Raw genomic sequence first — 53940 nt, 5'->3', positions numbered from 1 at the left:
CTGCTGCGCAACATGGAAGAGTTCTTCGCCCGCGAATCCTGCGGCTGGTGCACGCCATGCCGCGACGGTCTGCCGTGGAGCGTGAAGATGCTGCGCGCCCTGGAGAAAGGCCAGGGCCGCGCCGAAGACATCGAGACCCTGCTGGGTCTGGTCAACTTCCTCGGCCCAGGCCGCACCTTCTGTGCTCACGCACCAGGTGCCGTCGAGCCATTGGGCAGTGCCATCAAGTATTTCCGCTCGGAGTTCGAGGCCGGCGTCGCCCCAGCCAGTGCTGGCAGCGAAGCCCTGCGCCCGAACCTGGCGAAGCCGATCGTGGTCGGCGCATAACAAGATGAACAGCGGATGGTCCGTGCCATCCGCCAGCCCGCAGGCCGGCCCGAACGATTCGTGGCTGGCCGCGGGCTCACCGATTTCCATTAGCCACGCCCGCCCACGCGGGCCAACGAAGAACTTTGAACAATGGCCACTATCCACGTAGACGGCAAAGCGCTCGAAGTCAACGGTGCGGACAACCTGTTACAGGCCTGTCTGTCGCTCGGCCTCGACATCCCCTATTTCTGCTGGCACCCGGCGCTCGGTAGCGTCGGCGCCTGCCGGCAGTGCGCGGTCAAGCAGTACACCGACGAGAACGACACCCGTGGTCGTATCGTCATGTCCTGCATGACCCCCGCCTCCGACGGCACCTGGATCTCCATCGACGATGACGAGTCCAAGGCGTTCCGCGCCAGCGTCGTCGAATGGCTGATGACCAACCACCCGCACGACTGCCCGGTGTGCGAGGAAGGCGGTCACTGCCACCTGCAGGACATGACGGTAATGACCGGCCACAACGAGCGCCGCTACCGTTTCACCAAGCGTACCCACCAGAACCAGGACCTCGGCCCGTTCATCGCCCATGAGATGAACCGCTGCATCGCCTGCTACCGCTGCGTGCGCTACTACAAGGACTACGCCGGCGGCACCGACCTGGGCGTGTATGGCGCCCACGACAACGTGTACTTCGGTCGCGTTGAAGACGGCGTGCTGGAAAGCGAGTTCTCCGGCAACCTCACCGAGGTCTGCCCGACCGGTGTGTTCACCGACAAGACCCACTCCGAGCGCTACAACCGCAAGTGGGACATGCAGTTCGCCCCGAGCATCTGCCATGGTTGCTCCAGCGGCTGCAACATCAGCCCCGGCGAGCGCTACGGCGAACTGCGCCGCATCGAGAACCGCTTCAACGGCTCGGTGAACCAGTACTTCCTGTGCGACCGTGGCCGCTTCGGCTATGGCTACGTCAACCGCAAGGACCGTCCACGCCAGCCGTTCCTCGCCGATGGCACCAAGCTGAGCCTGGACGCTGCCCTGGACAAGGCCGCCGACCTGCTGCGCGGCCGCACCATCGTCGGCATCGGTTCGCCACGCGCCAGCCTCGAGAGCAACTACGGCCTGCGTGAGCTGGTCGGCGCCGAGTACTTCTACTCCGGTATGGAAGCTGGCGAACTGGCCCGCGTGCGCCTGGCGCTGAACGTGCTGAACGACAGCCCGCTGCCGGTCCCGACCCTGCGCGACATCGAAGACCACGACGCCGTGTTCGTGCTCGGCGAAGACCTGACCCAGACCGCCGCCCGCGTCGCCCTGGCCGTGCGCCAGGCCACCAAGGGCAAGGCCGAGGCCATGGCCGACGCCATGCGCGTGCAGCCTTGGCTGGACGCCGCAGTGAAGAACATCGGCCAGCACGCGCTGTACCCGCTGTTCATCGCATCCTTGGCTGAGACCAAGCTGGACGACGTCGCCGAGGAGTGTGTGCACGCCGCTCCCGCCGACCTGGCCCGCATCGGCTTCGCCGTGGCCCACGCCATCGACCCGAGCGCACCTGCCGTCGCCGGCCTGGACGATGAAGCCAAGGCCCTGGCCCAGCGCATCGCCGACGCCCTGGTTGCCGCCAACCGCCCACTGGTGGTCGCCGGTACTTCCCTGGCGGACCCTGCGCTGATCGAAGCCGCCGCCAACATCGCCAAGGCCCTCAAGCTGCGCGAGAAGAACGGTTCGCTGAGCCTGGTCGTGCCTGAGGCCAACAGCCTCGGTATGGCAATGATGGGCGGCGAGTCCGTCGACGCCGCACTGGACGCGGTCATCAGCGGCAAGGCCGACGCCATCGTCGTGCTGGAAAACGACCTGTACACCCGCGTACCGGCCGCCAAGGTCGACGCTGCCCTGGCTGCGGCCAAGGTGGTGATCGTCGCCGACCACTCCAAGACCCCGACCCTCGACCGCGCCCACCTGGTGCTGCCGGCTGCCTCGTTCGCCGAAGGCGATGGCACCCTGGTCAGCCAGGAAGGCCGTGCCCAGCGCTTCTTCCAGGTGTTCGACCCGCAGTACCTGGACAGCAGCATCCAGATCCACGAAGGCTGGCGCTGGATGCACGCCCTGCGTGCCACCCTGCTCAACAAGCCGGTGGACTGGACCCAGCTGGACCACGTCACCAGCGCCTGCGCCGAAGCCGCGCCGCAACTGGCCGGCATCATCAATGCCGCACCAAGCGCAGCCTTCCGCATCAAGGGCATGAAGCTGGCCCGTGAGCCGCTGCGCTACTCGGGCCGTACCGCCATGCGCGCCAACATCAGTGTGCACGAGCCGCGTACCCCGCAGGACAAGGACACCGCGTTCGCCTTCTCCATGGAAGGCTACTCGGGCTCGGCCGAACCGCGCCAGCAGGTGCCGTTCGCCTGGTCGCCGGGCTGGAACTCGCCGCAGGCCTGGAACAAGTTCCAGGACGAAGTGGGTGGCCACCTGCGGGCCGGTGACCCGGGCGTGCGTCTGATCGAGTCGCAAGGCGACAAGCTCGACTGGTTCACCGCCATTCCGGGCGCGTTCAACCCGGCTCGCGGCACCTGGACCGCCGTACCGTTCTTCCACCTGTTCGGCAGCGAAGAGAGCTCCTCGCGCGCCGCACCGGTACAAGAGCGTATTCCAGCTGCCTACGTCGGCCTGGCCAAGTCCGAAGCCGACCGCCTGGGCGTCAACGACGGCGCAATGCTGAGCCTGAACGTGGCCGGCGTGTCGCTGCGTCTGCCGTTGCGTATCAATGAAGAACTGGGCGCTGGCCTGGTTGCGTTGCCCAAAGGCCTGGCCGGCATTCCGCCCGCCATCTTCGGTGCAGCCGTCGAAGGCCTGCAGGAGGCAGCACAATGAGCTGGTTCACCCCCGAAGTGATCGATGTGATCATTCAGGTCGTCAAGGCCATCGTGGTGCTGCTGGCCGTGGTGGTCTGCGGCGCGCTGCTCAGCTTCGTCGAGCGTCGCCTGCTGGGCTGGTGGCAGGACCGCTACGGTCCGAACCGCGTCGGCCCGTTCGGCATGTTCCAGATCGCCGCCGACATGCTGAAGATGTTCTTCAAGGAAGACTGGAACCCGCCCTTCGTCGACAAGATGATCTTCACCCTGGCGCCGGTCGTGGCCATGAGCGCCCTGCTGATCGGCTTCTCGATCATCCCGATCACCCCGGGCTGGGGCGTGGCCGACCTGAACATCGGCCTGCTGTTCTTCTTCGCCATGGCCGGCCTGTCGGTCTACGCCGTGCTGTTCGCCGGCTGGTCGTCGAACAACAAGTACGCCCTGCTGGGCAGCCTCCGGGCCTCGGCGCAGACCGTGTCGTACGAAGTGTTCCTGGGCCTGGCGCTGATGGGCGTGGTGGTGCAGGTAGGCTCGTTCAACATGCGCGACATCGTTGAATACCAGGCCAACAACCTGTGGTTCATCATTCCGCAGTTCTTCGGCTTCTGCACCTTCTTCATCGCTGGCGTCGCCGTGACTCACCGTCACCCGTTCGACCAGCCGGAAGCGGAACAGGAACTGGCCGACGGCTACCACATCGAATATGCCGGCATGAAATGGGGCATGTTCTTCGTCGGTGAGTACATCGGCATCATCCTGATCTCGGCGCTGCTGGTAACCCTGTTCTTCGGTGGCTGGCACGGTCCGTTCGGCATCCTGCCGCAAGTACCGTTCCTGTGGTTCGCCCTGAAGACCGCGTTCTTCATCATGCTGTTCATCCTGCTGCGCGCCTCGATCCCGCGCCCACGCTATGACCAGGTGATGGACTTCAGCTGGAAGTTCTGCCTGCCGCTGACCCTGATCAATTTGCTGGTGACCGCTGCGATCGTGCTCTACAACACGCCAGCCGTCGCGGCCCAGTGAGGATTTGACCCATGTTCAAGTATATCGGCGACATCGTTAAGGGCACCGGCACACAGCTGCGCAGCCTGGCCATGGTGTTCTCCCACGGGTTCCGCAAGCGCGACACCCTGCAGTACCCCGAAGAACCCGTGTACCTGCCGCCACGCTACCGTGGCCGCATCGTCCTCACCCGCGACCCCGATGGCGAGGAGCGCTGCGTGGCGTGCAACCTCTGCGCGGTGGCTTGCCCGGTCGGCTGCATCTCGCTGCAGAAGGCCGAGACCGAGGACGGCCGTTGGTACCCCGAGTTCTTCCGCATCAACTTCTCGCGCTGCATCTTCTGCGGCCTGTGCGAAGAGGCGTGCCCGACCACCGCGATCCAGCTGACTCCGGATTTCGAAATGGCCGAGTTCAAGCGTCAGGACCTGGTGTACGAGAAAGAAGATCTGCTGATCTCCGGCCCCGGCAAGAACCCTGACTACAACTTCTACCGTGTTGCCGGTATGGCCATCGCTGGCAAGCCGAAAGGCTCTGCGCAGAACGAAGCCGAGCCGATCAACGTGAAGAGCTTGCTCCCATAAGGACAGAAAGATGGAATTCGCTTTCTACTTCGCATCCGGTGTCGCCGTCGTCTCCACGCTTCGCGTGGTGACCGGCACCAACCCGGTGCACGCCCTGCTCTACCTGATCATCTCGCTGATTTCCGTGGCGATGATCTTCTTCTCCCTCGGTGCGCCGTTCGCCGGCGCCCTGGAAGTGATCGCCTACGCCGGCGCCATCATGGTGCTGTTCGTGTTCGTGGTGATGATGCTCAACCTCGGGCCGGCCTCGGTCGCCCAGGAGCGCGGCTGGCTCAAGCCCGGCATCTGGGCGGGGCCGGTGATCCTTGCCGCCCTGCTGCTGCTGGAGCTGCTGTACGTGCTGTTCGTCACCCCGTCGGGCGCCGCCATCAGCGGTACCACCGTCAGCGCCAAGGAAGTCGGCATCAGCCTGTTCGGGCCGTACCTGCTGGTGGTCGAACTGGCCTCGATGCTGCTGCTCGCGGCAGCCGTCACCGCCTTCCACCTGGGCCGCAACGAGGCGAAGGAGTAAATCATGGGTGCTATCCCTCTCGAACATGGTCTGGCGGTCGCCGGCATCCTGTTCTGCTTAGGTCTGGTTGGCCTGATGGTCCGCCGCAACATCCTCTTCGTGCTCATGAGCCTGGAAGTCATGATGAACGCCTCCGCCCTGGCGTTCATCGTCGCCGGTGCCCGTTGGGTCCAGCCCGACGGCCAGGTGATGTTCATTCTGGTGATCAGCCTGGCAGCCGCCGAGGCCAGCATTGGCCTGGCGATCCTGCTGCAGCTGTATCGCCGCTTCCACACTCTCGACATCGATGCTGCCAGTGAGATGCGCGGATGAACCTTATCTTCCTGACGTTCGTATTCCCCCTGATCGGCTTCCTGCTGCTGTCGTTCTCGCGCGGCCGCTGGTCCGAGAACCTGTCGGCGCTGGTCGGCGTCGGCTCGGTCGGTCTGTCGGCGGCCACCGCCGCCTACGTGATCTGGCAGTTCAACGTCGCCCCGCCTGAAGGCGGCGCGTACAGCCAGCTGCTGTGGCAGTGGATGTCGGTGGACGGCTTCGCACCGAACTTCACCCTGTACGTGGATGGCCTGTCGGTCACCATGCTGGGCGTGGTCACCGGTGTCGGCTTCCTGATCCACCTGTTCGCTTCCTGGTACATGCGTGGCGAAGCCGGCTACTCGCGCTTCTTCTCGTACACCAACCTGTTTATCGCCAGCATGCTGTTCCTGGTGCTGGGCGACAACCTGCTGTTCATCTACTTCGGCTGGGAAGGCGTGGGCCTGTGCTCGTACCTGTTGATCGGTTTCTACTACAGCAACCGCAACAACGGTAACGCGGCGCTCAAGGCGTTCATCGTCACCCGCATCGGCGACGTGTTCATGGCCATCGGCCTGTTCATCCTGTTCGTCCAGCTGGGTACCCTGAACGTGCAGGAACTGCTGGTGCTGGCACCGCAGAAGTTCCAGGCCGGTGACACCTGGATGGTCCTGGCGACCCTGATGCTGTTGGGTGGCGCGGTCGGTAAATCGGCCCAGCTGCCGCTGCAGACCTGGCTGGCCGACGCGATGGCGGGCCCGACCCCGGTTTCGGCGCTGATCCACGCGGCCACCATGGTGACCGCGGGCGTGTACCTGATCGCCCGTACCAACGGCCTGTTCCTGCTGGCGCCGGACGTCCTGCACCTGGTCGGCGTCGTCGGTGGCGTGACCCTGGTCCTGGCCGGTTTCGCCGCCCTGGTACAGACCGACATCAAGCGTATCCTCGCCTACTCGACCATGAGCCAGATCGGCTACATGTTCCTGGCCCTGGGCGTCGGTGCCTGGGACGCGGCGATCTTCCACCTGATGACCCACGCCTTCTTCAAGGCCCTGCTGTTCCTTGCCTCCGGTGCGGTGATCGTCGCCTGCCACCACGAGCAGAACATCTTCAAGATGGGCGGCCTGTGGAAGAAACTGCCGCTGGCCTACGCCAGCTTCGTGGTCGGTGGCGCCGCCCTGGCCGCCCTGCCGATCCTGACCGTGGGCTTCTACTCCAAGGACGAGATCCTCTGGGAAGCCTTCGCCAGCGGCAACACCGGCCTGCTGTACGCAGGCCTGGTGGGCGCGTTCATGACCTCGCTGTACACCTTCCGCCTGATCTTCATCGCCTTCCACGGCGAAGCCAAGACCGAAGCCCACGCCGGCCACGGCATCAGCCACTGGCTGCCGCTGGGCGTGCTGATCGTGCTGTCGACCTTCATCGGCGCCTGGATCCATCCGCCGCTGGCAGGCGTGCTGCCTGAGAGCGCCGGCCACGCCGGTGGCGAAGCCAAGCACTCGCTGGAGATCGCCTCGGGCGCCATCGCCATCGCCGGTATCCTGCTGTCGGCCCTGCTGTTCCTGGGCAAGCGCCGCTTCGTCACCGCGGTTGCCAACAGCGGTATCGGTCGCGTCCTGTCGGCCTGGTGGTTCGCCGCCTGGGGCTTCGACTGGATCTACGACAAGCTCTTCGTCAAACCTTACCTGCTGATCAGCCACATCCTGCGCAAGGACCCGGTTGACCGCAGCATCGGCCTCATCCCTCGGATGGCCCGTGGCGGCCACGTCGCCATGAGCAAGACCGAGACCGGCCAGCTGCGCTGGTACACCGCCTCGATCGCCGTGGGCGCCGTGCTGGTGCTCGGTGCCGTGGTAGTGGCCGCGGTATGACTATGAATCTTGCGACTTTGCCAAAGGAAACCAACCCGTCATGATTTTGCCTTGGCTGATCCTGATCCCCTTCATCGGCGGCTTCCTGTGCTGGCTGGGTGAGCGCTTCGGCGCTACCCTGCCGCGCTGGATCGCGCTGCTGACCATGTCCCTGCTGCTTGGCATCGGCCTGTGGCTGTGGGCGAACGGCAACTACACCCTGGCCCCCGCGCCGGGCGCCGAACCCGCCTGGGCCCTCGAATACAAGGTCGAGTGGATCAAGCGCTTCGGTATCAGCATCCACCTGGCCCTCGACGGCCTGTCGCTGCTGATGATCCTGCTCACCGGCCTGCTCGGCGTACTGTCGGTGCTGTGCTCGTGGAAAGAGATCCAGCGCCACGTCGGCTTCTTCCACCTCAACCTGATGTGGATCCTCGGCGGCGTGGTCGGCGTGTTCCTGGCCCTGGACCTGTTCCTGTTCTTCTTCTTCTGGGAAATGATGCTGGTGCCGATGTACTTCCTCATCGCGCTCTGGGGTCACAGCTCCTCCGACGGCAAGAAGACCCGGATCTACGCGGCGACCAAGTTCTTCATCTTCACCCAGGCCAGCGGCCTGATCATGCTGGTGGCGATCCTCGGCCTGGTGCTGGTCAACTACAACAGCACCGGCGTGATCACCTTCAACTACAGCGACCTGCTCAAGGCCCAGCTGCCGGCCGGCGTCGAGTACATCCTGATGCTGGGCTTCTTCATCGCCTTCGCGGTGAAGCTGCCGGTGGTGCCGTTCCACTCCTGGCTGCCTGACGCTCACGCGCAGGCACCGACCGCAGGTTCCGTGGACCTGGCGGGCATCCTGCTGAAGACCGCGGCCTACGGCCTGCTGCGCTTCGCCCTGCCGCTGTTCCCGAACGCCTCGGCCGAGTTCGCGCCGATCGCCATGACCCTGGGCCTGATCGGTATCTTCTACGGTGCCTTCCTGGCCTTCGCGCAAACCGACATCAAGCGCCTGGTGGCCTTCTCCAGCGTCTCGCACATGGGCTTCGTGCTGATCGGCATCTACTCCGGCAGCCAGCAAGCCCTGCAGGGCGCGGTGATCCAGATGCTGGCACACGGCCTGTCGGCCGCCGCGCTGTTCATCCTGGCCGGCCAGCTGTACGAGCGCCTGCACACCCGTGACATGCGCGAGATGGGTGGCCTGTGGCACCGCATCGCCTACCTGCCTGCGATCAGCCTGTTCTTCGCCGCCGCGTCGCTGGGGCTGCCAGGTACCGGCAACTTCGTCGGCGAGTTCCTGATCCTGATCGGCAGCTTCGCCCACGTCCCATGGATCACCGTGATCGCCACCACCGGTCTGGTCTTCGGTTCGGTGTACTCGCTGATCATGATCCACCGCGCCTACTTCGGTCCGGCCAAGGCCGACACCGTGCTGGCCGGCATGGACGGTCGCGAGCTGATCATGGTGCTGGGCCTGGCGGGCCTGCTGATCCTGCTGGGCGTGTATCCGCAGCCGTTCCTGGACACCTCTGCCGCCACCATGAGCGGTGTGCAGCAGTGGCTCGGTTCCGCTTTCACTCAACTCGCTTCGGCCCGGTAAGAGCGCTATGGAATTCACCACTCAACACTTCATCGCATTGGCGCCGATGCTGATCACCACCATCACCACGGTGGTGGTGATGCTGGCGATCGCCTGGAAGCGCAACCACTCGCAGACCTTCCTGCTGTCCACCGTGGGCCTGAACCTGGCCCTGCTGTCGATCCTGCCAGCACTCAAGGTCGCGCCGCTGGCGGTCACCTCGCTGGTGACCATCGACAAGTTCGCCTGCCTGTACATGGCGATCATCCTGGTGGCGACGCTGGCCTGCGTCACCCTCGCCCATGCCTATCTGGGCGAAGGCTCCAAGGGCTTCCCGGGCAACCGTGAAGAGCTGTACCTGCTGCTGCTGATGTCGGCACTGGGCGGTCTGGTGCTGGTCAGCGCCAACCACCTGGCCGGCCTGTTCATCGGCCTTGAGTTGCTGTCGGTGCCGGTCTACGGCCTGGTGGCGTACGCGTTCTTCAACAAGCGCTCGCTGGAAGCCGGCATCAAGTACATGGTGCTGTCGGCCGCCGGTTCCGCCTTCCTGCTGTTCGGCATGGCGCTGCTGTACGCTGACGCAGGCAGCCTGACCTTCGACCAGCTGGGCAAGGCGCTGGCCGCCACCAGCATGCCAAGCCTGCTGGCGCAGCTGGGCCTGGGCATGATGCTGGTGGGCCTGGCCTTCAAGCTGTCGCTGGTACCGTTCCACCTGTGGACCCCTGACGTGTACGAAGGCGCCCCGGCGCCGGTCGCCGCGTTCCTGGCCACCGCCAGCAAGGTCGCGGTGTTCGCCGTGGTCGTACGCCTGTTCATGCTCTCCCCCGCCGCCAGCAGCGGCGTGCTGAGCACCGTGCTGGCGGTGATCGCGGTTGCCTCGATCATCATCGGCAACCTGCTGGCGCTGACCCAGAGCAACCTCAAGCGTCTGCTCGGTTACTCGTCCATCGCCCACTTCGGCTACCTGGTCATCGCCCTGGTCGCCAGCAAGGGCCTGGCCTTGGAGGCCATGGGCGTGTACCTGGTCACCTACGTGATCACCAGCCTCGGCGCCTTCGGCGTGATCACCCTGATGTCCTCGCCGTACGCCGGCCGCGACGCCGACGCCCTGTACGAGTACCGTGGCCTGTTCTGGCGCCGTCCGTACCTGACCGCGGTACTGACCGTGATGATGCTGTCGCTGGCCGGTATCCCGCTGACCGCAGGCTTCATCGGCAAGTTCTACATCATCGCCACCGGCGTCGAGTCGCACCTGTGGTGGCTGGTCGGCGCCCTGGTGATCGGCAGCGCCATCGGCGTGTACTACTACCTGCGCGTCATGGTCACCCTCTACCTGGTCGAGCCGAACCTGCGTCGCCACGACGCCCCGCTGAAGTGGGAACAGCGCACCGGCGGCGTGATGCTGCTGGCCATCGCCATCCTCGCCTTCGTGCTGGGTGTCTACCCGCAGCCGCTGCTGGAGATGGTGCAGCAGGCTGGCCTGCAACTGATCGGTTGATCGGCTGCACGATGTGAAAGAAACCCCGCCTCGGCGGGGTTTCTTTTTGCCTAAAGAAGCCACTGCGGTATTACAGATCGACCACTGTGCTTCGTCTGCCCTTTGCAGCGTCAGACTCCCGCACTCGATCTGGAACCCCGTCCCCATGCGCCCCACCCTCCCCTACTCCCTGCTGGCCCTGTTCGTCGCTGGCACCGCCCAGGCCGCCGACCGCGTCGAACTCGACCAGGTGCTGATCCAGGACCGGCAGCAATCCGAACTGGAAGCCGCCGCCGACCAGCTGCGCGAGATACCCGGCGCCAGCAACCTGGTGGACATGGACAAGGTGGGCCAGGGCCGGGTGGCCAGCAACCAGGACGTGCTGGCCTATCAGCCGGGGGTGTTCGCCCAGTCGGCGGGCAACGATGGCATCAAGCTGTCGATCCGTGGCTCGGGCATCAACCGCGCGCCGGGCGCCCACGGTTCGGGCGTGTACACGATGTTCGACGGCCTGCCCCTGACCGGCCCGGGCGGCACGCCCTATGAACTGTTCGAACCGCTGTGGCTGAGCCGTGCCGAAGTGCTGCGCGGCGCCAATGGCTTCGACCAGGGCTCGCTGGCCCTGGGTGGCGCGATCAACTACGTGACCCACACCGGCCACGATGCCGCGCCCTTGCAGGTGCGCTACGAAGTCGGCAGCCGTGGCTACCAGCGCCGGCACATCAGCTCCGGGCAGGTGCTGGGCAATCTCGACTACTACGTGGCCCTGACCGATGCCAAGTACGACGGCTACCAGGACCACAGCAGCGGCAGCGCCAAAGGCATTGCCGCCAACGTCGGCTACCGCTTCAACCCGAACCTGGAGACGCGCTTCTACCTGCGCTACCGGGAAACCGAGAACGACCTGGCCGGGCGCCTGACCAAGGAGCAGATCAAGCACCATCCCCGTGCCGCCAACCCGGCGTACCTGGCCCGTGACGACAGCCGCCCGCAACCGGGCAGCACCTGGGTGGGCAACAAGACCACCTTCTTCCTGGATGACGATTCGCGCCTGGAGGCCGGGCTGGTCTATCACGACTATCCCATGGACCTGCGCGAAGGCCCGATGCGCCTGAAGGTCGCCTACACCGATGTCAGCGGCACGCTGAACTACATGCGGCGCGACACCCTGTTCGGCCACGAGAGCAAGACCACCCTCGGCTGGCGTACCACCAAGCACCTGCCCAACAGCGGCGCCTCGCAGTTCGCCCGACCCGGCGGCGACAACTTCGGCGCCCGCAGCCGAGATTTCAGCTACCAGGGTTCGGACACTGTGCTGCATGCAGGCAACGACTTGGAGCTGATTCCGAACCTGTGGCTGACCACGGGCCTGGCGATGATCTACACCCGCCGCGAAAGCGACGTCACCTACCCAAGCAGTGGCGGCAAGGTCAGCCAGCATGACTGGGACTACGCCCCACGCCTGGGCCTGCGCTACGACATCCGCCCGGACCTGCAGGTCTACGGCAACCTCAGCCGCTCGGTGGAGCCGCCGCACCCGTGGTCGCTGGTCTGGAGTGCGCCAGTCGCCAACCAGCCCATGAAGATGCAAAACCAGACCGCCACCACCCTCGAGCTGGGTGCCCGCGGCGACTCGGCACTGGGGCGCTGGGACCTGGCCTGGTACTACGCCCAGGTACGCCACGAACTGTTGAACGTGGAAGTGGTGCAAGGCTTGCCGTTCAAGGAGTTCAACGCCAGCCCCACCGTGCACCAGGGTGTCGAGGCCGGCCTGGACAGCCTTCTCTGGGAACAACCGGGCACCGGCAAGCTCAGCCTGCGCCAGGCCTACACCTTCAGCGACTTCCACTACCGCGACGACGACAAGTTCGGCGACAACCGCCTGCCCGGCATTCCCATACACTACTACCAGGCCGAACTGCGCTACGACTGGCCGAGCGGTTTCTACGCCGGGGTTAACACGCAGATGGCCTCCAAGGTGCAGGTGGACTACGCCAACAGCTACCACGCCGACGCCTACTCCCTGCTCGGCGCGCGCCTGGGCTGGGATTCGCCGAAGCAGGACTGGCAGACCTGGCTCGACCTGCGCAACCTGACCAACAAGCGTTACGCGGCGACAGTGACGCCGGGGTACAACGACGCCGGGCAGGACATTGCTCGCTCGACGCCGGGGGAAGGGTTTGGGGTGTATGCGGGGGTTTCCTACAGCTTCCGTTGAGCATTGGCCCTGTTCGCCGGCAAACCGACTCCTACGGGTCTTGTAGGAGCCGGCTAGCCGGCGAACAGGGCCCTCATGAAGGCAACTGCACCTGTGGCTTGGTCGAGGCAAAGATCGCCCAGCTGGAGATGAACAACGCCGCGATCAACGGCCCGATCACGAACCCGTTGAGCCCGAACACCGCCAGCCCACCGAGGGTCGACACCAGCACCAGGTAATCCGGCATCCGCGTATCCTTGCCCACCAGGATCGGCCGCAACAGATTGTCCACCAACCCGATCACCAGCACGCCGAACGCGGTCAGCACGATTCCCTGCCAGATCGCCCCGGTCAGCAGGAAGTACAATGCCACCGGCCCCCAGACAATCCCCGCGCCCACCGCTGGGAGCAACGACAGGAACGCCATCAGCACCGCCCACACCAGCACGCTGGGAATGCCCAGCGCCCAGAAGATCAGCCCGCCCAGCGCCCCCTGGGTGATCGCCACCAGCAGGTTGCCCTTGACCGTGGCCCGCACCACGCGCTTGAACTTCAACTGCAGGCGGCGCTTCTGCTGCTCGGGCAGCGGCACCGCCTGGCGCACCTTGCGCGCCACCTCCGCGCCCTCGCGCAGGAAGAAGAACAGCAGGTAGAGCATGATGCCGAAGCTCACCAGGAACTCGAAGGTGCCCTGGCCAAAGCTGAACGCCTGCCCGGCGAGGAACTGGCTGCCCTGGGTCGCCCACTTGCTGATCTTGTCGCGCAGGCCGTCGAGGTTGCCCATGCCCATGCGGTCGAGGAAATGCTGGGCATAGGCCGGCAGCATGTCCTTGCCGCGCTCGATATAGCCGGCGATATCCAGCTGGCCGCTCTCGATGCGCTGGTACAGCGCCGCGCCCTCCTGCACCAGCAGGGCACCGATGACGATCACCGGCAGCACGGCGATCAGCAGGCAGGTGAGCAGCGCCGTCGCCGTGGCCAGGTTGCGCCGCCCGCCGAAGCGCAGCAACAGGTGGCGCTGCAGGGGCGCGAAGAGTATCCCGAGGATCACCGCCCAGAAGATCGCGCCGGAGTACGGCAGCAGGATCCAGATGAAGGCGATGGTCACCAGTGCCAGCAGCACGGTCAGGGCTTTGTTCTGCAAGACGGCTTCGTTCATGGGCATTCCTCGAGGGCTCAACAATTTAGTGCCCCGCGCCTCGGCAAAAGTGCCGTTGACCCAGATCAATACCTGCGCAGTCCCGCCGTCTTAGCATCCGCGCCTTTTGCCCCCGGTGCGCACCATGACCTCTCCCGCCAAGCCCGAACTGCTCGCCCCCGCCGGCACCCTCAAGACCATGCGCTACGCCTTCGCCTACGGCGCCGACGCGGTCTACGCCGGCCAGCCGCGCTACAGCCTGCGGGTGCGCAACAACGAATTCGACCACGCCAACCTGGCCCTCGGCATCCAGGAAGCCCAGGCTCAAGGCAAGCGCTTCTACGTGGTGGTCAACATCGCCCCGCACAACGCCAAGCTCAAGACCTTCCTCAAGGACCTGGCGCCAGTGATCGAGATGGGCCCGGATGCGCTGATCATGTCCGACCCAGGATTGATCATGCTGGTGCGCCAGCACTTCCCGCAGATGCCCATCCACCTGTCGGTGCAGGCCAACACGGTGAACTGGGCCAGCGTTCAATTCTGGCAAGGCCTGGGCCTGACCCGGGTGATCCTGTCGCGGGAGCTGTCGCTGGAAGAGATCGAGGAGATCCGCCAGCAGGTGCCGGAGATGGAGCTGGAAGTCTTCGTGCACGGCGCGTTGTGCATGGCCTATTCCGGGCGCTGCCTGCTGTCGGGCTACATGAACAAGCGCGACGCCAACCAGGGCACCTGCACCAATGCCTGCCGCTGGAAGTACCAGGCCACCCCGGCCAGCGAGAACGCCACCGGCGATATCGTCCGTGAGTGCGAGCCGACCCTGGGCCTCGGCGCGCCGACCGAGCAGGTGTTCCTGCTCCAGGAGTCCAACCGCCCCGGCGAAGAGATGCCGGCCTTCGAGGACGAGCACGGCACCTACATCATGAACGCCAAGGACCTGCGCGCCATCCAGCACGTCGAGCGCCTGGCCCACATGGGCGTGCACTCGCTGAAGATCGAGGGCCGCACCAAGTCGCACTTCTACTGCGCCCGCGCCGTACAGTCCTACCGCCAGGCCATCGACGACGCGGTGGCCGGGCGGCCGTTCGACCGCGGCCTGATGAGCAACCTCGAGTCCCTCGCCCAGCGCGGCTACACCGAAGGCTTCCTGCGCCGCCACGTGCACGACGAGTACCAGAACTACCAGCGCGGCAACTCGGTATCCGAGCGCCAGCAGTTCGTCGGCGAGCTGACCGGAGTGCGCGTGGACGGCCTGGCCGAAGTGAAGGTGAAGAACCGCTTCGCCGTGGGTGACCACCTGGAACTGATGACCCCGCGTGGCAACTACCACTTCGACCTGCACCGCCTGTGCGACCGCCAGCAGCAGGGCATCGAGGTGGCGCCGGGCGACGGCCATGTGGTGTACCTGCCGATTCCCGAGCAGGTCTCGCTGGAGTTCGGCCTGCTGATGCGCGACCTGGAGGGTAGCGAGGCCGCTGCCTGACAAATCTGTAATCCGCGCCTCAGGTGGCTGACAGGCGCTGACGACGACCATCGGTGTCATTCCCGATCGCGGGGCAAGCTCCCACCGTGGGAGCGGGCTTGCCCCGCGATCGGATGGACCTTGCCAGCACCGAGAACCCGCCATGCCACCGACTCCAACCCGCCGCACCTTCGTCAAGGGCCTGGGTGCCGCCAGCGCCCTGGCCGGCCTCGGCCTCTGGCGCCCGCTGGCCCAGGCCGCCGAAGGCCGCCTGCCGCTGCACGACCTGAGCGGCCAGCAGTTCGACCTGTTCATCGGCCAGACCCCGGTCAACATCACCGGCCGCCCACGCACAGCGCAGACCATCAACGCCAGCCTGCCCGGCCCGCAGTTGCGCTGGCGCGAGGGCGACACCGTGACCCTGCGCGTGCGCAACCGCCTGGACCAGCCCACCTCGATCCACTGGCACGGCATCATCCTGCCGGCCAACATGGACGGCGTGCCGGGCCTGAGCTTCGCCGGCATCGAGCCCGGCGGCGACTACCTCTACCAGTTCACCCTGCGCCAGAGCGGCACCTACTGGTACCACAGCCACTCCGGGCTACAGGAGCAGGCCGGCGTGTACGGTGCGATCGTCATCGAGCCCCGCGAGCCTGAACCGCACCGCTACCAGCGCGACCATGTGCTGCTGTTCAGCGACTGGTCGGACCAGGCGCCGGAAGCGCTGATGGCCACCCTGAAGAAACAGTCCGACGCCTTCAACTACCACAAGCGCACGGTCGGCGACTTCGTCGACGATGTCGCGGAAAATGGCTGGGGCAAGGCCGTCGACAACCGCTGGGCCTGGGCGAAGATGCGCATGAGCCCGACCGACCTGGCCGACATCAGCGCCGCCAGCTACACCTACCTGCTCAACGGCCAGCCCCCGGACGGCAACTTCACCTGCCTGTTCCAGCCCGGCGAGACCGTGCGCCTGCGCCTGATCAACGCCTCGGCGATGACCTATTTCGATTTCCGCATTCCGGGCCTGAAGCTCACGGTGATCGCCGCCGACGGCCTGCCGGTGACCCCGGTAACCGTGGACGAACTGCGCATCGCCGTGGCCGAAACCTACGACGTGCTGGTCACCGTGGGCGACCTGCCCGCCTACACGCTGTACGCCCAGAGCATGGACCGCACCGGCTTCGCCCGTGGCACCCTGGCCCGCGCGGCGGGTCTGCAAGCCCCCGTACCCGAGCCAGACCCGCGTCCGGTGCTGACCATGGACGACATGGGGCACGGCGGCATGGGCGGGATGGACCATTCGAACATGCCGGCGATGGACCACGGCAACATGGCGGGCATGGATCACTCGGCCATGACCGGCATGGCCATGATGCAAGGCCACCCTGCCAGCGAGACCGACAACCCGCTGGTGGACATGCAGACCATGGCCCCCCGGGCCAACCTGGCCGATCCCGGCATTGGCCTGCGCGGCAATGGCCGCCGCGTGCTGACCTACGCCGACCTGCGCAGTCCCTACCCCGATCCGGACGGGCGCGAACCATCGCGGGACATCGAGCTGCACCTGACCGGCCACATGGAACGCTTCGCCTGGTCGTTCGACGGCATCAAGTTCAGCGATGCCGAGCCGCTGCGCCTGAAATACGGCGAGCGGGTGCGCATCACCCTGGTCAACGACACCATGATGACCCACCCCATCCACCTGCACGGCATGTGGAGCGACCTGGAGGATGAGCAAGGGCGCTTCCTGGTACGCAAGCACACCATCGACATGCCACCCGGCAGCCGGCGCAGCTACCGCGTCAGCGCCGATGCCCTGGGCCGCTGGGCCTATCACTGCCACCTGCTCTACCACATGGAGACCGGCATGTTCCGCGAGGTACGGGTCGATGAATGAGAACCGCAATCGCCACATCGTCACCGGTGTCGCGCTGATGGCCTTGCTGGCCAGTGAACGGGCCCTCGCCACGGGCATGGATCACATGAACCATGGCGCCATGCCGATGGACCACGGCCAGATGAACCACGGCAGCATGCCCATGGACCACAGCCAGATGAACCACGGCAGCATGCCCATGGACCACAGCCAGATGAACCACGCGGCGGCACCACCCAGCCAACCGCGCACACCGCTGCCGGTGATTACCGATGCCGATCGCCGCGCCGCCTTCCCGCCGTTGCCGGGGCATCAGGTGCATGACCGGGCGACCAACTGGGCGGTGATCGTCGACCAACTGGAGTACCAGAACTTCGAAAACAGCAGCGCCCTGAACTGGAACGCCACCGCCTGGGTCGGCGGCGATATCGACCGCCTATGGCTGCGCACCGAGGGTGAGCGGGAACAAGGCAAGACCCACAAGGCCGAGCTGCAGGCCCTCTGGGGCCATGCCATCAGCCCCTGGTGGGAGCTGGTCGGCGGCGTGCGCCAGGACTTCAAGCCCGCCAGCGGCCAGAGCTGGGCCGCCTTCGGCATCCAGGGCACGCCGCTCTATGGCCTGGAGCTGGAGGCCACTGCCTACGCCGGCGAGCGACAGCAGACCGCGCTGCGCCTGGAGGCCGGTTACGCTATGCTGCTGACCAATCGCTGGATCCTCGAACCGACTGTCGAAGCCAATTTCTTCGGGCGCAACGATGCCGGGCGCGAACAGGGCTCGGGGCTGGCCGAAAGCGAAGTGGGCCTGCGCCTGCGCTACGAGATTACCCGTGCGTTCGCGCCCTATGTCGGGGTCAGCTTCAATCGGCTTCATGGCAACCGTGCGGACCAGGCCCAGGAGGATGGCGAGGACATCGGCCAGACCCGGCTGGTGGCCGGGGTCCGCCTGCGCTTTTAAGGCCTGACGCCGCCCCTGTGGGAGCGGCGCTGATCAACCCGATGTGTTTTGTTTCACAGGAGCTCCACCATGCTGCGCAAACACCTGCTCACCCTCGGCCTGCTGGCCGTCACCGGCCTGGCCCAGGCCGCCGAGACCATCGACGTCTACCGCGACCCCAACTGCGGCTGCTGCAAGGAATGGATCAAGCACCTGAGCGATAACGGCTTCACCGTCAACGACCATGTCGAGCCGAACATGAGCGCGGTCAAGCAGCGCCTGGGCGTCGAGCCGCGCCTGGCGTCGTGCCACACCGGGGTGATCGACGGCAAGTTCGTCGAAGGCCATGTACCGGCCGAGCAGGTCCGCCTGCTGGCCAAGCGCAACGACCTCAAGGGTATCGCGGTACCCGGCATGCCCATGGGCTCGCCGGGAATGGAGATGGGTGACCACAAGGACGCCTACCAGGTCATCGGTGTGACCCGGGATGGTCAGGATACCGTGGTCGCCAGCTACTGATGCTCAGCCTCGGGGCGCTGTTCCTCAGCGCCTTCGGCGCCGCCACCCTGCTGCCGCTGCAATCGGAGGCAGTGCTGGTCGGGTTGCTGCTGCGCGAACCGGGCGCCTGGGCGACCCTGCTGCTGGTGGCCACGCTCGGCAATGTGCTCGGCTCCATCGTCAACTGGCTGCTGGGCAGGGCCATCGAGCACCTGCGCAAACGCCGCTGGTTCCCGTTCAGCGCCAGCCAGCTGGAACGCGCCCAGCGCCGCTACCAGCGCTGGGGCCAGTGGTCGTTGCTGCTGAGCTGGATGCCGGTGATCGGCGACCCGCTGACCTTGATCGCCGGGATCATGCGCGAACCCTTCTGGCGCTTCGTACTGCTGGTCACCCTGGCCAAGGGTGGGCGCTATATCGTGGTGGCGATGATCACCCTGGGCTGGTTTCACAGTGGGTGAACTGAAGGAATTCGAAGGACTGGCTGGGCCCTGAGGTCCCAGCCAGTATCAAGCTCAAGCCGCGTCGGCAGCCTGCAGGTCGCCGAGCAGGCGCCCTGCCATGTCCAGCTTCTTCTGCAGCGTGTCCACGAACGAGAGCGCGGAGTGGGCCTGCAACAGATTGGGCTCAATCTTACGCTGCCCGAAGAGATCGCCGTAGGAGTGGGACTGCCCTATCGCCGTATGGTCCAGGACCATTGAAGCGATTGCCTTTTCGGCAGCACTGCCATGCTTGGCCAGATGCTCCAGGTGCTCAAACGACTGCGAAAGCGGACTGGTCGGCCGCTGCAGCGAATGCATGGTCGCGTTGAAGTCATTGCGCGTTGGCAGAGCGACATCATCGTCAATCTTGACAAAGCCGAGCTTGACCTCCTTCAACGACGTTCCCGGATCAGGCTGATCGGCGGTAGTCACGTGGTAAACCGCTTCAGGCTCCACAGGCTGTGCAGCGTTCGCTCCGACTAAAGTGCCGGCCACCACCGAAGAGGCATCGTCGCTTGCATCCACCACGACAACTGGCGCCACTGCATCAGGCTTCTGGGCGAACCGTTCGATGAACTCGCCATCAACCTCTTTGACAAACTCCACCACCGCTTCAGGCCCCACCTGCTCGGGGTCTGGAAACTCGGCAAATCGCGAGGCCAGGAAGGTCACCGCATCGAGTACCTTGGCGGCAGCCATCGGGTCGCTCTGCATCAGTGCGATATTGTCCGGGAACTGGGCTTCCTTCAAAGAATATCCGCCGACGATGTCGACCTCGTTGATGCTCATCTCGACCTTCAGCTCTGGCACAAGCTCGCCCAGCTTGACGACATTCGACAACAGGCAGTTGGCGTTACGCATGATATTGCTGCCCGTGAGCTGCTCCGTGTAGCTGGCCATGAACTGCTCGGTTGGCAGGTCCTCCTGCTTGGCCAGTATTCCGTTTGCCTGCGACCTCATGACATCCGGGAGTCCCTTTGCCATCTGCTCGTTGAATGAACGCATCACGTCCGGCGCCGAAGCCGTGGCCTGCGTCCCAGCCGTCGCCACACCGGGACGAAAGCCGAAGAACTCGGCAATCGCAATGAACAGGCGCATCAGGATGCCGCACTTCTGCGGTTCCTCGTGGCGTGCCAAGCGCTGCGCCGACTCGCTGGTCTTCACCTGTGCGCAGTCACTGCTCTCGTTGACGGGGTCCAGGTCGGCGCCACATACCCAACTGGTTGAAACCGATTCGATCATCGTGCAAACCTCATCTTGCAGCATCGTTTGGCTTGAGAAAAAGACCGCTCTCACACCCGCAAGAGCAGAGGTCTTCTCCGAAGTTTCTTGCCTCCGACATGACGGAAGCTGAGCGAACGATACCGACGCCGCGCATCGGGCCCCATCAGCCCTTATCGCCTTTTTTGCACTTTTCGACTGTTACCTACCAGACACGCTGTCAGTGGATTCGCAGGCATGAAAAAGCCGCAAGGGCCAACGCCCTTGCGGCTCGCAACATCCTTTCAAGCAGCCAGGGGTATTCAGACCATCACACCCGCCGCTCTGATCCCCTGGTTATCATTGCGCAGGATTTCCTGGATCAGCTGACGCACCTGGTCGATCATCTTCGCCAAATCATCGGTACAGCGCTGGAACAACTCCTTCTGGTTGCCGGCAACCGCCGCCTCGAGCTCTTGCTCCTTGGCCCACACATCCTGCAGCGACTTGATGGCATGGGCGATGCCCGTGCCGGAGGCGGCGCCACTCTGGGCCACGCCATTGAGGGTGTGCAGCGTAGTGTTGCGGGTGTCGATGGCGTTCTGCAGGTGCTTGACCTCGATACGGTTCTCGGCAATCAGCTTTTTCGAGGCCATCGCCAGCTCGCCGGGCTTGGCATACTCGGCAGCATGGCTGGCGTATTCCAGGCCCTTGATGGTCCGCGCATCTCCCAGGTTCTTGAGCATGCCGGTAGTGCCGCTGGCCAAGGTGAACATGCCCAATGCGCCGCTGACGGCCGCCGAGGCGAACAGCGCATTGCTGGCGGTTCTCATCCAGCCGATCTGTTCCTTGCTCGCCAGCACGCTGACTTCGGCCTGGGTCCTGCGCCCCTGGGCGTTACCGTCACGCACCTGCATGGCGGCCCGGAGAATCGCCAGCAGGCTCTCCAGGTCCTGGCTGCATGGCGTGGCCTGCGGCGTATCCAAGCTCACCCGCCCATGCTTCTCGGCAGATACCGCCCTCGCGCTTGCGCAGGGCATGGCCAGCATCGCCCACAGCGGCTGCCCAACCTTCTGCCCCTCGGCGACCGGCAGTTGGGCGTCCATGAGGGACGAATGATCGATAGTGGAAATGGACAGACTCATGATTGACTCCTTGATCAGGCAATGACGTTTCGGCAAGCGATATCGGCGCAGGCTTTGCTGCGGTTGTTCAACAGTTCCAGCAATTGCTCGAAGCGTTGCTCCTTCCCCGCGAGCAGTTGTTCAAGCGCCTTGGCCAACTGCTCGAGAAAACTGTGTCCCTGGTCCAGCAGCAGGCGCATTTCTGCCAGCTGTGCCTCGCTGCGCAGCGCCAGACCCTGCATCACCGAACTGGCAGCCTGCCCGGCGCTGGACAGCGTGGTGGTGGCCATGCTGGCGCCGGTCAGGGTCATCTGCAGCTTGGCCTGGGTGCCCGCGCTGGCAGTCGAGGTGACCCCGGAGGAGGCAACGCTGTGGATCTTCTGGCCCACCGACAGAACCGTCTGTGCGACCTTGCCACTCACCTTTCCGGCCACCCTGGCGGCGACCACCGCGAGGCTGCCGCCGCAGGTCAGCACCACCGAGGCCAGCGCCAGGGCGACCTCGACCGCCATCAGCACTGGCCCAAGGTACTTCATCACCTCCTTGGAGATGTGTCCGTCCTCGGCCGCCTGGTTCAACGACATGGACACCACGCCCATGACGCCACCAGCGATCATCAGCGCGCCCGCGACGGCGCCCAGGCCAGTCGCGACCATGACGGTCCCCACCACAATGGACACGATGGCCGCGGCCCAGCCGAAGACCTTGGCGAACACGCTCGCCGTGCCAGCGTCCTGGTGCCGCTGGGCCACCTCCTCCATCTTCTGCGCGTTGAGCGCCATCTGCTGGCGGTTCTGTTCGGTGAGCTGACGTACCTGCTGCAGGTTCAGCTCGGTCTGGCGAGCACCCAACTGGCTCAGCAGTTCGGTGAGGCGGATATCCAGTTCGGCGTCGGAGATATCCCCGGCGAGTTGGCCGAGGATCAATGCACCGACATCAGGTACCGCGACCAACACCGGTTGCATGAGGCCTTCAGCATCGACCAGCTTATCGAGTACCAGCCCCTGCTGCTGTCCCGTTGCCAGTGGCGCTGGAGGATCCAGCCGGACGCTCATGTCTGGCTTGGTCGTTGTGACTGCAGACGGTGTGCCGGTCTCGCCGGGCAACTGGACCGCCATGGCCGGCAACGACGATTGCGCTTCGACTTCAGCAGGCATCAGGAGCAGTTGCTCCACAGACAGAAGCTCAGTTCGCATGACGTGCGTCCTCCTTCTGCTGCAGGGCCTCGAGCAGCACCTGTGCCTGACCTGCCAGACCGGCATGCTCGCTGTCCACCGCCAGGATCTGCGCCTGCTCGTAACCGCTGCGCGCCGAGGCAAGGTCGCCCAGCTGCTGGTGGCATTGCGCGGCATGGAAGGTGAAACGCGGGTCCTGCGGCGCGAGCATCGCGCCATAGGCATAGGCCGGCAATGCATCCTGGTAGCGCTCAAGGGCCTGATACGCACCTGCCACGCCCAGAAACGCCCTGGGGTCATAGTGGTCGAGTGCCGCCAGCCCCTTGAACAGCGTCAGCGCATCGTCCAGCCGTCCCGCCTGGTAGAAGTTGAACGCCTGGGCATAGAGCGTTTCCAGTTGTCCCGCGCAAACCCCGCGCAGCATAGCGAAGGTGCCGCCATCACCGAAGAAGCGTTCGATCGCATCGACGCCGTTAGCATCGGCATCGTGGCCGGCCATCTGTTGTACTGCCGTCATCACCTACCTCAGTTCTGCAGAATCTTCGACAACATCGAGAACCAGGTCTCGACGAACTTCATCATCACCTCGGTGGAGGTGGTGTACCGCGAGCCCACGTCGTTGAGCAGGGTGGTCTGTTCGGTCACCTTGTCGTTGACGATGCGCGTGCGGTCGCTCAAGGCCTGGGAGAAATTGGCCAGCGGGTTGTTGTCCTTGTCCCAGGCGTACTGCGCCTTCAGGTCGGTCATCGGCCCACTGACCTTTTGTTGGCGGCTACCGCTTTCATTCGACGAAGTGGCAGATTGCATGCCCTCGAGGAAATGCCGCACGGTGACGACCGCAGAGCCGTTGAAGGCGGGCTTGAACGTGTCCAGGCTCGAGAGCAGTCGATGCTCGGGACTCTTCTCCCAACTGTCTGCATCAAGGTCGTACAAGGTCCGGTCGAAGAGGTTGAAGCTTGAATCTTCCAGCTTGAAGGTGCCCTTGTCGGCCATCACCACGTTGACCTTCGACTGGATCACGCTGAAGATCTTCAGCTCCGCCGTGAGGCACTTGAGCTGCTCGCTGAGCTCGGTGCGTTCGGTCTTCTGCTTGCGCATGCGCAGGCCCATCGCCGCCATCACCAACTCGTCCATGCGCAGGCGCTCGCCCAGGTTCTGCAACTGCAGAGGCGCGCCCGGTAACCAGCTGGCATAAGCCTCAAGCAGTTGGCTCACTGCATCAAAATGCTGGTCGGACAGTGGTTGCGACAGCAGGTTGTCGAAGTAAGGGCGATTTGCCGCCAGCTGCGCCTGCCCTTCTGGCCCCAGCAGCGCCTCAATGGCCGGCCAGCGCAGCTCCCGGCTCAGCGGATGTCCTTGCCCATCAACGGCTACGATGCCTTTCTGGTCCAGAAGCGACTCAAGCCTCTGAATGTCCGCCCAGATGTCCGGCGGCGCGACGCGGTCGACGTACGGCAATGGGACAGGGTGAATACTTGTTTCAATAGAACTGCTCATCATCTGTATCCGGTTGGCCAGGTACCCGTCTTGGGGTACATGCAGATGAAGTCTATTGAAGGGCGAGCGGCCGCTCCGTCAGGCCCGGCCGCGATTTTGTAGTTTCCGGGTACGCGTTCTGACGCCAGGCGAGTGTCAGCCGATGCGCCCCAGTGGCTGGATATTGATCTGCGTGGTGAGCTCCTGGAACGACAGCACCGGCAGGTCGAAATAGATGCCCTCGACCAGCTTGCGCACATAGCGGCGGATATCCATCGACACCACCAGCACGGGTCTGGCCTGAACATCCTGCAGATCGCCCACCACGGCTTTCACCTGGGCGAGAAAGGCGTCGCTCTGCGCCGGTTCCAAGGCCAGGTAGCTGCCGGCGCTGGTCTGGCGGATGCCGTTGCGGATGATCTCCTCGACCGCCGGATCCAGCAGGTAGGCCGGCAGCAGGTTGTGGCCACTGGCGTACTTGTAGCAGATGTAGCGCTTGAGGCTGCTGCGCACGTACTCGGCCAGCTGCACCACATCCTTTTCCTTCTGCCCCCACTCCACCAGGGCCTCGAGGATCGAGCGCATGTTGCGGATCGAAATGCCCTCGCCCACCAGCCGCTGGAACACCTCGGTGATGCGCTGCAACGGCAGGATGCGCTGCACCTCCTTGACCAGTTCGCCATAGCCTTGTTCCATCTGTTCCAGCAGGTAGCGAGTCTCCTGAATGCCGATGAAGTCCCCGGCGTACTCGCACAACACCTGGGACAGGTGCCAGGCGAGCACCTGGTCGATCGCCAGGAAGGCGCATCCGGCACGCTCCAGGCGCTCGCGCTGGGCCTGCTCCACCCATAGCGCCGCACGCCCGGGTTGCAACGCTTCACCTTCCTCATAGGGCACGCCGACCAGTGCCAGCTGGCTGGGCTTTTCCTGCACCAGCAGCCGCTCCGGCATCAACCTGCCACGGGCCACCGGCACTTCCTGCAACAGGATGCGGTATTCGCCTGGGCCGAGCACGCTTGTGAAACGCAGGCGAATGCCTGGAAACGGCACACCATGGTCCAGGTACAGCGCCTGGCGGACCCGCGCCAGTTCGTCGTTCAGCGAGGCGGCCTCCAGTGCAGCCTGCAAGCCACTGTCCACGTCGATGAGCAACGGCACCGTCAGGGCGAACGCTTGCGTGTCAGTGGCCGTCTTCGCCTTGCCGGAAGGCTTGAGCGTGGGGGCGCCGGCGCCATTGGCCAACAGCGCCGGCAGGCCACCGCTGTGCTGCCGGCCATTCTCCTCGATGCGCCGCTGGCGGTTTGCCCACCAGCCACCGCCCCCGACTAGCAGTGCCAGAAGGAAAAAAGTAATCGTCGGAAAACCCGGGATGATGCCGAACAGCGCCAGCAGCGCGCCGCCAATCATCAGGGCCTTGGGTTGCGCCATCACCTGGCTGCCGATGTTCGCCCCCAGGTCGCGCGCCCCTTCGCCGTCGCGGGTGACGATGATGCCCGCGGTGATGGCGATCAGCAGCGCCGGCACCTGGCTGACCATCCCGTCACCCACGGTAAGCACCGCGTAGAGCTGCAAGGCATCCCCCGCCGTCATGCCCTTCTGCATCACGCCGATGGCCAGCCCCGCCAGCAAATTGACCACGATGATCACCAGCCCGGCGATGGCGTCGCCCTTGACGAACTTCATCGCCCCGTCCATGGCCCCGTACATCTGGCTGGCCTTCTCCACCTCGCCACGGCGCTCGCGGGCCTCGTTGACATCGATGACACCGGCGCGCAGATCACCATCGATGCTCATCTGCTTGCCCGGCATGGCGTCGAGGGAAAACCGCGCGCTGACCTCCGCCACCCGCTCGGCGCCTTTGGTGATGACCAGGAACTGCACGATGGTGATGATCAGGAACAGGATGCAGCCCACCACCAGGTTGCCGCCGACCACGAAGTCGCCGAAGGTCTGCACGATCTGCCCGGCGTCGGCCTCCAGCAGGATCATCCGCGTGGTGCTGATCGACAGCGCCAGGCGAAACAAAGTGGTGACCAGCAGCACCGAAGGGAACACCGAGAAATGCAGCGGCGAGACGACGTACACCGACATCATCATCAACACCACGGCGATGGTCATGTTCAGGGCGATCAGCAGGTCCAGCAACAGCGGTGGCAACGGCAGGATCATCATGAACACCACCGCCAGCAGCATCACGGCCAGCATCAGGTCCTTGCGCGCGCCAATATGGCCGAGCATCCGGGTCAAGGTGTTCATGGGCGTTCCTTGCGTCGCAGGTACTCGGCGAAGGTGGCCTGTGCCTGCTCAAGGCGGCCCGCCATCTGCTGCGCCTGGCTCAGACACAGCCACAGGGGTGCCTGCTGCTCGCCGGCGTCTCGCAGCGCCAGGCACTGCTGCTCGGCACGCGCCCAGTCACCCAGCTCCAGCGCCGCCACCACCGAGGCGCGCCTGCCGGCGAGGTGAGCGGGCTCAATCCGCAACAGCACCTCAAGCAAGGTTTGCGCCCCCTCGGGCCGGCCGCATCGCAGATGCAGCCAGGCCAACAGCTGCAGGACATCACGCTGTTCAATCGTCAATTGCATCTCTTCATACCTTGAGCAGAAAGTTCGCGTAGCGCTCCAGCAGGTGCCGGTCGGCCAGCAAAGTTTGCAGCAGCACCGCTGCCTGGCGGTCCTCGCGGGCCTGGGTGTTCAGAAGCTGCTCCGCCAGGGAATCCAGTGTCGTGGCGAAGCGCTGCGGGTCGTACAGGGCGCGCAGCTCATGCTCGGGATTGGCGTACGACAGGCGCAGGCGTGCCATTTGCTGCTGCGGGTACAGTGCACGCAGATGAGCCTGCACGGGTTGTCCCGGCATCGACATCGGTTCGCCCGCCGAGCGAGGGAGTGCTGTGTCGGCTGCCAATGATGACAACCACAGGTCATGGGGCTGCCCGGCTCGCTCGATCACGCTCATGCCGCGAGCACTTCGGCGCGCACTCGCAACAACAGCCGATAGGCCTCGTGCAGCCGCTGTTCGGTCACCCGGCGTTCATCGAAGCTGACCAGAAACACCAGACGGTCGTCAGGCAGCAGGCCGCAACGCAGCAGCTGACCAGGTGCCTGCTGGTCATGGACATGCCTGAGCGCACTCGACATGGCGTGCTCGAACAATGCGCCCTGCACGGTAAAGCTCAGCCAAAGCGTCAACTGCCCCGCCAGCCGTTCGAACTGCAGGACACCGATATCCGCGAGCTCCAGACGTAGCAACGTTTCCGGCGGATGCGCCAGCAGCACGCCCTGATCGCGACAGAACCGGGTGATGGCCTCGGAACAAGGGTCCATGCTCATTCCTCCTGCCCGCCACGCAGCGACGCTTCCTCATCGTCGATGAGCTGGTCCATGGTCAACTGACAGATCGACAGCAGGTGCTCGCGCTGTGCCTCTTCGCTGAACACCTGCAAGGGCAGCAACCGAAAGATGCGCTGCAGTTCACGCAGGCAGTGGATGCGTTGCCCGCCAGGAGCGAGCGGCAGCGCGGCGAGCAGGCGCAGGATGTCCTGCTCGCTGACCCAGCGCTTGTCGATCAGCGCCAGCAGGTCGCTGACCAGGTCAGAAGGCCCGTACGCCACTGGGCTCTCCGGCAAGCTGGCGGAACAGCGCGACTGTATCGCCTTCCAGTTTCTTGAGGGCCTGCACCAGCTTCATGTCACTGATGACCTGCTGCAGCTGGTTGCTGTCCAGATACGAGGACGGTCCACTGATATGACTGGCCAGGCCGTTGAGCATGAACTGGGCGATATCGCCGATGGCAGCGTCGCCGAAGCGTGTCCGCAGGTCATCCCAAGCGTGCCTGAGCCCGCGATAACCGCACAGGAAGTCGCGATAAACCTCGCGCAGCGCGGCCACCTCGGCGACACCCTGAGCCTGGGTCGCCTGGGCCAGCGGACCGATCTCGATCCCCAGCGCGATCGCCTGGCCCTGCGTTTGCGCCATGCTTGCCATGACCTGGTCCAACGTGTCGAGCGCCCCACTGCCATCAGCCGTCTTGCCCAATGCGTCGCGGGCATAGGCCAAGGCCAGGTAGCGATGGCAGACCTCGCCGGAAAAACCATCCAGGCGTGCTTCCAGCTCGCCCGACGTCAGGCTGGGATGCTGACGCAACCAGGCCACCAATTCCTCCAGGGCGCGGCGCTGGACGTCCGGCACCTTGGCCAGCATCTCCTCGGCCGCCTGACCCGTCTGCAACCCATGCTGGCGCGCATCGGTGACGCGGCTGCGGGTACTGAGCCGGGCATTGGCCAACGACGAGAAGGCCATCGACACCTCCTCCGCCATCTCGGCCTGCTGCCCCATCGGGGTCACTTGCCGCGCCTGAAGGGTTGCCTGCGTCTCCCAGCCGCCCTCCATGGCCACCCTCGGGTCAACCCGGGCAAAGCCGATGACTTCGCTCATCCCCACCTCACATCGAAATAAATGAATGAGCGGCATGCTAGAGGCAAGCCTGCAGCCGTACTGTCAGCGTCGGGCGCTTCTTTTTAGCCGGCCGGCGCGCGCAACACGTGGCGACCGACATCTAAAAACATGCGACTCCCAGTGAAATCCGTCCCCGGGCAAGCCTCCTAGAATGCTCGCCTTCATTCACGCACCCACATCGTTCCCATGTCGCCATCGCTGCTCCAGATTCCCCAGACCCTTGAGTCTGCCGTGAACGGCGCCACCCTGGTCCAGGTCAACGGCAAGGTCTCCCAGGTCACCGGTACCCTGATCCGTGCGCTGGCGCCCAGGGTGCAGGTGGGCGAACTGTGCCAACTGCGCAGGCCCAACCATGAGCAGACGCTGCTGGCCGAGGTCATCGGCCTGCAACAGGACCAGGCGTTGCTCGCCCCTCTGGGCGACATGCAGGGCCTTTGCACGCGCACCGAGGTCTGCCCCACCGGGAGCATGCATCGCGTGGGCGTGGGGGATCATTTGCTGGGAACAGTGCTCGACGGCCTCGGCAACCCGCTCGACGCCAGCATGCCGACCACACCGCAAGCCTGGTACCCGGTGCACCGGGATGCGCCGGCGCCCTTGAGCCGCAAGCTGGTCGACACACCCTTGAGCCTGGGCATCCGTTGCATCGATGGCCTGCTCACCTGCGCCGAAGGGCAACGCGTCGGCATCTTCGCGCCTGCCGGCGGCGGCAAGAGCACGCTGCTGGCCTCGCTGCTGCGCAACGCGCAGGCAGACGTGATCGTCCTCGCCCTGATCGGCGAGCGCGGCCGCGAGGTGCGCGAGTTCATTCACCATGAACTCGGCGAACAAGGCCTGCGCCGTGCGGTGCTGGTGGTCGCGACGTCAGACCGTCCGGCGATGGAGCGGGCCCGGGCGGGCTTCGTCGCCACCACCGTGGCCGAGTATTTCCGCGACCAGGGTCGCAAGGTCCTGTTGCTGATGGACTCGCTGACCCGCTTCGCCCGGGCCCAGCGGGAGATCGGCCTGGCCGCTGGCGAGCCGCCCACCCGCCGTGGTTTTCCGCCGTCGGTATTCGCCCAGTTGCCGCGCCTGCTCGAACGCGCCGGACACTCGGACAAGGGCTCGATCACCGCGCTCTATACCGTGCTGGTCGAAGGCGACGACCTGAACGAGCCGATCGCCGAGGAAACCCGCTCGATCCTCGATGGCCACATCGTGCTGTCACAGGCGCTGGGAGCGGCCAATCACTACCCGGCCATCGACGTGCTGCGCTCGGTCAGCCGGGTCATGCACCAGGTGGTCAGCCCTGCCCACCGCGCCGCCGCCAGCCAGTTGCGCCAGTGGATGGCGCGCTATGAAGAAGTCGAGCTGCTGCTGCGGGTCGGCGAATACACCCGAGGCCAGGACCCGGCCGTGGACCTGGCCATCGACAAGCGCGATGCAATTCGTGCCTGGCTGTGCCAGACGCCGCACGAACACAGCTCGCTGCAACAGAGCCTCGAACACCTGCTGGAGATCGCCCGGTGCCCTTGACCGCCCTGTTATCCATCAAGCAACGCCGACTGCAACGGGCCGAGCGCGAAGCGCGCACTCAGCAGGCACGCTTGCAGGCGGCCCAGGCGGACAAGGCGCAATCGGTCGAGGCGCACCTGGCGTATCGGCGGTGGGCTCTCGAGGAAGAGCAGCGTCTGTTCGATGCGCAGGTGGGCCGCCTGACCAACCTGCATGGCCTGGAACACTGGCGTCGGCAGGTCGGTCTGCTCGGTGAGCGCGAAGCGAGCCTGCGTGGACAGGTGGTGGCCTGCGAGGACGCGCTGATGCGCCAGCACTCGGCACGTCAGCAGGCGCAAGCGAAGCTCGCCAAGGCCAGCCAACAGTTGGACAGTTTCAAGCAGTTGCACGAGCAAGCTTCCCGGCAAAACGCTCGGCGCACAGAGCACAGCCAGGAGCTCGAAGTGGAAGAGCGCCATGCCCAGGGAGGTTCGCCATGCTGAACACCCTGCCTGCCCCTGCACTGCCGGACAGCCCATTGCCTGACACGCCTGGACCTGGGCCTTGCAACGAGCAGCGACTGTTGTTCGAACACCTGCTGGAAGTTCCACGGCTCAAGCGCAGGGCACCGCAGGATACTGGCCATCGGCCCGCCCGGGACCAAGCCAGGCCTGAACGCCCTATCACCCCGGTAGTCCTGAACATGGCTGCCTTGATCGCAAAGTGCCCGCCCGCCTGCGCAGCAGAACGACCTGCGCTGATCGAGGACGTCATCGAACGGCCCCTTCCGGAGCCCATGCCAGCGATACCTGATGTAGTCGAGCCAATCTCATTGACCGAGGCAAGTCGTGCCGAGGCGGGCCCTCAAACCGTCCGCGACAGTACCGACAACGTGCCGGATCGTCTGCTACCCAGTGATATCGACCCAATCCTTGCGCCCCCTGCCCCATCGAGCGAGCGCCCCCTGATCGACAGGGTCCTGCCATCAACTGTCGTTGCCCCCGTTCAGGATCTGCAGACGCTTGTGGAGCGCCTGCAATTGCAACTGTTCGCCCGCAGGACTGACACCCGCGAACAGGCCCTGTTGCAGGTGCAGTTACCTCAGCTGGGCCCTGTCGAAGTACGCATGAACCATCTGAGCGCAGGCCTGCAGGTGGAGGTCCAGGCTGCGCCGCCCGCCTTGCGGCAATTGCAGGTGGCCGGTACGGACCTGCTTGAGCGCCTGCAACGGCTCGATCCCGCACAGGCGGTCAGCCTCGGCTTCGGCGCAAATGGCGACAGCCAGCAAGGCTCGCGCAACAAGCGCCATGTTGAGGACGAAGGTTGGCCTGAACCATGAGTACACCGAACTTACCTGCCGCCCACGCTCAGGAGCTGCGCTTGCAGCAGTTACTGAGCCATCGCCAACCCCATTATGCCGACGATCAAGGGCAGGTCTCGCTGAGCGTCAGCGTTCCTGGCGATGACCTGGATCTGGCCGTGCTGATTGATTGGCACGGCGCGCCGGCTCGCCTGCTGTGTCGTCAGCAGCAGCTGGCACAATGGCTCGCACCACAGTTGCAGGCAGCCGCCTTCGCCGGTCTCCCCTGCGCGCTGCAGCTGGCGGTGCTGCAACGGGATACCCCTCGCCTACCCGGCCTGCAATGTCTGGGCATCGAGCCGGCAGGCGCCATCGAGCGCTCAGCCGGTCTGCAGGTGACGCTGAGAAGCGCGCAAGGCCTGCTGCCCTGCTGGGTACAAGGCGACAGCGAGCACCTGCTGGCGGCCTTGCCACGGCGTCCACTGCGCGAACGCCTGAACATCCAGCTCAACCTCTCGCTGCAGTGGCGTCCCCTCGAATTGACGTTGCACGACCTGCGCGACCTGGGCACGGGCGACATCCTGCTGCTGCCTGCCGGTACGCCAAGCTCCCCGCGACTGCTGGGCGTACTCGAGGGCCACCGCTGGGCCGAGCTGCAACTCGACAACACACATCTGGAGCTAGTCCGTATGCACGACACCCCCCCTGTGACCGACACCCCGCTGGACGCGCTGGAGCAACTGCCCATCCCGGTCAGCTTCGAAGTCGGGCGCCAGACCCTCGACCTGCACACACTGTCGACCCTGCAACCTGGAGCGCTGATCGAACTGCACAGCCCGCTGGATGCTCAGGTGCGCATCCTCGCCAACCAGCGCTGCATCGGCACCGGCCTGCTGGTACAGATCGACGGCCGCCTCGGGGTACGGGTCGACCGCCTGCTGGAACAGCAACCGACATGATCCAGCTGCCGGACGAACTGAGCCTGATCCTCGGCCTGGCGCTGCTGTCGCTGGTGCCTTTCATCGCAGTCATGGCCACCTCGTTCCTGAAGATGGCCGTGGTCTTCTCGTTGCTGCGCAATGCCCTGGGCGTCCAGCAGATCCCGCCGAACATGGCCCTGTATGGCCTGGCGATCATCCTCAGTATCTACGTCATGGCCCCGGTGGGCATGGCCACCTACGACTACCTGAGCACCCATCAGACCACCCTCGGCGATGCCCGCTCGGTCGAACGCTTCCTCGACGAAGGCATGACGCCGTTTCGCAGCTTCCTTGATGGTCAGGTCAACGAGCGCGAGCGCGCCTTCTTCCTCGATAGCGCCCGCCAGCTATGGCCCAGCCAATACGCCGCACGGGTCGATGGCAACAGCCTGCTGGTGCTGCTGCCGGCGTTCACCATCAGCGAGCTGAGCCGGGCCTTCGAGATCGGCTTCTTGATCTACCTGCCGTTCATCGCCATCGACTTGATCATCTCCAACATCCTCCTGGCCATGGGCATGATGATGGTCTCGCCCGTGACCATCTCGCTGCCCTTCAAACTGCTGCTGTTCGTCCTGCTCGACGGCTGGGGGCGACTCTCCCATGGCCTGGTGCTGAGCTACGGAGGCTGACATGGGCAGTACCGAAGTCCTGCACTTCGCCAGCCAGTCGCTGTGGCTTGTGCTGGTCCTGTCACTGCCGACGGTGCTGATGGCCGCGCTGGTCGGTACCCTGGTTTCCTTGGTACAGGCGTTGACGCAGGTGCAAGAACAGACCCTGGGTTTTGTCGCCAAGCTGGTGGCGGTGGTAGTAACCCTGTTCGTCACCGCCGACTGGATGGGCAGCGAGCTATACCGCTACACCGATCTGGTGCTCAACCGGATTCCCTCGGTGCGATGACGGTCCAGGCGCTTGAACAGATGTTGCTGAGCTTCAGCCTGATCCTGCCCCGGTTGTTCGGCTGCTTTGTCCTGCTGCCGATCCTCGGCAAGCAGGTGCTGGGTGGTGCGCTGGTGCGCAATGGCGTGGCTTGTTCGCTGGCCCTGTTCATCTACCCCTGCGTAGCCGACACCCTGCCCGCCGAACTGGACGGGTTGCAGTTGGGCCTGCTGATCGGCAAGGAAGTGCTGCTCGGCCTGCTGCTGGGCTTCGTGGTGGTCATCCCGTTCTGGGCCCTGGAGGCCTGCGGTTTTCTCATCGACAACCAGCGCGGCGCCACCCTGGCGTCCACCCTCAACCCGCTGCTGGGTAGCCAGACCAGCCCCACTGGTGCCTTGTTGGCGCAGACACTCGTTACCCTGTTCTTTACCGGCGGCGCCTTCCTGGGGCTGCTGGGGGCGCTGCTGGGCAGTTATGCCAGCTGGCCGCTGGCAAGCTTCTACCCGCACATCGGCAGCCAATGGAACACCTTCTTCCTCGCCCAGTGCGACTACCTGCTGACCCTGTGCGCACTGTTCGCCGCGCCGTTGCTGATCGCCATGTTCCTTGCCGAATTCGGCCTGGCCCTGGTCAGCCGCTTCGCGCCGTCGCTGAACGTGTTCATCCTCTCCATGCCGATCAAGAGCCTGGTCTGCAGCGCGCTGTTGGTACCGTACCTGTTGCTGCTGATGACATTGGCCGAAGATCAAGTGTTCATCGCGCTGGCCAAGGTACGTCTGCTCGGTCCGTTGCTGGAGCATCCATGAGCACCGAAAAAACCGAACAGCCCACACGAGCGAAACTGCGCGATGCACGCAGTAACGGTCAGGTGGCCAAAAGCAAGGAACTGGTCTCCACGGTGCTGATCCTGAGCCTGGTTGCTTTGCCCATGGCATTTCCCGATTACTTTCTCGGGCATCTTGGTGAGCTGATGCTGCTGCCCGCGCCCTTGCTCCACCTGCCCTTTCGCCAGGCGCTGGAGCTGATGCTGGAGCAACTGCTGCATGAGTTGCTATGGCTCACCCTGCCGTTCCTGCTGACAGCGGTACTCGCCGCCATCGCCGGCAACCTGCTGCAGACCGGCTACGTGTTCAGCGGCCAGTCGTTGGCACCCGACCTGAAGAAAGTCAGCCCACTGGAGGGTGCGAAGCGGATCTTCTCGGTCAGGAACCTGCTCGACTTTCTCAAATCGTCGCTCAAGGTGCTGCTGCTCGGCGCGCTGGTGCTTGGTCTGCTCAGCGATCACCTGCGCACGCTGCTGCGGGTGTCGTCATGCGGCATCGAATGCGTCCTGCCGTTGCTGGGCAACCTGATGGGCCAGCTGATCGGGGTCTGCGCCGTGGGCTTCCTGGCGATCTCGGCAGCCGACTATGGCCTGGAGCGCTGGCAGCAGCTCAAGCAATTGCGCATGAGCAAGGAAGAGGTCAAGCGTGAACACAAGGAGATGGAGGGCGCCCCCGAGCTCAAGCGCGAGCGCCGCAAACGCCATCGCGAAATGCAGAGTGGCACACTGCGCGCGGATGTCAGGCGCTCCTCGGTCATTGTCGCCAACCCAACCCATATTGCCGTAGGGCTGCGCTACAGGGCCGGGGAAACGCCGCTGCCGCTGGTTACCCTCAAGTACACCGACGAGCAAGCCCTGCTGGTCCGGCGCATCGCCGAGGAAGAGCGGATACCGGTGCTCGAACGTATTCCCCTGGCCCGGGCGCTGTTCGCGGATAGCTTGGTGGAGCAGTACATTCCAGGCGACTTGATCCAGCCGGTCGCCGAGGTGATTCGCTGGTTGCAGGCGCAGGAGGAGATTGCATAGGTCTACAAGAGATTGCCAAGCTCCTATGGCTGCGCTGTCGCGCATGGAGCATGCGTTGCAATATCACCCGCTCCCACGCGTTCTTTTTGAATCACAATTGGGGATCGCTAGACCAGAATTCCCCGCTGCGGCAATGGTCGGCGCACAAGTAAGGTATCTGCGCCCTCTCTCGCCGGATTTCCTGCAGGCTGGCGAAGCTGTGTCCAGAACACCTGGAGCAACGCATCGCGCTCCTGATCATCACGGATCGCCCGCTTGGCTGCGGCCAACACGGCTTCATTCATGGCGTTCCAGCCTCATCATCAAGGTGCCGTTGCGTCAGCGCCCGCTGCAACGCGGCCAACTGCCCGTCGATACTGGCATCGATCACACAGCCTGCGGTCTCCAGGCGACAGCCGCCTCGCGCAAGCCTGGCATCGGCGCATACCTCGACCGGCCCGACCTCGGGATACAGTGCGAGCACTTCATGCAAACGCTGGCGAACCTCAGGCAACTGATCGGGCCCCACGTGCAGCAACAACGCTTCCCGTGGCTGAACCTGCGCCAGCGCCTGACGGGTCGCGGCCAATGTCAGCTCGATATCAGGATATTCCCCCAGCACCTTGCACACGGCCTGGCGCACCACCTCGCTCATCTGCCGGTCGACCTGGCGATAGAAGGCGTCGCAGCGCACGCGTGCTCCATGCAGCAACGCCGCCTGTTCGACGGCGGCCATTTCCAACCCGATCTCCCGCCCAAGCCGCTGATGCTCATCGAGCACCGCATCGGCCCGGGCATCGATGTCCCGGGCACGCTGACGGGCGTTTTCGGTCAGTACGCTGGCATCGAGGTACTGCTGATAGTCAGCGCTGCGCACTACGTTCAGGCTCGGGTCGATCATGGGCCGGGCCTCTTTCAATTCAATAAATGGCAACATTCCGGGCTCCTGTCTCGGGCTACCTTCAGGCAAAGGGTGCGGGCCAGGCCGCGTAGTTCATCGTCCATCGGCCAAGTCGGCACTAAGGTCACGCCGGGCAGGCGCAGGTTCAGACGCCGAGCGAACCCCGAATCGACCTCGCCGCATGCCTGCAGCCAGAACGCCAGGCCACATCCGGGCAGGTACGCGTCCAGGTCACCGGCTGGCAGCGCCTGTTGCCAGCCCACAGGCCAAGGGCCGATGACGAGACGCCACTTTTCCAGGCAATAGCGCAGGCCCTGTGGGTCGAGTGCCACTTGCAACCGCGCCTGACCTGATCGGTCGAGTACTTGTCGGATGGCCTGGCCATGCAGCAGGCCACCCAAACTGGCCAATACCCGCTCCAACGCCGGCTGTGAAAACAGGGCCAGACTACCGAGCCGTTCTGGCAGGTCGAACGGCTCGCACAGCTCCAGCACCGACATCAGCCAGCCGTTGACCTCGCGACTCTCCCGCCAGTACGGCAAGGCCTGAACCATCTGATCCAGCACTTCGGGACAATGGGTCGAGTGCAGGTAGTGCGCCGGGCAATAGCGAAACTGGAACTCGGTCATGCTCTCTGACGCCACCACAGGTACTGCGCCAGGTTGCTCAGTACCAGCAGCCCGAGCAGCACGCCCAGCAGCGCCACTAGGCGCCAGCGCGAGCCTTCCAGAACCTGGACCGACAACAGCGTGACATGGCGCAGGCCCGCCAGCGGTTGACGCGCCTGGTTCGACGGCACCAGCACCACACTGATCCGCTCGTAGTCCAGGCCTTCGATACTGTTGCTCAACAGCTGCTTCATCTGCCCGATGTAAAGGTCCAGCGCCGCATCCGCCGCGTGCTTGATGAAGATCGACGCCGACGCCGCGCCGGCTTGCGGACGCAGGCCGTCACGGGGTTCCGGCAACACCACATGCACCCGCGCCACCAGCACGCCATCGATCTCCGACAGGGTCCGCGACAGCTCCTGGGACTTCACATAGGTCAGCCGCGCCAGTTCCTCCAACGGCGAGGAGATCAGGCTGTCCCGGGGAAACACGTCATTGACCGTGGAGAACATCTCCCGCGGGTAGCCCTGGCGCTTGAGCGCCGCCACCGCATGGCCGATATCGGCCTCGTCGATCAGGATCTTCACCTTGCCGTCCTTGTCCTGGGACTTCACCGCTGCGATGCCCTCGGTGTCCAGCACCGCGAGCATCTCGTTGGCCTCGCGCTGGCCGAGGCCGAGGTAAAGCTCGACCCGGCAGCCGCCCAGTGCCAGCACCAACAGAAGCAGCATGCACTGCCATGATCTTTTCACAGGGCACCTACTGGGCTTTCATGAGGGTTTCGATGTTCTGCGTGGTGCGCCCCACACCCTTGGCGATCAACTCCACCTGCAGGTTGCTGCGGATCAGCGCCCAATGAGCATCCATCAGCGCCACGGGATCGCCTGTGCCAGAGACCAGGTTGGCGTGCGCGCCCTGCCTGGCCTGTGCATGTTGCTGGCTGATCTGCCCGAGCTGATGCAACAGCCCGCCCTCAAGGCTAGTGGCAGCAGCGGACAACGCCTGCTCGAACTCGGCCACCTGCCGGGCATCGACAGCCGGTGCCGACAGGGATTGCAGATCGGTGACCATCAGGGATACCTCGGCAATGCCACTCATGCTTCGCCCTCTACCGTGAAGGAGTCATTCAGAAGGTCCATCGCCATGGCGAGTACCTGCAGGTTCATTTGTTGCGTCAGTGCCAAGGACGCCTGCTCGCGGTGCTGATGTTCAACCAGGCTTGCCTGGAATTGGGCGGCGTGTTGGGCGGCGTGGGCGGGCAACGGGGTCAGTGCGTCTTGCGTGGCGGACACCAGCATCGAGGTCAGCGGATTCATGCCACCACCTGGGCGCGCATGCCCTCGGCGAACCTGACCAGATCAGGGTCCTGGCTCTGTGTCATGCGTTCAAGCCGCCGTTCCAGCGCGGCCATGTAGCCCAACTGACGCTCGCACAGTGCCAGCCATGGCCCCAGGGACGGCCAGGGCGCCTGGTTGCCCTCCGCCAACGCCTCCTCGCATTGCCCCTGTCCCATCAGGCTGGCAATGCGTATCGCACAAGCGGCCTCCATCGTCGCCGGCTCACGAGCCAGCCAGTGCGCAATCGACAGCGCCTCTTCATGGTGACGATGCTCGACACCCAGCAGGCCCAGGCGGGCCAGCAGATTGTTCACGGAATGGTTCATGCTCAGAACTTCTGCAAAATGCTGCTGATGGTGTTCTTGAAGGTCTGGCCAAGGGTCGCATCGACCTGGAACACGTTCGACCAGATGTTCGAACGGTGGCGCATGTCGGCCAGCAATGCGGGGTCGTCACTTTTCTCGTTGAGCTTCTGCAGGGCGTCGAGCACCGCCTTGTTGGCTTGTTGCGCCTGCTTGACCATGCCCTCGTGGACCATGTCCATGGTGTTGCTGGTGCCGTCGTAGAAGCCGCTGCTGATGTTCGTCATTTCAGTGTTCCTCCAGTTTCTCGAGTATTTTCAAGGCAGCTTCAAGAGCCGCCAGTTGTTGGTGCAATACCTGGAACTCGGAAGGTGGCAGCGGCTCCGACAACTGCCTGGCACAGGCCTGCCGTGCGTGCTCCAGCACCGAGAACATTCGCGCCTGCTTACGCGGATCACGCACCTCCCGCATGAGTTCATCCATCATCTGCCGGTCTCTCTTTCAGGTTGATCAGGTAGTTCCGGCCGCCCTTGCTCAGCGTGATCGCCTGCCGATCGATCGCCAGAATGCGAATGCCGGAGGGCATCAGAGCTCCCACTGGGTAACGGCGGTTATCGCTCAGCGTCACGTAGGGCAACCGCCCCAGTGAGACGCCTCGAACAGGAAAGTCGAGTTTCGCGGGTGCAGGTGCCCTGCCCTCGTCGACCAAGCGCAATGATGGGTGGTCGCCGAATGCCTCGCGGTACTGTCGCTGCAGGTTCTGGTAGTCCTGAACCTGGCGCTCGCGCAGCGCTCCGTGCAGCACCAGGGTGTGTCCCTGGTCGGTCACGCTCAAGGTGTCCTCCAGGCGCCATTCGCGCAGCAGTTGCGCCAGCCGCGTCCGGGCTTGCTCCTGGGGCTGGGACGGTCGCTCGACGGGCGCTACCACCGCCGTTGGCGTGTCCTGTGCCTCAGCGTCGGCAATCAACAATCTAGTGAGCAGCACGAGCAGCAAAAGCAACCCGGCACCCGGCACCATGAACCAGCCGTAGCGCAAGCCTGACCGAGGACGCTGCGCGGGAGGCCACTCGGCGAACATGTCGTCTTGATTGCAGAAGGCCCACTGCAACGGACCGCAACATTGAGTCGCCAATGCCTGTAGTTCGGCCTGCGCTGCCACCTCCCGTCCATCCTGGGTGGGTGCTTCGCTCGAACCCCACTCCAGCAGGCGTACGCCACCGGCCTCGACCATCAGCACCAGGTGAATGGCGGCAATGCCCGTATCTACCAGGACCAGGTCGGCCTGGGTCGGATCGGTGCCGATGACCACCCGCCCAGGCATCAGGGACACCTCGGCGCCGGCATTCAAACCGCTGTAGACCCTCAGTTTCCAGGTCATGTCAGGCACGCTCGCCAAGCTCGGGGTCAATCAGCCTCGGCTCGATCAGGAACAGCCGCACCGAACGCCGGGTGTTGCTCGACTGATAGCGGAACAAGGTGCCCACGAAGGGAATGTCACCCAGCAACGGGACCTTGCGGATGCTTTCGCTCGTCTCATCGCGATGGATGCCGCCGATCATCAGGCTTTGTCCAACATCGACCCGGGCCAGCGTGTCGACAACCGTGCGGCTGATGGTGGGAATGCCATCGGGCCCAGTGCTGTTGGGCTTCTGGCTGCCGTCCTCGATATGCAGGCTCAGGCTGATTTCCGGCCGATCCGTGCTGCGGATCAGGCGCGGCGTCATCTTCAGCAAGGTGCCGTAGGTAATGGCCTTGAGCTCGGCCACCCGCTCGCCCATCACCCGCACATAGTAGGTTTCGCTATGATCGATCACCGCCAGGGTGTTTTCCTGGGTCAGCAAGGTCGGTCGCGACACCACCTGGGCATGGCCCTCGCCCTGCATCAGGGTCACCTTGGCCAGTAGCCGGTTCAAGCCGCGACTATCGACCAGACTGCCGGACAACGTGGTTTGCGATAATCCCGCTTGGGTCCGGATGTCCATCAGTTGATGCTTGCCGATTCCGAACTGCCATTCCACGCCAAGCTCATCCAGGTGTTCGGCGTTGATATCGAGGATCGTCAGACCTACTTCGATCCGCGCTGCCGGCCGGTCCAGCGCCATGACCAGGCGTCGGTACATGGGCAGGCGCTCGGCGTGATCACGCACGATGATGGCATTGAGCGACGGTTCGGCCTGGACCACGGCCCGACCGGCACGCACGGGCGCGCCCTCTCCCACGGACTGGCCGTCGACCGCCACTACATTGGCGTCGGCCAACACCCGGGAAAGGAGCGAGGCCACACCGGGCACCGCCACCTTCTGGTCGCGATAGTCGATCTCGCGGTCCACGGCCACCGCATGCCGGAGCGGGATCACCTCGACGCTCAGGCTGCCACCCAGTTCATCCTGCAGGCTCGCCTGCTGCTCCAGGGCCTTGACGGTCTGCTCGACCCGATCCAGGTAACGCGGTGGCCCCGAGGCATACACCAGCCGCCCACCTGCCGCAGCACGCCAGGCAAAGCGCGAGGTCCAGCCACCACCCTCCTGGAGCGCGGCGCGCAGTTGTGGCTCGCGCACCTTGTCCAGGTGGATCAGCCGGGTCTGCACTTCGCTCGACTTATCGACATGCAGCACCGCGCCGTCGTAGTACCAGGCCAGGTTGTAGAGCACCGCGACCTGCTCGAGAAACGCCTGCGGGTCCGGTTGCTCGAAGGTGGCGCTGACCTGGTCCCTGACCTTGTCGCTGACCACCACCGAACCTTGATAGCTGGCGGCAAAATTGGTCAGCACGTCACGCAGGCTCTCGCCCTGGGCGATGTAGTGGAACGGTTCTTCCGACCAGTCCAGCGGCTCGCCCTGGGCGACAAGACTGGCCAGCAGGGCTGCCAAACCGGTGGCAAGCGATCTCATGGCAGCCATACGCTGGCCCCCCTGGCAATCACAGGTACTGGACCGAAACGTTGCTCACACAGACGATTCAGCAGGGCGACCTGCACCCCAAGCACATATTCGAGGATGTCCACATCCCCCGACGAAGTATCTACCCAAGCTTCGAGCATCAGCTCTCCCTCAGGCGTCAGCGCCAGCCGCTGCGGGCAATGCGCGGCCCACGCCGTGACCATGCCCAACAGGCGCCGCAGGGCCTGCTGATCGAGACCGGCACCTTGCCCAACCACTGACGATAGCGAACTGCGTACCATCAGCTGTACGCCTCGCGGTTCAAGCCGCAGGCCATGGCCATCGATGCACAGGTGGTAGCCGCCAGCGTGATCGGCCAGCCAGTGCGCCATGCCCAGGCGATGGGCCAACTGCGTTGAAAGTCTGTTCATGCAGGTCTTGTCCATGCGGGGTAAGGGATGGCGTCTAGCGACGGGCATCGCTGGGCGTACAGCCGAAACGCCGGCGGTAGCTCTGGCTGAAATACGACTGGCTGGAAAAGCCGCTTTCCATGGCGATGTCGACAATGCTCATGCGCGTGTTCAGCAGCAGATGATGCGCATGGACAATCCTGCGCTCGGTGATCCAGGCCCGCGGCGAGCAGTTGTAGAAGGAGCAGAACAGGCTCTTGAACGCCGTCAGGCCCAACCCGAAGGCCTCGGCGTACTGGTCCAGGCGCCACTCGCGCAGGTAGTGCTGCTCCATGAAGGCGTGCAGCCGATCGACATGGCGATTGCCCTGTTGGCGCAGGGCCGCCAGCAGCGTCCGACCTTGCGCTCCGAACACCAGCAGCAACAGCAGCTCCTCCAGGCGCAGCATCGCCAGCATCGACGAGGTACCCTCGCCTTCGAGCGCCGCCAGGCGGGTCACGCATTCCTGCGCCAAGGTGCAGGGATGAAGTCGCAGGGTGTTCACACAGGGTTCGCCGCAGCGCTCGAGGTGGCTCAACTCCTGGCCGTGACGCTGCATGAACGCCTGCACGAAATTCACATCCAGCGGCAGCCACAGGACTTGGCACGCCTGCCATCGGGTCGCCACCAGGTAGGTGCCGCGCTTGACGAACAGCAGTTCGCCGGCCTGTAAATCGATGACATTGTCTTTTTCGCGCACGGCCAGCTCGCCTGCCATGATCGCGTAGAAGCCTTCCTGCCCCTGGGACGCAAAACCCGCCCCAACAACATCCAACTGCCGCCCTTGCACACACCAGTCCTCAACTGGAGAAATCCCTCTCGCACCAGGCCGTACTTCCCGTAGGCCTCTTTACACACCACGTCGAAGCTCAACTGATGTAGACATGGCCATAGGCTACGATGCCCTCCCATGCTTGAACGCAGGGATTGTCCTGGCATGGGCAGAGGCATTTCGCCATCACTTGTAGGAAGTTCGCTGGACCTGGTGCGCGGCAGAAAGTGAGCGACAGCCTGCAGCTAAAAAATGACGACAGCTTCCGATAGTCGGGCAAACAGCATGGTCGTTACCGTGGCGGCCCCATCCAACGAGAATTCGCCATGCCAGGCACGAACTATGACTATGCACTGACCCAGCTGTACGCGGCCTTGAAACTGGAACCCCCTGTGGCCTTCGAGCCCGTGATCAGCCTGCGGGTAGGCCCCCATGTGTGCAACGTGACCGAGCACCCTGCCGACCAGTTGCTGATGTTCATCGAACTACCCGCCACCGATGGCGTGTGCTGGGGCCAGCAGAACCTGTTCTGCCAGGACCTCTGCAAGCCCATGCTCGGGGTCGATCCGCTTACGGGCATGCACGTGCTGTGGAACCGCCAGCCCCTGGTCCAAATGGACCGCGCCATGGTGCATCACCAGCTGGAACAACTGGTTCAGGCCGCCCACGACCTGGCCGACAGCGAAACGCCTTGAGCCGCGTTCAGCGCTGCGCCCAGATCTGCGCCTCGCTCCAGCCCAGGGCGGCAAAGTCCTCGGCGCGCAGCGACGCCTCCTCCTCGCAGAAGAACTCATCCAACTGCGGAGGCCTGACCGACGTGTCGCTGAGCATCGCATGTACCTGGCCGCGGTGATGGATCTGGTGCTCGAACAGGTGCGACAGCAAGCGCAGGCGCGGCTCATGCTGCATCCGCTCTGGCCGCACGATGCTGACATAACGTCCGAGCTGGTCATCACGCAACTGCCGGCAATAGGTGATCAGCCGCTGATCGGCCTGAACCTGCTGGGCTTGCAGGTCAGTGCACGTGGCAAAGGGTTGCTCAGGCACAAAGAAGCGCTCGCCGTCAGGATCGGGCGCTTCACCGCGCTGCTCGCACTCCAGCGCATCGAGGTAGAACCAGTCCACCGTCAACAGGTGGTTGAGGGTGGCCTTGATCGAGGGAAAGAAGCTGCAACGAGGGGCGACGAACTCGTCCTGGGTCAGTTGCAGGCAAGCCTTGTACAGGCGGTGGTTGGCCCAGCCATTGTTGTAGGCCTGGGTCAACAGATGATGCGACAGCGGCTCCATGGTCGGCTCCTTCAGGCGAAGCGTTGCAGTTGCATCTCCCGTAGCCGGCTCAGGGTCCGTTGGTACGGGAACGCCAGATACCCTTGAGTGTAGAGCGCTTCCAGCGGGACCTCGGCCTCCAGGTACAACGCGACTCGACGGTCGTAGCACTCGTCGACCAGCGCGATGAAACGCCGCACGCTGTCATCCTTGGGCGCCAGGGTCGGCAGTTCGCGGTCTCCGGCCTCGACACGGGCCGCGCCATCTTCCGTCCCACGGGCGATACGCCCGGCCTGCTGCACGCCGCCCAGGGCCGGTACATCACTCAGCAAAATGGCCGGGTAACGGTCGCACAGCGCCATGAAGTCCATGGCGGCCAAGGGCTGCTCGCACAGATCGGCAAATCGGCACCAGAGCGCCCGGTCGCTGTGGCGCACCACCTGCACGTGGCGCGAACCAATCTGAACGGCCTGCGCGCTACCGAGGTCATCCGGGCTCAACTGGTCGAACACAGCCGCCAGCGCCCCGCCACCGCCCGGAGGTGCCACCCAGTAGCGCTGCAGCTGCGCCCCCGGGTGCAGGCGATGGTCCTGCTCTCCGGCCACCGACAGCACGCGCATATGCCGCTCGATGGCTGCGATGGCCGGCAGGAAACGCTCGCGGTTGAAGCCGTCGCGGTACAACTGGTCAGGAGGCTGGTTGGAGGTCGCGACCACCACTACCCCCTGGTCGAACAGCACCTGGAACAACCGGCCGAGGATGATCGCATCACCGATATCGCTGACGAACAGCTCGTCGAAACACAGCACGCGGATCTCGCCGGCCAACTCCCGGGCCAGGGCCTTGAGCGGGTCGGCGGTACCGTTGAGCTGGAACAGGCGCTGGTGGACCCAGGCCATGAAGTGGTGGAAGTGCTGGCGCCGGGCCGAAAGCTTTAATGAACGGTGGAACAGGTCCATCAACCAGGTCTTGCCGCGGCCGACCGGGCCCCAGAGGTACAGGCCCTGGGTCGGCATGCCCTGGGCCAGGGTGTCGAAACAGGCCTGCAATGCCGTAACGGCGGCCGCCTGGGCCGGGTCAGGAAAGAAACCGCGTTCGCTGAGCGCTTGCTGGTAGAGGGATTCTGGCGTCATGCCGGCCATGGTACGACACTTTCGCCCCTCTAGTGCGTGGGAGCGGGCTAGCCCCGCGATAGGCATCAACCGTCCTTCAATCCCACCTTTAACAAAGCCCCGTCCTTGGCATCGGTCAGCACATACACATAACCATCCGGCCCCACCCGCACATCACGGATCCGCGCCTTGAGATCGCCCAACAGGCGTTCTTCATGCACGATCTTGTCACCATCGAGCTGCAAACGAATCAACTCCTGGGTCGCCAACGCGCCAATGAACAGGTTGTGCTCCCACGCCTTGAACGTCGGGCTGTCGTAGAACGCCATGCCGCTGATACCCGGCGACTTCTCCCACACATGGTGCGGGTCGACCATGCCCTCGACGTGCTTGCCCTTGGCTTCCGGGATCGGCAGCATCGAGTAATTGATGCCATTGGTGGCGATCGGCCAACCGTAGTTCTTGCCGGGCCGCGGAATGTTGATCTCGTCGCCGCCACGGGGGCCGTGCTCGTGGGTCCACAGCTGGCCGGTCCAGGGGTTCAACGCCGCGCCCTGCTGGTTGCGATGGCCGAATGACCAGATTTCCGGACGCACATTGTCGCGGCCGACGAAGGGGTTGTCCTTGGGTACCTCGCCATCGGGCAGGATGCGCACGATCTTGCCCTGCAACTTGTCCAGGTCCTGGGCGGTGGGCCGCTGGTTGTTCTCGCCCAGGGCGATGAACAGGTATCCGTCGCGGTCGAACACCAACCGCGAACCGAAATGATTGCCTTCGGAGAGCTTGGGCTGCTGGCGGAAAATCACCGTAAAGTTCTCCAGACGGACCCGGTCCTGGGACAACTGGCCACGGCCAACCGCAGTCCCCGCCTTGCCGTCGGGGCCTTCCTCGGCGAATGACAGATAGACCGTTCGGTCCTTGGCGAAGTCAGGCGACAGCACCACGTCGAGCAGGCCACCCTGCCCTTCGGCCCACACCTTGGGCACGCCGGACAATGGCGGGCCGACCTTGCCCTCGGCGCTGACGATGCGCAGATTGCCGGGGCGTTCGCTCACCAGCATGTCCTTGCCACCCGGCAGGAAGGCCAGGGCCCAGGGATTGCGCAGGCCGTCGGCGACGGTGCTGACGGTCAGTTGCCCCTCTTCACTGGGAAATTGCTGCTCGGCGGCCGCCTGGGCCAACAGCGGAAACAGGCCGGCGGCGGCCAGGGTGGTCAACCAGGTGCGTGGCGTCATGCTCGATTCCTTCGATAGGGCTCACGGCACGCGCAGCGAATCGCGTGGTGGCCGGGTGGGTTCCAGGTTCGGGGTCTGCTGCTCGCGGCGCAGGTTGTCGCCATTGCCGATACCCCGGTTGTCGAGGGTTGGCGGGCGCGGGTTGGGCTGCGTGGACGGGCCGCGCACTGGCGGCGTGGCGGGTACGCTGCCCTGGCGGCTGTTGGGGTTGGCACGCATGATCGGGCTGTTGTACGGATTGTTGCTGTCGTTGGCAGCGAGCAACGGCGCCGGCAGCGGCGCAGCCTGGAGCGGCATGGCCAGCAACAGGCCAAGGCCCAGGATTGGCAGGGTGGGGTTCATGCTTCACCTCCGGTACGAAAAGGCGCGCTCCAGGGTTGGATAGCCTAAAGCGCGCAGGGTTCGACGCAAAAGGATGAATATGGGTCCTGATGTTTCAGTATGGCCCCCTGGGGCTGCCATGCAGCCCCGGTGTCAGCCGGCTTTATCCACCTTGTGCCGCGCCGCATACAGGCACAGCATCTCCATCGCCAGCGTCGCCCCGGCCAGCGCGGTGATGTCGGCATGGTCATAGGCCGGCGCCACCTCCACCAGGTCCATGCCCACCAGGTTGATCCCGCGCAAGCCGCCTAGGATCTCCAGCGCCTGCACCGTGCTCAGCCCGCCGCATACCGGCGTGCCGGTGCCGGGCGCGAAGGCCGGGTCCAGGCAGTCGATATCGAAGGTCAGGTACACCGGTCGGTCCCCCACCCGCTGGCGGATCGCCGCGATGATCGCCTCGGTGCCCTGGCGATGCACCTGGCGGGCATCAAGAATGGCGAACCCCTGGCTGTCGTCATTGGTGGTGCGCAGGCCGATCTGCACCGAGTGCGCCGGATCCACCAGGCCTTCGCGCGCCGCGTGCCAGAACATGGTGCCGTGGTCGATGCGCTTGCCCTCCTCGTCTGGCCAGGTGTCGCTGTGGGCGTCGAAGTGGACCAGCGCCAGCGGGCCATGCCGGCGGGCATGGGCCTTGAGCAGCGGATAGCTGATGAAGTGGTCGCCCCCCAGGGTGAGCATGGCGCAACCGGCCTCGAGGATGTGCTCGGCGTGCGCCTCGATGCTGTCCGGCACCGACGCGGGCGTGCCGCTGTCGAAGGCGCAATCGCCGTAGTCGATCACCGCCAGGTGGTCGAACGGGTCGAACGTCCAGGGCCAGTGCCGGGCCCAGGCCTGCTGCACCGAGGCGGCGCGGATCGCCCGCGGGCCGAAGCGCGCGCCGGGACGGTTGCTGGTGGCGGTGTCGAACGGCACGCCGCTGACTACCACGTCGACACCGCGCAGGTCGCGGCTGTAGCGGCGCCGGGAAAAACTGGTGATACCGGCATAGGTGCTCTCGGCGGCGGTGCCGTAGAGGCTGTCACGGGTCATGGCCTGGTCGTTGTCCTGGGCGAGATCCACGGTCTGTCTCCTGTCGTTGTTGTTCACTGGCGGCTGCGGAAGGCGGTCCACAGGCGGTTGCGCTGGCGCAGGTCGGACAGCGCCATGCTGCGGTCGGCGAACAGGCGCTGGCGCACCTCGGCCGACGGGTAGATATCCGGGTCGTTGCGGATCGCCGCGTCCACCAGCGGCGTGGCGGCCTGGTTGGCGTTGGCGAAGAACAGCGTGTTGGTCAGCGCCGCCACCGATTCGGGGCGCAGCATGAAGGCGATGAAGGCGCGGGCCGCCTCGGGGTGCGGCGCGTCCTTGGGAATCACCAGGTTGTCCTGCCAGACCAGAGTGCCCTCGCGGGGGATGCGGTAGATCAGCTCGAACGGCTTGCCGGCGCGACGGGCCTGGTCGGCGGCCATGGCCGCGTCGCCGTTGTAGGTCAGCGCAAGGCACACGCTGCCGTTGGCCAGGTCGTTGATCTGGCGACCGTTGGCCACGTAGCTGATCGACGGCTGCAACTGCTGCAACAACGCCTGGGCGGCGTCCAGGTCGGCCTTGCTCTGGCTGTACGGGTCCTTGCCCAGGTAGTTGAGGGTCAGGCCGATCACCTCCTGGGGCGAGTCCGGCATGGCGATCCCGCAGTCCTTCAGGCGGCTGGCGTATTCGGGCTTGAACAGCAGGTCGAGGCTGTCCAGCGGCACGTCACCGAGGCGCTGGCGCACGGCCTCGACATTCACCCCCAGCCCCAGCGTGCCCCAGGTGTACGGCACGGCATGGCGGTTGCCGGGGTCGGCCTCGGCCAGCTTGGCAAGCAGATCGGGGTCTAGGTTGGTGTAGCCGGGCATCGCCTGGGTATCGAGCGGCTGCAGGGCGCCGGCCTTGAGCGCACGGGCCAGCACCGTGGCCGACGGCACCACCACGTCGTAGCCACTGCCGCCGGTGAGCAGTTTGGTCTCCAGCACCTCGGTGGTGTCGAAGGTGTCGTAGCGGACCTTGTAACCGGTCTCCTGCTCGAACCGCGCCAGGGTTTGCGGGGCGACATAGTCGGCCCAGCTGTACAGGTTGACGACCTTCTCCTCGGCCTGCAGCGGCAGGGCGATCAACAATGAAAGCAGGCACAACGTTCGACGCATGGCGTTCACCTCGGCTTGGGGGTGGATGCCGCCAGCATGCCTGCCGGGTTACATTGTAAAAATGGCAACTATTCAAAGCTGACATTCATCAGGAGCAATGTGATGCTCGGACAACTGCACGACCCCGACCTGCACCTGCTGCGGCTGTTCGTCACTGTAGTCGAGGCCGGCGGCTTCAGCGCCGCCCAGGGCGTGCTGGGGCTCAGCCAGCCCAGCATCAGCCAGCAGATGGCCAGGCTCGAGACCCGCCTGGGCTATCGCCTGTGCAGCCGTGGCAAGGGCGGATTCCGCTTGACCGAGAAAGGCGAGCTGCTACTCCAGGCGACCCGCGGCCTGCTGCTGCAGATCGAGCAGTTTCGCCAGCAGGCCAACGGCGTGGCCGGGCGCTTGCTCGGCACGCTGCGCATCGGCCTGGCCGAGAACCAGGACCGCGACGTCACCCTGCGCCTGGCCCGGGCCATCGCCCGCTTTCGCCAACGCGACGAGCACGTGCGCCTGGAGGTGACCTGCGCCCCACCTGCCGAGCTCGAGCGGCTGTTGCTGGAGCAGCGCCTGGATTGCGCTATCAGCTACTTCTCCGGCAACCAGGTGGCGTTCGACTACCTGCCGTTGTTCGAGGAACGCCAGCGGCTCTATTGTGGCAAGGGGCATGAGCTGTTCGACCAGGGGCAGGTGAGCCGCGAGCAATTGCTTGAGGCCGACCAGGTCTGCCACCCGTATCGATTTCTCAAGCAGGGAGAACCCTTTCAAAGCCGAAACAGCCTGGCGGTGGCGGAACAGATCGACAGCGCGCTGACCTTGATCCTTTCAGGCCGGCATATCGGCTACCTGCCCTGCCACTGCGCCGCGCCCTGGGAAGCCCAGGGGCTGTTGCAGGCACTGGATCAGACATTGGATTTCGTGGTGCCGTTCACCCTGGCACGCCACCGCGGGCAGGAATCCGGCGAAGCGCAGCGGGCGTTCATGGAGGATCTGCGCACTGCATTCGCTCCATCGGGAGCGACGCAAGCACCGCACAGACCCTGAGCGGGCTCTTCCCGCGATGGCGTCGATGGGTTCAGCGAACGATCAGGAACGCTCCAGCGCGCTGACCAGGTCATGGAAGGCTTCACGGTTGGAGTCGTTCAAGCCCATGAGGATCTTGTGCGCCTCCAGCACCTTGGAGCGCACCACGTTCTCGTCCTGGTCCTGGGACGGCAGGTCGGTCAGGCATTCCGGGCACGGCACCGGGCGATCGACGATGTTGAACACCTGATCGAAGCCCATGGACTGCAGCAGACGGGAAATGTCCGGGTTGGTGGTGACCACGGTCGGCAGCAGGCCGACTTTCTGCCGGGACAGGATCGACAGCTTGGCCAGCAAGCCGAGGGTGGTGCTGTCGATGCTCTCAGTTTCGGTCAGGTCGATGACGATGGCCGAGAAGTTCAGCGCGGTGAAGATCTTCTCGATCGTCGCATCCAGCGCCGAACACAGGGTCAGGCGCACTTCACCGACAAATTTCAGAACGAAGGTTCCGCTCTGCTCGGCGAACTGGATTCTACCAGTACTCATTCAAGGTTCCTGCTCAACACCAATAGGGCGATATCATCCGGCATCTCCCCAAGCGTAGCCAATTCGAATCGTTGGCGCAGCCCCTCCAGGCTACCACCCGCCGCCTTGACGATTTCCGGCAAGGCCGCTTCCTTATCTTTGAGTGTGTCCCCGGGCAAAAGGTCCAGAATGCCATCGGACATCAAGGTGAGGCTGAACTGCGGTGGCAGTTCCAGCACCTGGTCCTGGTAGCTGGCCTCGTCGAACAACCCCACCGGCAGGCCGCGGCCTTCCAGGTAGCGGGCCTGGCCCGGGGTGTACAGCACCGGCAGGGGCAAGTGGCCGCCGACGCTGTAGGTGAGCAGGCCGGTGTCCTCGTCGATGACGCCACCGACCATGGTCACATGCTTGCCCAGCTTGCAGTTGATCAGCCCGCGGTTGATGTGGCTGAGCACCTGCGAAGGCTTGAATTCGCGCATTTTTCCGCCGCGCTTGAATTCGAACAGCAGGCGCGTGGTCATGAACTTGAGCAGCACCGTGACGAACGCCGACGAGGCGCCGTGGCCAGAGACGTCCGCCAGGTAGAAGGCAATGCGCCGATCGTCCACGCGGAAGTAGTCGGCAAAATCGCCCGACAGGTACAGCGACGGGATGATCTGATGCTCGAAGCTGAACTCGCCGGCCACCCAGGGGTTTTCCGGGAGCATGTTCATCTGCACCTGGCGACCGGCGGTCTGGTCCTCCTGCAGCAGGTGCAGGCTGGCCTCCAGCTCGCGGTTGGCCGCTTCGAGCTTCTCCCGGTAGCGCTGGTTCTCCAGCACCAGGCGCGAGCGGTCGAGCGCGCGACGCACCGAGTGCTCGAGCACGGCCAAGTCTTCCAGGGGCTTGATCAGGTAGTCCGCCGCGCCCAGGCGCAAGGCTTCGACCGCGTCGCTCATGACGCCGGCGCCGGACACCACGATCACCGGCAACTGCGGCGCGCGCTCGCTGATCCGGCGGATCAGTTCGAGGCCGCCCATCTGCGGCATGCGCAGATCGCAGATCACGAGGTCGGGCTGGTGTGCTTCGAAGACCTGGAGGCCCTGCTGGCCGTTACCGGCCTGGAGGACGCTGAAGCCGCTGTCTTCCAGATAGGCGGCGAGACTGGCACGGACCACCTCGTCGTCATCGATGATCAGCAGCGTTGCACTGGGTTTCTGCATGTGGGCGAACGGCGCCAGATTTAGGTTGGCGTAGCGGCTGTGGAGGACCGACAGACGGCTACTGGAATGCTCTCTAGCCACTCTCTATTTGAGTTGTAGGACAAGAAGACTGGTCCGGCAAATAGCGAGGTGCCCTGTAAGGCGCTGACGGTACTCCCATCCGCCTGGCGTTTCAAGCATGGCAAGGATGACTTCCGCGCACTTTACAGGGCAAATCACCCGGCGTTATAAGAAAGCACATCGGCGCAACCTGACGAAAGGATGCAAGCATGTCCCAGCCTCCCGTGGATTACAGCGAAAAACGCGATTTCATACGCATGCGCATTGAAACCGAGGTCAGCCTGCTGCACGCCGGACAGGTGATCAGCGCCGTGTGCATCGATCTCTCCAGCAGCGGCATGCAGGTCCAGGCACCGCAGCGGTTCAAGGTGGGCGACCAGCTCGAGGTGCGCATCGACTCCGACCACGCCGCCCTCGCCGGCCTGCATGCCAGCACCGAGGTGGTGTGGATCGCCGACCAGCCCGGCGGCGCGCAGAAATTCGGCCTGCGCATCCTGGCCATGCATTGAACGGTCACGAAAAAGGCGACCCGAAGGTCGCCTTTTTCGTCATACGACAGATCAGAAGTCGTCTTCGACCTGGCCGTCCTTGACCTTGAACTCGCGGTTCTGCAGGTAGGCGTTGCGCAGGAAGATGTACTTGTCGCCCTGGATCAGCTTCTCCGCCGACAGCAGGCTGGCACGGGTGTCGATCACGTCCATCGCGAAGATCGAGTTGCGGGTCGGCACATGGTCGATGTAGCGGTAGGGTTCGGTGTAGGTGTCCGGGTACTTGGCCAGGCCGTCACGCACGGTGCTCGGACCAAGGAACGGAATGACCACGTACGGCCCGCTGGGCACGCCCCAGTAGCCGAGGGTCTGGCCGAAGTCCTCGTCGTTGCGCTGCAGCCCCATCTTGGTGCCGACATCGAAGAAGCCGCCCAGGCCGAAGGTGGTGTTGACGATCAGCCGCGCCGTGTCGATACCCGCCGCTCGAGGCTTGAGCTGCAGCACGTTGTTGGCCAGGTTGGTGACGTCGCCCAGGTTGCGGAAGACGTTGTGGATGCCATCTTCGAGGAACTGCGGAGTGACGTACTGGTAACCCTGGGCCAGCGGTTTGAGGGCATAGGTGTCGAGGACATCGTTGAACCTGAAGATCGGTCGGTTGACCGACTCCCACGGATCCTCCTCGGTGGCCGCCTGGGTGGCTGCCACGGGCGCCAGCAGCAAGCTGGCGCAGACACAGGCCTGGGTGACTCGCTCGATCACTCCGGCACCGATCCTACGCATAGATGTTTCTCCATCGGATTTCACGGCGGCAACGGCCTTTGGCGCGCTGCTCGATAGGGCGCAAGTATACTGGCTTGCTGGCTGAACGGTAGTTTTACATATCTCTGTCAAGATTTTGTGAACAACTGCAGCCGTCATCCTTCGGTAACAATCGCTGGATAGCCTGCGAGCTATTTAGGGTCTGTACGAAATGTGTCTGCGCGAAGGCCAGACAAGGCGAAACGGGGGGAGCAAGCGCAGTGTACTGGAGTACATGAGCATTCCGAGCCCCGTTTCAACGCAGTATGGGCGAGTGCAGATACATTTCGTAGAAAGTCTAGGGACGTTGCCATGCAAGACGCACCCGCCTTAACCGCCGTGCTGTTCGGACTGCGCGGCTGCCTGGTCCAGGCAACCGACAGCGGCACCCTGCCCGCCCCCGGCGCCCTCGATTCCCTTCACAGCCTGCACTCGCAGGCTGTGCCGTGCATCTGGCTCGACGAACTCAGCGCCGCCCAGGGCAAGCGCCTGAGCAGCGTGCTGCCCGACTGGCTGCCGGGCCACCTGGTCAATGGCTGCAAGTGGCCGGCGCCCAACGCCTGCTGGCAGGCGCTGATGTGCCTCGACAGCCAACGCCTGGAAGGCTGCGTACTGGTCAGCGGCGAGCCGCGGCTGCTGCAGGCCGGGCTCAACGCCGGCCTGTGGACGGTGGGTCTGGCGGCCTGCGACCTGGGCTCCAGCCAATGGCAGGCCATGACCCGGCAGGAACAGGAGCGTACCCGTGGCAAGGCGACCCTGGCGCTGTTCGGCCTGGGCGTGCACTCGGTGATCGATCACCTGGAATCCCTCGACACCTGCCTGGCGGACATCGCCCAACGCCGGCACAAAGGCGAGAAACCCTGATACATCCCCGTTGATACGGGTCATGCAAAGCAGCGGCAGGTGGATTACGCTAGAAGGCAGGCCAGAACCTTTACCGTGTCGCCGAGGTCCATGGCTTGCCAAGTCATTGATGGAGAACGAACAATGCCTGCCCGCGAACTGCAAGAGCAACTCGATAGCCTGCGCGAGCAACTGGACCGCAATCCACCGCTCTCGCTGGAAGAGCGCGACCACCTGCATGAATTGATGCAGCAGATCGAAGCCCAGATCAAACTCGAGGAAGCGACCAAGGACAACAACCTGGTCGATGGGGTCAATACCGCCGTCGAACGCTTCGAGGCCGATCACCCAGACCTTACCGCCATCCTGCGCAATATCGCCAATCACCTGCACAGCATGGGGATCTGAACCGAATGGGGCCGCAAACGCGGCCCTATTACATTACTGACGTACCAACCGTAGATTCTGCGGGCTGATCGCCCCAGTGCTGCGGTACGGGTTGATATCCAGCCCGCCACGGCGCACATACCGCGCATACACCGTCAGGTGCTCAGGCTTGAGCAGGTTCTTCAGGTCCAGGTAGATCCGCTCCACGCACTGCTCATGGAAGTCGGCATGCTGACGGAAGCTGATCAGGTAGGTCAGCAGGCTGGCATGATCCAGCGCCTGCCCCTTGTACTCCACCACCACGCTTCCCCAGTCCGGTTG

At 64.6% G+C, this 53940-nt stretch carries 63 protein-coding genes (2 of these 63 cut by a window edge); 28 read left to right on the top strand and 35 right to left on the bottom strand.

Going from position 1 to position 53940, the window contains the following annotated elements:
• The 10 genes from nuoF to V0R62_RS09295 form a co-directional block, all read left to right on the top strand.
• Positions 1 to 327, top strand: the 3' portion of a protein-coding gene (nuoF, locus tag V0R62_RS09340) for an NADH-quinone oxidoreductase subunit NuoF (protein ID WP_330103524.1). The gene continues 1041 nt to the left of window position 1, outside the view; the window shows 327 of its 1368 coding nt (coding positions 1042-1368); the start codon falls outside the window, past its left edge; the stop codon is at positions 325 to 327.
• A gap of 132 nt (positions 328 to 459) precedes the next feature.
• Positions 460 to 3174, top strand: a complete 2715-nt coding sequence (gene nuoG / locus V0R62_RS09335; RefSeq protein WP_330103523.1) for an NADH-quinone oxidoreductase subunit NuoG — start codon at positions 460 to 462, stop codon at positions 3172 to 3174.
• Positions 3171 to 4178 (top strand): NADH-quinone oxidoreductase subunit NuoH, encoded by a 1008-nt coding sequence (nuoH, locus tag V0R62_RS09330; protein WP_050706494.1) that lies wholly within the window; start codon positions 3171 to 3173, stop codon positions 4176 to 4178. Before nuoG ends, nuoH begins: the two co-directional genes overlap by 4 nt.
• An 11-nt stretch (positions 4179 to 4189) precedes the next feature.
• Positions 4190 to 4738 carry an NADH-quinone oxidoreductase subunit NuoI gene (nuoI, locus tag V0R62_RS09325; RefSeq protein ID WP_003251442.1) on the top strand — a complete coding sequence of 183 codons (549 nt, stop codon included), beginning with the start codon at positions 4190 to 4192 and terminating at the stop codon, positions 4736 to 4738.
• Positions 4739 to 4748: 10 nt separating this feature from the next.
• Complete coding sequence (gene nuoJ, locus V0R62_RS09320) at positions 4749 to 5249, top strand: NADH-quinone oxidoreductase subunit J (RefSeq protein WP_023631348.1); 501 nt, start codon at positions 4749 to 4751, stop codon at positions 5247 to 5249.
• Positions 5250 to 5252: 3 nt separating this feature from the next.
• A complete protein-coding gene (gene nuoK / locus V0R62_RS09315; RefSeq protein WP_008096201.1) occupies positions 5253 to 5561 on the top strand; it encodes an NADH-quinone oxidoreductase subunit NuoK in 309 nt (102 codons plus the stop codon).
• Entirely contained in the window at positions 5558 to 7411 is a 1854-nt protein-coding gene (gene nuoL, locus V0R62_RS09310) for an NADH-quinone oxidoreductase subunit L (protein WP_050706495.1), read from the top strand. Before nuoK ends, nuoL begins: the two co-directional genes overlap by 4 nt.
• Before the next feature lie 40 nt (positions 7412 to 7451).
• Positions 7452 to 8984: an NADH-quinone oxidoreductase subunit M gene (gene nuoM / locus V0R62_RS09305; protein ID WP_186734685.1), complete on the top strand. Its 1533-nt coding sequence runs from the start codon at positions 7452 to 7454 to the stop codon at positions 8982 to 8984.
• Between the two features lie 7 nt (positions 8985 to 8991).
• Positions 8992 to 10461: an NADH-quinone oxidoreductase subunit NuoN gene (nuoN, locus tag V0R62_RS09300; protein WP_038706426.1), complete on the top strand. Its 1470-nt coding sequence runs from the start codon at positions 8992 to 8994 to the stop codon at positions 10459 to 10461.
• Positions 10462 to 10606: 145 nt separating this feature from the next.
• Positions 10607 to 12658, top strand: coding sequence for a TonB-dependent receptor family protein (locus V0R62_RS09295; RefSeq protein WP_330103522.1), 2052 nt, complete (start codon positions 10607 to 10609; stop codon positions 12656 to 12658).
• A 73-nt stretch (positions 12659 to 12731) separates the two neighbouring features.
• Here the strand turns inward: V0R62_RS09295 and V0R62_RS09290 are convergent, their stop codons facing one another.
• The gene (locus V0R62_RS09290; protein WP_330103521.1) at positions 12732 to 13796 is read right to left on the bottom strand and encodes an AI-2E family transporter; all 1065 of its coding nucleotides are present in this window, start codon (positions 13794 to 13796) and stop codon (positions 12732 to 12734) included.
• 124 nt (positions 13797 to 13920) lie between these two features.
• Here V0R62_RS09290 and trhP point away from each other — a divergent pair, with 124 nt between their 5' ends.
• The 5 genes from trhP to V0R62_RS09265 all read left to right on the top strand — a co-directional run bounded on the left by trhP (position 13921) and on the right by V0R62_RS09265 (position 19003).
• Positions 13921 to 15255: a prephenate-dependent tRNA uridine(34) hydroxylase TrhP gene (gene trhP / locus V0R62_RS09285; protein WP_330103520.1), complete on the top strand. Its 1335-nt coding sequence runs from the start codon at positions 13921 to 13923 to the stop codon at positions 15253 to 15255.
• 142 nt (positions 15256 to 15397) lie between these two features.
• Positions 15398 to 17134 carry a copper resistance system multicopper oxidase gene (locus tag V0R62_RS09280; protein ID WP_330103519.1) on the top strand — a complete coding sequence of 579 codons (1737 nt, stop codon included), beginning with the start codon at positions 15398 to 15400 and terminating at the stop codon, positions 17132 to 17134.
• Positions 17127 to 18068, top strand: coding sequence for a copper resistance protein B (locus tag V0R62_RS09275; protein WP_330103518.1), 942 nt, complete (start codon positions 17127 to 17129; stop codon positions 18066 to 18068). The genes V0R62_RS09280 and V0R62_RS09275 overlap by 8 nt, the downstream gene beginning before the upstream one ends.
• Before the next feature lie 69 nt (positions 18069 to 18137).
• The gene (locus V0R62_RS09270) at positions 18138 to 18566 is read left to right on the top strand and encodes a DUF411 domain-containing protein (RefSeq protein WP_330103517.1); all 429 of its coding nucleotides are present in this window, start codon (positions 18138 to 18140) and stop codon (positions 18564 to 18566) included.
• Positions 18566 to 19003 (top strand): YqaA family protein, encoded by a 438-nt coding sequence (locus V0R62_RS09265; protein ID WP_330103516.1) that lies wholly within the window; start codon positions 18566 to 18568, stop codon positions 19001 to 19003. Before V0R62_RS09270 ends, V0R62_RS09265 begins: the two co-directional genes overlap by 1 nt.
• A 54-nt stretch (positions 19004 to 19057) precedes the next feature.
• On the opposite strand, the gene V0R62_RS09260 is transcribed toward V0R62_RS09265, so the two are convergent.
• The 11 genes from V0R62_RS09260 to V0R62_RS09210 all read right to left on the bottom strand — a co-directional run bounded on the left by V0R62_RS09260 (position 19058) and on the right by V0R62_RS09210 (position 28429).
• Complete coding sequence (locus V0R62_RS09260) at positions 19058 to 20266, bottom strand: hypothetical protein (protein ID WP_330103515.1); 1209 nt, start codon at positions 20264 to 20266, stop codon at positions 19058 to 19060.
• 281 nt (positions 20267 to 20547) lie between these two features.
• Complete coding sequence (locus V0R62_RS09255) at positions 20548 to 21369, bottom strand: hypothetical protein (RefSeq protein ID WP_330103514.1); 822 nt, start codon at positions 21367 to 21369, stop codon at positions 20548 to 20550.
• Between the two features lie 14 nt (positions 21370 to 21383).
• A complete protein-coding gene (sctE, locus tag V0R62_RS09250; RefSeq protein WP_330103513.1) occupies positions 21384 to 22544 on the bottom strand; it encodes a type III secretion system translocon subunit SctE in 1161 nt (386 codons plus the stop codon).
• Positions 22534 to 23040 carry a SycD/LcrH family type III secretion system chaperone gene (locus V0R62_RS09245; protein ID WP_330103512.1) on the bottom strand — a complete coding sequence of 169 codons (507 nt, stop codon included), beginning with the start codon at positions 23038 to 23040 and terminating at the stop codon, positions 22534 to 22536. The genes sctE and V0R62_RS09245 overlap by 11 nt, the downstream gene beginning before the upstream one ends.
• Before the next feature lie 8 nt (positions 23041 to 23048).
• On the bottom strand, positions 23049 to 24020 hold the full coding sequence (locus V0R62_RS09240) for a virulence-associated V antigen (protein WP_330103511.1): 972 nt from the start codon (positions 24018 to 24020) through the stop codon (positions 23049 to 23051).
• Between the two features lie 135 nt (positions 24021 to 24155).
• Entirely contained in the window at positions 24156 to 26255 is a 2100-nt protein-coding gene (sctV, locus tag V0R62_RS09235) for a type III secretion system export apparatus subunit SctV (RefSeq protein WP_330103510.1), read from the bottom strand.
• Entirely contained in the window at positions 26252 to 26581 is a 330-nt protein-coding gene (gene sctY / locus V0R62_RS09230) for a type III secretion apparatus assembly chaperone SctY (protein WP_330103509.1), read from the bottom strand. The genes sctV and sctY overlap by 4 nt, the downstream gene beginning before the upstream one ends.
• A 4-nt stretch (positions 26582 to 26585) precedes the next feature.
• Positions 26586 to 26951: a type III secretion apparatus assembly protein SctX gene (gene sctX / locus V0R62_RS09225; RefSeq protein WP_330103508.1), complete on the bottom strand. Its 366-nt coding sequence runs from the start codon at positions 26949 to 26951 to the stop codon at positions 26586 to 26588.
• Entirely contained in the window at positions 26948 to 27319 is a 372-nt protein-coding gene (locus tag V0R62_RS09220) for a type III secretion system chaperone family protein (RefSeq protein ID WP_330103507.1), read from the bottom strand. Before V0R62_RS09220 ends, sctX begins: the two co-directional genes overlap by 4 nt.
• Positions 27320 to 27321: 2 nt before the next feature.
• A complete protein-coding gene (locus tag V0R62_RS09215; RefSeq protein ID WP_330103506.1) occupies positions 27322 to 27606 on the bottom strand; it encodes a TyeA family type III secretion system gatekeeper subunit in 285 nt (94 codons plus the stop codon).
• Positions 27587 to 28429 (bottom strand): HrpJ domain-containing protein, encoded by an 843-nt coding sequence (locus V0R62_RS09210; protein ID WP_330103505.1) that lies wholly within the window; start codon positions 28427 to 28429, stop codon positions 27587 to 27589. The genes V0R62_RS09215 and V0R62_RS09210 overlap by 20 nt, the downstream gene beginning before the upstream one ends.
• A gap of 207 nt (positions 28430 to 28636) precedes the next feature.
• On the opposite strand from V0R62_RS09210, the gene sctN reads away from it, so the two are divergent.
• From sctN to sctU, 8 genes are read left to right on the top strand one after another with little or no spacing between them, the layout of a single operon-like run.
• Positions 28637 to 29965, top strand: a complete 1329-nt coding sequence (gene sctN, locus V0R62_RS09205; protein WP_330103504.1) for a type III secretion system ATPase SctN — start codon at positions 28637 to 28639, stop codon at positions 29963 to 29965.
• Positions 29956 to 30426, top strand: a complete 471-nt coding sequence (gene sctO / locus V0R62_RS09200; protein WP_330103503.1) for a type III secretion system stalk subunit SctO — start codon at positions 29956 to 29958, stop codon at positions 30424 to 30426. Before sctN ends, sctO begins: the two co-directional genes overlap by 10 nt.
• A complete protein-coding gene (locus V0R62_RS09195; RefSeq protein WP_330103502.1) occupies positions 30420 to 31262 on the top strand; it encodes a type III secretion system needle length determinant in 843 nt (280 codons plus the stop codon). Before sctO ends, V0R62_RS09195 begins: the two co-directional genes overlap by 7 nt.
• A complete protein-coding gene (gene sctQ, locus V0R62_RS09190) occupies positions 31259 to 32182 on the top strand; it encodes a type III secretion system cytoplasmic ring protein SctQ (RefSeq protein WP_330103501.1) in 924 nt (307 codons plus the stop codon). The genes V0R62_RS09195 and sctQ overlap by 4 nt, the downstream gene beginning before the upstream one ends.
• Positions 32179 to 32832, top strand: coding sequence for a type III secretion system export apparatus subunit SctR (gene sctR / locus V0R62_RS09185; protein ID WP_330103500.1), 654 nt, complete (start codon positions 32179 to 32181; stop codon positions 32830 to 32832). The genes sctQ and sctR overlap by 4 nt, the downstream gene beginning before the upstream one ends.
• Position 32833: 1 nt before the next feature.
• Positions 32834 to 33100 (top strand): type III secretion system export apparatus subunit SctS, encoded by a 267-nt coding sequence (gene sctS, locus V0R62_RS09180; protein ID WP_198744788.1) that lies wholly within the window; start codon positions 32834 to 32836, stop codon positions 33098 to 33100.
• Positions 33097 to 33885 (top strand): type III secretion system export apparatus subunit SctT, encoded by a 789-nt coding sequence (gene sctT, locus V0R62_RS09175; RefSeq protein ID WP_330103499.1) that lies wholly within the window; start codon positions 33097 to 33099, stop codon positions 33883 to 33885. Before sctS ends, sctT begins: the two co-directional genes overlap by 4 nt.
• A complete protein-coding gene (gene sctU, locus V0R62_RS09170; protein ID WP_330103498.1) occupies positions 33882 to 34928 on the top strand; it encodes a type III secretion system export apparatus subunit SctU in 1047 nt (348 codons plus the stop codon). The genes sctT and sctU overlap by 4 nt, the downstream gene beginning before the upstream one ends.
• A gap of 107 nt (positions 34929 to 35035) precedes the next feature.
• Here the strand turns inward: sctU and V0R62_RS09165 are convergent, their stop codons facing one another.
• Genes V0R62_RS09165 through V0R62_RS09105 form a run of 13 tightly spaced genes read right to left on the bottom strand, consistent with a single transcriptional unit; the run spans position 35036 to position 42173 of the window.
• A complete protein-coding gene (locus V0R62_RS09165; protein WP_330103497.1) occupies positions 35036 to 35212 on the bottom strand; it encodes a hypothetical protein in 177 nt (58 codons plus the stop codon).
• Entirely contained in the window at positions 35209 to 35808 is a 600-nt protein-coding gene (locus tag V0R62_RS09160) for an HrpE/YscL family type III secretion apparatus protein (RefSeq protein WP_330103496.1), read from the bottom strand. The genes V0R62_RS09165 and V0R62_RS09160 overlap by 4 nt, the downstream gene beginning before the upstream one ends.
• A gap of 14 nt (positions 35809 to 35822) precedes the next feature.
• Complete coding sequence (locus tag V0R62_RS09155) at positions 35823 to 36437, bottom strand: SctK family type III secretion system sorting platform protein (protein WP_330103495.1); 615 nt, start codon at positions 36435 to 36437, stop codon at positions 35823 to 35825.
• Positions 36434 to 37147 (bottom strand): type III secretion system inner membrane ring lipoprotein SctJ, encoded by a 714-nt coding sequence (gene sctJ, locus V0R62_RS09150; protein ID WP_330103494.1) that lies wholly within the window; start codon positions 37145 to 37147, stop codon positions 36434 to 36436. The genes V0R62_RS09155 and sctJ overlap by 4 nt, the downstream gene beginning before the upstream one ends.
• A gap of 28 nt (positions 37148 to 37175) precedes the next feature.
• Complete coding sequence (gene sctI, locus V0R62_RS09145) at positions 37176 to 37514, bottom strand: type III secretion system inner rod subunit SctI (protein ID WP_186714753.1); 339 nt, start codon at positions 37512 to 37514, stop codon at positions 37176 to 37178.
• The gene (locus tag V0R62_RS09140) at positions 37511 to 37732 is read right to left on the bottom strand and encodes a hypothetical protein (RefSeq protein WP_330103493.1); all 222 of its coding nucleotides are present in this window, start codon (positions 37730 to 37732) and stop codon (positions 37511 to 37513) included. The genes sctI and V0R62_RS09140 overlap by 4 nt, the downstream gene beginning before the upstream one ends.
• Positions 37729 to 38079, bottom strand: a complete 351-nt coding sequence (locus V0R62_RS09135) for a YscG family type III secretion system chaperone (protein ID WP_186714755.1) — start codon at positions 38077 to 38079, stop codon at positions 37729 to 37731. The genes V0R62_RS09140 and V0R62_RS09135 overlap by 4 nt, the downstream gene beginning before the upstream one ends.
• A 2-nt stretch (positions 38080 to 38081) precedes the next feature.
• Positions 38082 to 38342: an EscF/YscF/HrpA family type III secretion system needle major subunit gene (locus V0R62_RS09130; protein WP_050704906.1), complete on the bottom strand. Its 261-nt coding sequence runs from the start codon at positions 38340 to 38342 to the stop codon at positions 38082 to 38084.
• A 1-nt stretch (position 38343) separates the two neighbouring features.
• A complete protein-coding gene (locus V0R62_RS09125) occupies positions 38344 to 38541 on the bottom strand; it encodes an EscE/YscE/SsaE family type III secretion system needle protein co-chaperone (protein ID WP_330103492.1) in 198 nt (65 codons plus the stop codon).
• Positions 38531 to 39433, bottom strand: coding sequence for an FHA domain-containing protein (locus V0R62_RS09120; RefSeq protein ID WP_330103491.1), 903 nt, complete (start codon positions 39431 to 39433; stop codon positions 38531 to 38533). Before V0R62_RS09120 ends, V0R62_RS09125 begins: the two co-directional genes overlap by 11 nt.
• Before the next feature lies 1 nt (position 39434).
• Positions 39435 to 40946 carry a type III secretion system outer membrane ring subunit SctC gene (gene sctC, locus V0R62_RS09115; RefSeq protein WP_330103490.1) on the bottom strand — a complete coding sequence of 504 codons (1512 nt, stop codon included), beginning with the start codon at positions 40944 to 40946 and terminating at the stop codon, positions 39435 to 39437.
• Positions 40943 to 41365, bottom strand: coding sequence for a CesT family type III secretion system chaperone (locus tag V0R62_RS09110; RefSeq protein ID WP_330103489.1), 423 nt, complete (start codon positions 41363 to 41365; stop codon positions 40943 to 40945). Before V0R62_RS09110 ends, sctC begins: the two co-directional genes overlap by 4 nt.
• Before the next feature lie 34 nt (positions 41366 to 41399).
• On the bottom strand, positions 41400 to 42173 hold the full coding sequence (locus V0R62_RS09105; RefSeq protein ID WP_408005646.1) for a helix-turn-helix transcriptional regulator: 774 nt from the start codon (positions 42171 to 42173) through the stop codon (positions 41400 to 41402).
• A gap of 308 nt (positions 42174 to 42481) precedes the next feature.
• Between V0R62_RS09105 and V0R62_RS09100 the strand changes: the two genes are divergently transcribed.
• Positions 42482 to 42850 (top strand): CesT family type III secretion system chaperone, encoded by a 369-nt coding sequence (locus V0R62_RS09100; protein WP_330103487.1) that lies wholly within the window; start codon positions 42482 to 42484, stop codon positions 42848 to 42850.
• A 7-nt stretch (positions 42851 to 42857) separates the two neighbouring features.
• Here V0R62_RS09100 and V0R62_RS09095 read toward each other — a convergent pair whose 3' ends face one another.
• From V0R62_RS09095 to V0R62_RS09070, 6 genes are all read right to left on the bottom strand, one after another.
• Positions 42858 to 43442: a DinB family protein gene (locus tag V0R62_RS09095; RefSeq protein ID WP_330103486.1), complete on the bottom strand. Its 585-nt coding sequence runs from the start codon at positions 43440 to 43442 to the stop codon at positions 42858 to 42860.
• An 11-nt stretch (positions 43443 to 43453) separates the two neighbouring features.
• Positions 43454 to 44554 carry a cell division protein ZapE gene (gene zapE, locus V0R62_RS09090; protein WP_330103485.1) on the bottom strand — a complete coding sequence of 367 codons (1101 nt, stop codon included), beginning with the start codon at positions 44552 to 44554 and terminating at the stop codon, positions 43454 to 43456.
• A 65-nt stretch (positions 44555 to 44619) separates the two neighbouring features.
• The gene (locus tag V0R62_RS09085) at positions 44620 to 45768 is read right to left on the bottom strand and encodes a PQQ-dependent sugar dehydrogenase (RefSeq protein WP_330103484.1); all 1149 of its coding nucleotides are present in this window, start codon (positions 45766 to 45768) and stop codon (positions 44620 to 44622) included.
• A 21-nt stretch (positions 45769 to 45789) separates the two neighbouring features.
• Positions 45790 to 46110 (bottom strand): hypothetical protein, encoded by a 321-nt coding sequence (locus V0R62_RS09080; protein ID WP_186735038.1) that lies wholly within the window; start codon positions 46108 to 46110, stop codon positions 45790 to 45792.
• A 132-nt stretch (positions 46111 to 46242) separates the two neighbouring features.
• Positions 46243 to 47208 carry an agmatinase gene (speB, locus tag V0R62_RS09075; RefSeq protein ID WP_330103483.1) on the bottom strand — a complete coding sequence of 322 codons (966 nt, stop codon included), beginning with the start codon at positions 47206 to 47208 and terminating at the stop codon, positions 46243 to 46245.
• 23 nt (positions 47209 to 47231) lie between these two features.
• Positions 47232 to 48311, bottom strand: coding sequence for an extracellular solute-binding protein (locus V0R62_RS09070; RefSeq protein WP_330103482.1), 1080 nt, complete (start codon positions 48309 to 48311; stop codon positions 47232 to 47234).
• A gap of 102 nt (positions 48312 to 48413) precedes the next feature.
• Here V0R62_RS09070 and V0R62_RS09065 point away from each other — a divergent pair, with 102 nt between their 5' ends.
• Positions 48414 to 49337: a LysR family transcriptional regulator gene (locus tag V0R62_RS09065; protein WP_330103481.1), complete on the top strand. Its 924-nt coding sequence runs from the start codon at positions 48414 to 48416 to the stop codon at positions 49335 to 49337.
• Between the two features lie 42 nt (positions 49338 to 49379).
• Here V0R62_RS09065 and rssC read toward each other — a convergent pair whose 3' ends face one another.
• Both rssC and rssB read right to left on the bottom strand, forming a co-directional pair.
• Positions 49380 to 49862: an anti-sigma factor antagonist RssC gene (rssC, locus tag V0R62_RS09060; RefSeq protein ID WP_330103480.1), complete on the bottom strand. Its 483-nt coding sequence runs from the start codon at positions 49860 to 49862 to the stop codon at positions 49380 to 49382.
• Positions 49859 to 51043: a two-component system response regulator RssB gene (rssB, locus tag V0R62_RS09055; RefSeq protein WP_330103479.1), complete on the bottom strand. Its 1185-nt coding sequence runs from the start codon at positions 51041 to 51043 to the stop codon at positions 49859 to 49861. Before rssB ends, rssC begins: the two co-directional genes overlap by 4 nt.
• Before the next feature lie 269 nt (positions 51044 to 51312).
• On the opposite strand from rssB, the gene V0R62_RS09050 reads away from it, so the two are divergent.
• Positions 51313 to 51612: a PilZ domain-containing protein gene (locus tag V0R62_RS09050; protein WP_050704859.1), complete on the top strand. Its 300-nt coding sequence runs from the start codon at positions 51313 to 51315 to the stop codon at positions 51610 to 51612.
• 51 nt (positions 51613 to 51663) lie between these two features.
• Here V0R62_RS09050 and V0R62_RS09045 read toward each other — a convergent pair whose 3' ends face one another.
• Entirely contained in the window at positions 51664 to 52371 is a 708-nt protein-coding gene (locus V0R62_RS09045; protein WP_234561514.1) for an MlaA family lipoprotein, read from the bottom strand.
• A 330-nt stretch (positions 52372 to 52701) separates the two neighbouring features.
• Here V0R62_RS09045 and V0R62_RS09040 point away from each other — a divergent pair, with 330 nt between their 5' ends.
• Both V0R62_RS09040 and V0R62_RS09035 read left to right on the top strand, forming a co-directional pair.
• Positions 52702 to 53253 (top strand): phosphonoacetaldehyde phosphonohydrolase-related protein, encoded by a 552-nt coding sequence (locus tag V0R62_RS09040; protein WP_330103478.1) that lies wholly within the window; start codon positions 52702 to 52704, stop codon positions 53251 to 53253.
• 123 nt (positions 53254 to 53376) lie between these two features.
• Positions 53377 to 53640, top strand: coding sequence for a DUF4404 family protein (locus V0R62_RS09035; protein WP_050704856.1), 264 nt, complete (start codon positions 53377 to 53379; stop codon positions 53638 to 53640).
• 33 nt (positions 53641 to 53673) lie between these two features.
• Here the strand turns inward: V0R62_RS09035 and queF are convergent, their stop codons facing one another.
• Positions 53674 to 53940 carry the 3' end of an NADPH-dependent 7-cyano-7-deazaguanine reductase QueF gene (gene queF, locus V0R62_RS09030; protein ID WP_330103477.1) on the bottom strand. The gene runs 564 nt beyond the window's last position, so 267 of the gene's 831 nt are visible here — the last part of the coding sequence; the start codon falls outside the window, past its right edge; the stop codon is at positions 53674 to 53676.

The organism is Pseudomonas carassii, assembly GCF_036324045.1.
GTDB lineage: Bacteria > Pseudomonadota > Gammaproteobacteria > Pseudomonadales > Pseudomonadaceae > Aquipseudomonas > Aquipseudomonas peradeniyensis.
The sequence above is the reverse complement of the archived record's forward strand: the minus strand, read 5'-3'. Positions and strand labels throughout refer to the sequence as shown.

Coding starts and splice junctions, on each gene's coding strand:
- rssB (WP_330103479.1), bottom strand. CDS start 51,043: ATGCAGAAACCCAGTGCAACGCTGCTGATCATCGATGACGACGAGGTG.
- sctX (WP_330103508.1), bottom strand. CDS start 26,951: ATGAGCGTGATCGAGCGAGCCGGGCAGCCCCATGACCTGTGGTTGTCA.
- V0R62_RS09265 (WP_330103516.1), top strand. CDS start 18,566: ATGCTCAGCCTCGGGGCGCTGTTCCTCAGCGCCTTCGGCGCCGCCACC.
- V0R62_RS09240 (WP_330103511.1), bottom strand. CDS start 24,020: ATGAGCAGTTCTATTGAAACAAGTATTCACCCTGTCCCATTGCCGTAC.
- nuoJ (WP_023631348.1), top strand. CDS start 4,749: ATGGAATTCGCTTTCTACTTCGCATCCGGTGTCGCCGTCGTCTCCACG.
- sctQ (WP_330103501.1), top strand. CDS start 31,259: ATGAGTACACCGAACTTACCTGCCGCCCACGCTCAGGAGCTGCGCTTG.
- V0R62_RS09070 (WP_330103482.1), bottom strand. CDS start 48,311: ATGCGTCGAACGTTGTGCCTGCTTTCATTGTTGATCGCCCTGCCGCTG.
- V0R62_RS09260 (WP_330103515.1), bottom strand. CDS start 20,266: ATGATCGAATCGGTTTCAACCAGTTGGGTATGTGGCGCCGACCTGGAC.
- sctR (WP_330103500.1), top strand. CDS start 32,179: ATGATCCAGCTGCCGGACGAACTGAGCCTGATCCTCGGCCTGGCGCTG.
- V0R62_RS09140 (WP_330103493.1), bottom strand. CDS start 37,732: ATGAATCCGCTGACCTCGATGCTGGTGTCCGCCACGCAAGACGCACTG.
- V0R62_RS09160 (WP_330103496.1), bottom strand. CDS start 35,808: ATGATCGACCCGAGCCTGAACGTAGTGCGCAGCGCTGACTATCAGCAG.
- V0R62_RS09120 (WP_330103491.1), bottom strand. CDS start 39,433: ATGACCTGGAAACTGAGGGTCTACAGCGGTTTGAATGCCGGCGCCGAG.
- V0R62_RS09080 (WP_186735038.1), bottom strand. CDS start 46,110: ATGAACCCCACCCTGCCAATCCTGGGCCTTGGCCTGTTGCTGGCCATG.
- V0R62_RS09275 (WP_330103518.1), top strand. CDS start 17,127: ATGAATGAGAACCGCAATCGCCACATCGTCACCGGTGTCGCGCTGATG.
- V0R62_RS09045 (WP_234561514.1), bottom strand. CDS start 52,371: ATGCGTAGGATCGGTGCCGGAGTGATCGAGCGAGTCACCCAGGCCTGT.
- nuoG (WP_330103523.1), top strand. CDS start 460: ATGGCCACTATCCACGTAGACGGCAAAGCGCTCGAAGTCAACGGTGCG.
- V0R62_RS09155 (WP_330103495.1), bottom strand. CDS start 36,437: ATGACCGAGTTCCAGTTTCGCTATTGCCCGGCGCACTACCTGCACTCG.
- sctT (WP_330103499.1), top strand. CDS start 33,097: ATGACGGTCCAGGCGCTTGAACAGATGTTGCTGAGCTTCAGCCTGATC.
- V0R62_RS09245 (WP_330103512.1), bottom strand. CDS start 23,040: ATGACGGCAGTACAACAGATGGCCGGCCACGATGCCGATGCTAACGGC.
- V0R62_RS09125 (WP_330103492.1), bottom strand. CDS start 38,541: ATGATGGATGAACTCATGCGGGAGGTGCGTGATCCGCGTAAGCAGGCG.
- nuoI (WP_003251442.1), top strand. CDS start 4,190: ATGTTCAAGTATATCGGCGACATCGTTAAGGGCACCGGCACACAGCTG.
- sctS (WP_198744788.1), top strand. CDS start 32,834: ATGGGCAGTACCGAAGTCCTGCACTTCGCCAGCCAGTCGCTGTGGCTT.
- V0R62_RS09220 (WP_330103507.1), bottom strand. CDS start 27,319: ATGGACCCTTGTTCCGAGGCCATCACCCGGTTCTGTCGCGATCAGGGC.
- V0R62_RS09100 (WP_330103487.1), top strand. CDS start 42,482: ATGCCAGGCACGAACTATGACTATGCACTGACCCAGCTGTACGCGGCC.
- V0R62_RS09065 (WP_330103481.1), top strand. CDS start 48,414: ATGCTCGGACAACTGCACGACCCCGACCTGCACCTGCTGCGGCTGTTC.
- nuoN (WP_038706426.1), top strand. CDS start 8,992: ATGGAATTCACCACTCAACACTTCATCGCATTGGCGCCGATGCTGATC.
- sctV (WP_330103510.1), bottom strand. CDS start 26,255: ATGAACACCTTGACCCGGATGCTCGGCCATATTGGCGCGCGCAAGGAC.
- rssC (WP_330103480.1), bottom strand. CDS start 49,862: ATGAGTACTGGTAGAATCCAGTTCGCCGAGCAGAGCGGAACCTTCGTT.
- sctN (WP_330103504.1), top strand. CDS start 28,637: ATGTCGCCATCGCTGCTCCAGATTCCCCAGACCCTTGAGTCTGCCGTG.
- V0R62_RS09095 (WP_330103486.1), bottom strand. CDS start 43,442: ATGGAGCCGCTGTCGCATCATCTGTTGACCCAGGCCTACAACAATGGC.
- V0R62_RS09295 (WP_330103522.1), top strand. CDS start 10,607: ATGCGCCCCACCCTCCCCTACTCCCTGCTGGCCCTGTTCGTCGCTGGC.
- sctC (WP_330103490.1), bottom strand. CDS start 40,946: ATGAGATCGCTTGCCACCGGTTTGGCAGCCCTGCTGGCCAGTCTTGTC.
- V0R62_RS09165 (WP_330103497.1), bottom strand. CDS start 35,212: ATGAATGAAGCCGTGTTGGCCGCAGCCAAGCGGGCGATCCGTGATGAT.
- nuoK (WP_008096201.1), top strand. CDS start 5,253: ATGGGTGCTATCCCTCTCGAACATGGTCTGGCGGTCGCCGGCATCCTG.
- V0R62_RS09210 (WP_330103505.1), bottom strand. CDS start 28,429: ATGAGCGAAGTCATCGGCTTTGCCCGGGTTGACCCGAGGGTGGCCATG.
- V0R62_RS09255 (WP_330103514.1), bottom strand. CDS start 21,369: ATGAGTCTGTCCATTTCCACTATCGATCATTCGTCCCTCATGGACGCC.
- V0R62_RS09085 (WP_330103484.1), bottom strand. CDS start 45,768: ATGACGCCACGCACCTGGTTGACCACCCTGGCCGCCGCCGGCCTGTTT.
- V0R62_RS09050 (WP_050704859.1), top strand. CDS start 51,313: ATGTCCCAGCCTCCCGTGGATTACAGCGAAAAACGCGATTTCATACGC.
- sctJ (WP_330103494.1), bottom strand. CDS start 37,147: ATGCTGCTTCTGTTGGTGCTGGCACTGGGCGGCTGCCGGGTCGAGCTT.
- zapE (WP_330103485.1), bottom strand. CDS start 44,554: ATGACGCCAGAATCCCTCTACCAGCAAGCGCTCAGCGAACGCGGTTTC.
- sctE (WP_330103513.1), bottom strand. CDS start 22,544: ATGCGAACTGAGCTTCTGTCTGTGGAGCAACTGCTCCTGATGCCTGCT.
- V0R62_RS09130 (WP_050704906.1), bottom strand. CDS start 38,342: ATGACGAACATCAGCAGCGGCTTCTACGACGGCACCAGCAACACCATG.
- V0R62_RS09195 (WP_330103502.1), top strand. CDS start 30,420: ATGCTGAACACCCTGCCTGCCCCTGCACTGCCGGACAGCCCATTGCCT.
- nuoH (WP_050706494.1), top strand. CDS start 3,171: ATGAGCTGGTTCACCCCCGAAGTGATCGATGTGATCATTCAGGTCGTC.
- sctI (WP_186714753.1), bottom strand. CDS start 37,514: ATGAGTGGCATTGCCGAGGTATCCCTGATGGTCACCGATCTGCAATCC.
- V0R62_RS09135 (WP_186714755.1), bottom strand. CDS start 38,079: ATGAACCATTCCGTGAACAATCTGCTGGCCCGCCTGGGCCTGCTGGGT.
- V0R62_RS09290 (WP_330103521.1), bottom strand. CDS start 13,796: ATGAACGAAGCCGTCTTGCAGAACAAAGCCCTGACCGTGCTGCTGGCA.
- V0R62_RS09040 (WP_330103478.1), top strand. CDS start 52,702: ATGCAAGACGCACCCGCCTTAACCGCCGTGCTGTTCGGACTGCGCGGC.
- V0R62_RS09270 (WP_330103517.1), top strand. CDS start 18,138: ATGCTGCGCAAACACCTGCTCACCCTCGGCCTGCTGGCCGTCACCGGC.
- nuoL (WP_050706495.1), top strand. CDS start 5,558: ATGAACCTTATCTTCCTGACGTTCGTATTCCCCCTGATCGGCTTCCTG.
- V0R62_RS09035 (WP_050704856.1), top strand. CDS start 53,377: ATGCCTGCCCGCGAACTGCAAGAGCAACTCGATAGCCTGCGCGAGCAA.
- V0R62_RS09280 (WP_330103519.1), top strand. CDS start 15,398: ATGCCACCGACTCCAACCCGCCGCACCTTCGTCAAGGGCCTGGGTGCC.
- nuoM (WP_186734685.1), top strand. CDS start 7,452: ATGATTTTGCCTTGGCTGATCCTGATCCCCTTCATCGGCGGCTTCCTG.
- sctY (WP_330103509.1), bottom strand. CDS start 26,581: ATGCAATTGACGATTGAACAGCGTGATGTCCTGCAGCTGTTGGCCTGG.
- trhP (WP_330103520.1), top strand. CDS start 13,921: ATGACCTCTCCCGCCAAGCCCGAACTGCTCGCCCCCGCCGGCACCCTC.
- V0R62_RS09110 (WP_330103489.1), bottom strand. CDS start 41,365: ATGAACAGACTTTCAACGCAGTTGGCCCATCGCCTGGGCATGGCGCAC.
- sctU (WP_330103498.1), top strand. CDS start 33,882: ATGAGCACCGAAAAAACCGAACAGCCCACACGAGCGAAACTGCGCGAT.